The organism is Rhodococcus sp. TAF43, assembly GCF_052113525.1.
In the GTDB taxonomy this organism is placed as follows: Bacteria; Actinomycetota; Actinomycetes; order Mycobacteriales; family Mycobacteriaceae; genus Prescottella.
Genome location: NZ_JBFRDL010000020.1, coordinates 1 through 57,426, shown reverse-complemented (window position 1 = coordinate 57,426; position 57,426 = coordinate 1). Strand labels below are relative to the sequence as shown.

Genomic DNA, 57,426 nt, shown 5'->3' with positions numbered 1-57,426 from the left:
ACACCTGCCCGGTGGGTGTGGCGACGCAAAACCCGGTGCTGCGCAAGCGTTTCGCGGGCCAGCCGGAGTTCGTGGAGAACTTCTTCCTGTACATCGCCGAGGAGGTGCGCGAGCTGCTCGCCGAGCTGGGCTTCCGCACCCTCCAGGAGGCGGTCGGCCAGGTCGACGTCCTCGACACCACCAAGGCGCTCGAGCACTGGAAGGCGTCCAAGCTGGACCTGTCGCCGATCCTGCACAAGGTCGAGTCCGCGTTCATGGATCAGGACCTGTACTGCTCCGGCACGCAGGAGCACGGTCTGGAGAAGGCGCTCGACCAGCAGCTGATCGAGCAGGCACGCGATGCGCTCGACAAGGGCGAGGCCGTCGCGTTCGAGTCGGCGATCACCAACGTCAACCGCACGGTCGGCACCATGCTCGGCCACGAGCTGACGAAGGTCTACGGCGCGCAGGGCCTGCCGGACAACACGATCGACATCACCTTCACGGGTTCGGCCGGCAACAGCTTCGGCGCGTTCGTACCCAAGGGCATGACGCTCCGCCTGCACGGCGATGCCAACGACTTCGTCGGCAAGGGCCTGTCCGGTGGACGCATCGTCGTCCGCCCGCCGCTGCAGATGGCCGCGGGCTTCGTGCCCGAGGACAACATCATCGGCGGCAACGTGATCCTGTTCGGTGCCACCACGGGTGAGGTTCTCATCCGCGGCATCGTGGGTGAGCGTTTCGCAGTCCGCAACTCCGGCGCCACCGCTGTCGTCGAGGGCGTGGGCGATCACGGTTGCGAGTACATGACCGGCGGCAAGGTGGTCATCCTCGGCAAGACGGGACGCAACTTCGGCGCCGGCATGTCCGGTGGTGTCGCGTTCATCTTCAATCCGGACCGTGATTTCGGGACCAACCTCAACACCGAGTTGGTTGATCTCGAGGACCTCAGCGTCGAGGACTTCGAGTGGCTGCACGGCGCCATCGAGCGCCACCGCGACGAGACCGGATCCGAGGTTGCGGCCCGGATCCTCGCCGACTGGTCGCACCAGAAGGCACATTTCGCGAAGGTCATGCCGCGCGACTACAAGAAGGTCCTCGTCGCTATCGAGACCGCGAAGAAGAACGGAATCAACGTGGACGACGCAATCATGGAGGCAGCTCGTGGGTGATCCGAACGGCTTTCTGAAGCACACGTCGCGCGAACTGCCCATCCGCCGTCCGGTGCCGCTGCGCCTGATGGACTGGAAGGAGGTGTACGAGGATTTCTCCTCGGACACCCTCGAGACCCAGGCCGGCCGGTGCATGGACTGCGGTATCCCGTTCTGCCACAACGGTTGCCCGCTCGGAAACCTCATTCCCGAGTGGAACGACCTGGTCCACAAGGATCGGTGGCGCGAGAGCATCGACCGGCTGCACGCGACCAACAACTTCCCGGAGTTCACCGGCCGGCTGTGCCCGGCGCCGTGTGAGGCGGCGTGCGTGCTCGGCATCAACCAGGACGCCGTGACCATCAAGCAGGTCGAGGTCGAGATCATCGACCGTGCCTTCGACGAGGGCTGGGTCCAGCCGGTGCGCGCGTCGCACATCACCGGCAAGAAGGTGGCCGTCGTCGGCTCGGGCCCCGCGGGTCTGGCTGCCGCACAGCAGCTCACGCGTGCCGGGCACTCGGTGACGGTGTTCGAGCGTGAGGACCGCATCGGCGGTCTGCTGCGCTACGGCATCCCCGAGTTCAAGATGGAGAAGCGCCACATCGACCGCCGCCTGGCGCAGATGGAGGCCGAGGGCACGGTGTTCCGCACCGGCGTCAATGTCGGTGTCGACATCACCGCCGAGCAGCTGCGCGAGCAGTTCGACGCGGTCGTCCTCGCCGGCGGTGCCACCGAGGCGCGCGACCTGCCGATCCCGGGCCGCGAGCTCGACGGCATCCACCAGGCGATGGAGTTCCTGCCGATCGCCAACCGGGTGCAGCTGGGCGATCTGGCCGAGCCGACCATCACGGCGAAGGGCAAGAAGGTCGTCATCATCGGCGGCGGCGACACCGGTGCCGACTGCCTCGGCACCAGCCACCGTCAGGGCGCCGAGAGCGTGCACCAGTTCGAGATCATGCCGCGCCCGCCGGAGCAGCGTGCCGACCAGACCCCGTGGCCGACGTACCCGCTCATGTACCGCGTCTCCTCCGCGCACGAGGAGGGCGGCGAGCGCGTGTTCTCGGTCAACACCGAGGCGTTCGTCGGACGCGAGGAGAACGGCCGGCAGGTCGTCGCTGCTCTGAAGGCCCACGAGGTCAAGATGGTGAACGGGCGCTTCGAGAAGGTCGAGGGCTCGGACTTCGAGCTCGAGGCCGACATCGTGTTCCTCGCGATGGGCTTCGTCGGCCCGGAGAAGCCGGGTCTGCTCACCGACCTGGGCGTCGACCTGGGCGAGCGCGGCAACGTCGCCCGCTCGTCGGAGTGGGCAACCAACGTCGACGGTGTCTTTGTCGCCGGCGACATGGGCCGCGGTCAGTCGCTGATCGTGTGGGCCATCGCCGAGGGTCGCTCGTGCGCGGCCGCGGTCGACCAGTTCCTCGAGGGATCGACGGCCCTGCCGTCACCGATCAAGACCACCAGCGCGCCCCAGCGCTGATTGCAGATTTCGGCGGGGACCAGCGTCGTTCCCCGCCGATGTGAAGGCCCGAAGGCCCCGTTCCACGCAATTCGCCTCGCGTGGAACGGGGCCTTCGTCCGTTTCGACACCCTCTTTCTGGACGATCGACCAGAAAACGCTTATGCAACGATCCTGCAACGGCTAGGGTCCGCCTCGTGTGATGTACGCCACATAACCGCCAAGTCGGGGGGCGGGCTACCCGAGGAGGATCTGTGTTCTCGTCAACGCTTCGTAGACTCGCGACACCGGCGCTCGCCGCCGGTGCCGCGCTGGCGGTGATGATCGGCGCCGGTGCCGGCGTCGCCGCGGCCGCTGACCCGCCGTCGAGCAATACCGGCATCGTCGACAACCTCAATTACTCGAAGACCGTCGTCGGCCCTGCGGTCCTGCACCCCGGCGATACCGTCACCTACAAGAGCGAGATCAGCTTCCGAGGCGGCCTCGAGCGGTCGATCGCCAAGATCAGGGACATTCCGCCCGCCGGCTTCGTTCTGCAGAGCGCCAAGGCGACCTACCTCGGCGTCACCACCAGGGCCTCGATCACCAACGAGAGCGACGGTGGCGTCTCGGCCAAGTGCACGAGTGGCTGCACCTTTCTGGTCGGCGGCTTCGTGGTCAAGGGCGGTCAGCCCGTCACGTTGGAGGCTACCTACAAGGTGCCGGACACATTCGCGTTCGGAACCTACGACAGCGGTCTCCTCTTCGACGTGAACGCGTTCACCACCCAGTCGGGGCAGAACCCGTTCAACGTGAACGTGCAGGTGGTCGATCCCAACGTGACCACGGCGACCACGCTGCAGGCGCCGGCGTCGGCCAAGACCGGTGAGTCCGTCACTCTCACCGCCACGGTCGATCCGACGAATGCCGCCGGTCAGGTGCAGTTCAAGGACGGCGACAACAACATCGGTTCGCCGGTCACCCCGGTGAACGGGGTTGCGACACTTCCGCACACGTTCGACACAGTCGGCCCGCACTCGATCAGCGCGGTGTTCACCGCCGGTGCCGGGTTCCACAACTCGACGTCCACGGCGCACACCGTCGACGTCACCGCCGACACCACCACGACACTGCAGGCGTCGCCGAACCCGGCTCTCGTCGGCCAAGATGTGACCGTCACGGCGACCGTGACCCCGGCCTCGGCCGCGGGGCACGTCCAGTTCAAGGTGGACGGCGCGAACTACGGTGAGCCCGTTGCGGTCTCGAACGGTACCGCGAGCATCACCCGCACCTTCCCGGAGGCTTCGGCGCACAGCTTCACCGCCGATTTCGTCGGCACGGGCGGCTACAACAACTCCGCCGCGTCGTCGGCCGACTTCACCGTGAACAATCCCGACTGGAGCACCACGACCATCGTGGTCGAACCGGTGAGCGCCGAGGCCGGCAGCCCGACCAACCTCATGGCCACCGTCCGTCCGATCCCGACCGGCGGCGAGGTCGTCTTCCGCGTCGACGGCACCGAGGTCGGACGTGCCGATGTGGGCACCGCAGACGGTGTCGCAGTTCTCGAGCACACCTTCGACACCGCCGGTTCCTACCAGGTGGTCGCCGAGTTCACCGGCACCGAGGGCTTCGGCGCCTCCACCTCCGCCGAGTTCACTGCCACGGTCGCTCCGGCCGCGCCCGTGCTCACCGCGGTGAACGCGGACCTGAAGGTCCAGGGCCTGTCCGTGGTCGGCCAGACCGTCACGCTCACCGTGGACGTCGATCCCGCCGACGCGCAGGGCACCGTCCAGTTCTACAAGGGTACCGAGGCCATCGGCGGCCCGGTGGCCGTCGTGGACGGCAAGGCCACCATCACCACCTCGCTCGACTCCGAGGGCACGCAGGTGCTCAGCGCGAAGTTCCTCGGCGGCGAAGGCTTCCGGGACACCGTCTCGAATCCCGTGGTGCTGAACGTGTCCGCTGCGCCGGAGAACCCGGGCACGGGTGCAGGGAGCTTGGGCTCGCTGAGCGGGCTGTTCACCGGATCGCTGGGGAGCTGACGAGATGAGTGCAGGAGGATCGATGAATTCCAGGCTTTTCCGCTACATCGCACCGGTTGCGGTGGGTGCGACGGTCGCCTCGGGTGCGGCACTGCTCGGCGCCGCCCCGGCGGCGGCGGAGGTGGTCACGACAGCGTTCAAGAACGCGTGCCAGGCGACTCCGGACTCCAGTCTGGCCGGCGGCCCGCAGCACCAGGTGCAGGAGGCATCGGTGACGGTCGACGCGCCTACGTCGGTCGCGCCGGGCGAAGAGTTCGTGGTGACCATCATCCCGCCACCGATCTCGGTACCGAACGATCTGGGCTCGGGTGCGAGTCTCAACAACGTGTCGCGACTGAAGATCGACGTGGCGATGCCGGAGAACGCGCAGTTCCTCGGCGCCGAGGTGGTGGCGGGCACGAGCTCCGGACTGTCCGGTGTCACGCCCAACGTGCTCGTCGTCAACGAGCAGGGCACCGTGGATGCCAACGGCAAGATCATTCGCCTGTCTGGCAACAACCAGACCATCGGTAACGGTCCGAGCGCTTCGAAGAATTCGGAGGGGGGTATCAAGGCCGCCGCGACGGGCGGCGCGAACACGAGCTTCCAATTGCCGCAGGTCAAGGCGCGACTGAAGGCCGGCGCCACTGGCGAGGTCCAGTTGAAGCTGCGCATGGCAGGCAATGCCGGGAATTACGCCGACGACGCCAACTTCCTGACGTTCCTTCCGCGGGCAAATGCGCCGTGGCCGGTGAGCAACGTATGGGCGCCGACCCAGTGCAGCCCGAGAGACAGTTCCAGTGGTCCGCTCAACACGGGTGCCGGCCCTCTCTCGACTGTGCGGATCCAGCGCGCGGTCGTCGATACCGTCACACGTCTGGACGGCCCCAGTGCTGTGACCAACGGCAGCGAGTTCACTCTCAGCGCGACGGTGGTGCCCACCCCGGACAGCGGGCAGGTTCAGTTCACTCTCGGCGGCGAGAATGTCGGTGCTCCGGTCGATCTGGTGAACGGCAAGGCGTCGCTCACCCAGACGCTCGACGTCGACGGCGACTACACCTACGAGGCCAAGTTCCTGGGCGCGGAGTTCTCCAACCCGTCGTCCGGCTCGAAGTCGGTTTCGGTGACCTCGCTGGACATCCAGACCGCCACGTCAGTCACCGGACCGGATCACGACGCCTACCGTGACCAGCCGGTGAACCTCACTGCGAAGGTCGAGCCGGGCGTCTCCGGCGGCACGGTGACCTTCGAGGTCGACGGCACCGCGGTCGGCACCGCGAACGTGATGGACGACGGTTCCGCGGTGCTCCCGCACACCTTCACTACCAACGGCACTCATCGAGTGATCGCTCGCTACTCGGGTGTGGAGGGGATCTCCCCGTCGGTTTCGCTGCAGTACCCGGTGAGCGTGACCGAGGCCCCGGCCGCGGACGTCGCCACCACGATCACCGTCGATCCGGTCGCCTCGACCGCGAAGGGCTCGCCGGTGACGCTCACCGCCCGTCTCGACCCGGCGGACGCGCGTGGCATGGTGCAGTTCAAGCTCGGTGACACGCTCCTCGGCGGCCCGGTGCGGGTGGACGGGAACGGTGTCGCGACCTTGACGACGTTCTTCCAGAACCCGGGCGAGTTCGTCGTCACCGCCCAGTTCACGGCCGACGCCGGCTTCATCGACTCGGCTGCGGCACCCGTGAACGTCAGCGTGACCGGTGACCCGGACACGTTGCCGGGGAACGAAGGCCCGGGAAGTCTCGGTAGCTTGTCGGGGTTGTTCGGCAGCTTGGGAGGCTGATCTGAGTCAGGCGGCGGGCCCCCTCGACAAGTCGAGGGGGYCCGCCGTTTTCGATCCCCGCGCACCCGTTTCGTCGGCTCTGCGAAGGACCCCACACGGAACCGTCCGTCCGGTAACGTGCGTTTACCGATCGTGCACCGTCTCGCAACGTAGACCTGCCAGTATCTACGTGTCGCGTCACCCGGAGGCGTTGTCACGGGAGGGGACGTCACGGCTCGTGGCCATGGGGAAGTGGCCACTCGGATCAGTGAGTGGGGTGCGGTGTTGATGCGTGTGAAGAATTCTCTGACAGTGATCGGCGCCTGCGTTGCAACAGTTTTCGCTTCGGCGGTGTCGGTCGGGGTGGGGTCCGCGCAGGCTGCGCCGGCGTGCCCGAACCTCCATGTAGTCGCCATTCCGGGCACTTGGGAGACGTCGACCGAGGCCGACACTCGGCCCGGACCGGGCATGCTGGCCGCCGTCACCGATCCGCTCCCGTCGACGGCGAGGGTCGATTACGTGACGTACGCCGCGACGGCGTTCCCGTGGGAGGCAGAGGTCTACGGGGCCTCCAAGCGTGAGGCCGTCGACAATGCCCGGGCGATCATCGCCGACGCGGCCCAGCGGTGTGGCAACACCAACTTCGCGATCATCGGCTACAGCCAGGGCGCCGACGCGGCCGGTGACCTGGCCGCCGAGATCGGTACCGGACTCGGGGTGGTGCCCCCGTCCCGGATCGTGGCGGTCGGCCTGTTGTCCGATCCTCGCAGGTCCGAGGGCGACACCCTCATCGGTCCGCCTGTGATCGGCAACGGTGCGGGCGGGCCGCGGATCGGCGGCTTCGGAATGGTCACCCCGCAGACCCGGACGTTCTGCGCGGTCGGTGACCTCTACTGCTCCACGCCCAAGGACGACTTCGTCACCCGCCTGGCCGGATTCCTGGCCCAGAACTCGTCGCCGCTCGCGCCGCTCACCGGGCGGTACACGCAGGAGGCGCTGACGATCGTGCAGGATCTGATCGCGGCGGGCGGCGTGCCGACCCTGCAGGCGCAGTCGTCCGACGGCGCCAACCAGGACCGCGCCGAGAAGCTCACGCAGTTCTACGAGTCCCAGGTGCACCAGGACTACCGGGGCTACGTCGTGGACCGCAACGGCGCGACCGCGACGTCGTGGATGGCGAACTGGTTGCGGTCGTCGGCCTGACGAGCACGGGGTAGAGCCCGCGAGCCGACGGCTCGCGGGCCCTCTCGATTGTCAGCAGTACGTCCGCTCCGCGGTCGAGACATAGATCTCCGCGATCCGATCCGCCGGCATCGGGAGGAACTGTGCGTACGCCGTTCCGACCGAATCGAATTCGGCCAGCACGCTCGACCGGGCGTCGCCGCGCGCGAGAGCCTCGCACGTGCCCTGTGCGTACAACACCTCGGCGGCGTCCATGCCCGTCGGTGGGATCCCCGCCACCCGTAACGCGGCGAGATAGCGCTGCCCGCGCTCCCCGGAGTCGGCGACGATCCGGTCGGGGGAGCGGCTGTCGATGCCGCCCGCTGCAGGGGGCGCCGGCGGCAGCGGGGCCGGTGGCGGCACCGTCGTCACCGGTGGCGCAGGGGCCGCGGTCGTGGTGGGCGGGGCTGGAGCAGTGGGCGATTCGGCCGCAGGCGTCGGGGCGGCCGTGGCCTCGGCCGGTATCGACGTTGCCGACGATGCCGACGATGCCGACGACGTGGAGGACGACGCCGCGGCCGTTGTGGTGTCGTGCTCCGCGCGGACCGTGCCGGAGTCCGCGCCCCTGCACCCGGCGAGGAGCAGTGCGCCGGCGGCCGCGACCACGACGGTAACTGCACGTGTGCTGGTCATGGTCGATCAGTCTTGCACGCAAAACTACCGACTGGTAGACCCTAATCTCCGTAGCGGCGGAAAGCGGCGAATTCCCCATTCGTCGGCATTGCGCTGTGGTATAAACCAGCTCAGCTGTTACCGCCTGTAACAGTGGAACTCGCGCAGAGTTCGTTCCCGAAAATGCAGACTGCTGCGGGTTTTCGGGGCCGTCTCCGGTGCTGTGGAACGCTGACCGCGCTGCGCAGCAGATTGATTCACCGTAGTTCGCGGCGGGCTTGCGTCCGTCGCAGTTCGTTACCTCTGCGCGTCCGCAAACGCGGTCGCGTGTGTCGAGTGTTCGGTAACTGAGGAGAACGCGTGAAGAACGATTCGTCTAATTCGTGGTGGCGCGCCGGTAAGCGCGTGGCCGTTGTGGGGGGCGCGATCGGTGCGTCCATGGCATTGCTGGCGCCCTTGGCATCGGCTGATCCGGTGACCACGCCGGTCCCGGGCGGCGCGGTGTGCGACCCGGACCTCACCGAGGCATGCCTGTCCGTCGTCGTCAGAAACGGCACGTTCTCGAACAACGGCTTCACCCTGCCGATCGGTGACGGTGACATGATCATCGCCGGCAACCTGGGCGAGGTGGACTTCGTTCCGCGGGACGACGGCAGCAACGGCGTCTACAGCAAGCCGCTGACCGTGCCCGGTGGCGTGCTCGGGATCGATCTTCCGTTCGACAACCTGTTCGGGCTGGCCGCGGTGACGTCGACCGTGGAGGCGGTGGATGCTCCGGTCTTCAACGGGATCATCACCGATTTCGACATGACGCTGCCGGTGAGGCTGAAGATCGACAACCCGTTCCTCGGCGACAACTGCTACATCGGGACCGAGGATGCCCCCGTGGTGTTCGAGTTGAACAAGTCGAACCCGATGGACGATCTGCCCGTCACCGACATAACCACTCCGTATCCCGCGGGAACCGCTGCGATCGACAACATCCAGAACACGGCGACGGATTTCCAGCTCCCGGGCGCCACGGGTTGCGGTCCGTTCGGGATGCTCAACCCGATCGTCAACTGGCGAGCCAAGGTGCCCGCCGAGTCCGGTACGACGCTGACGACGAAGTCCACCGGATTCCTGTTCCCGGCGAACGCCGGGGGCACCGATCCGCTCGACGACTCGGGGACCGGCGCCGGTTCGAGCGGTTCCGGTGGCTCCAGTGGTTCGAGCGGCTCCGGTTCGAGCGGCTCCAGCGGTAGCTGATCTCGCATGACGCGCGGGCGTCCCGTCGATCCGTCGGGGGATCGGCGGGACGTCCGTCGGCGTCAGCGCAGGCCGTGGAAGCGGGCCATCATCTTCTCGGTGACGGCGCGCGGCGCGAGGCGGCGCACGGTGAACACCAGCGGTGCCATGTTGCCGACGGCGTAGAGCGGCTTCGGCTTGTCCGCCTCGATCGCCTTGACCACCAGCTCGGCCACCTTCTCGGCCCGGATGCCGCGATCCTCGTTGCGCTGCATCGCATTCGCGACGGTCGTGTAGTCGCCCGTGTAGGGGGATCCGTCGCCGATGTAGCGGGTGCGGCGGTCGCCGATGCCGGTCGCGATGGTGCCCGGCTCGACGGTGGTGAGCCACACCCCGAACGGGCTCAGCTCGCGGCGCGCCGCCGACGCGAACCCCTTGAGCGCGCACTTCGCGGCGACGTACGACGATCGGAACGCGAGCGGAAAGCTCGCGAGCATCGAGCCCACCATCACCACTCGGCCGTAGCCTCGCTCGCGCATCCTCGGCAGCAGCAACTGGGTCAGCTGTACCGCGCCGAGGACGTTCACCTGGAACAGCCGGTCGATCGCGTCGGTGGGCAGCTCCTCGAACGGGCCCATCTGGCTCTCGCCGGCGTTGTTGACGAGGACGTCCACATCGCCCGCGGCCCGCGCGCACGCCTCGATGCTCGTCCGGTCGGACAGGTCCAGGGCGAGGTACTCGACCCCCCTGATCCTCGAGTTGTCCTGCAGGGCAGCGGGATTGCGGGTGGTACCCAGCACCCGGTAGCCGCGCGCCACCAGCAGGCGTGCCACCTCCCGGCCGATGCCGGACGACGCACCCGTCACCAGCGCGGTGCGGCCCGCGCTCATCCGAGGCTCCGTCCCAGTGCGCGCCCGGCGGCCCGTCCGGAGAAGATGCAACCACCCAGGAACGTGCCCTCGAGCGCGTTGTAGCCGTGCACGCCGCCGCCGCCGAACCCGGCCACCTCACCGGCCGCGTAGAGGCCGTCGAAGACACTGCCGTCGGGCCGGATCACCTGCGAGTCCAGGTTGGTCTCGAGGCCGCCGAGGGTCTTGCGGGTGAGCAGGTTCAGGCGCACCGCGATCATCGGCCCGTGCGCCGGATCCTGCAGACGGTGCGGCTTGGCGACGCGAATCACCTTGTCCGGCAGGTAGGAACGCGCGTTGTTGATCGCCATCATCTGCATGTCCTTGGAGTAGGAGTTGTCCACCTCGCGGTCGCGGGCGGTCACCTCCCGCTCCACCTGCGCGTAATCGAGCGGGGGACCGGGGTTGATCGCGTTCATGCCGTCGACGAGGTCGCGCAGGTTGTCGCGGACCACGAAGTCCTCGCCGTGCTGCTTGAAGGCCTCGACGGGGCCCGGCGCCCCCTTCTTGACGCGCCCCAGCAGCAGCTTGAGGTCCTTGCCGGTCATGTCGGGGTTCTGTTCGGACCCCGACAACGCGAACTCCTTCTCGATGATCGACTGCGTGAGGATGTACCAGGAGTGGTCCTGCCCGGTGCTCAGGATGTGCTTCAGCGTGGCGAGGGTGTCGAAGCCGGGGAACAGCGGCACCGGCAGGCGCTTGCCGGTCGCGTCCAACCACAGCGAGGACGGGCCGGGAATGATGCGGATCGCGTGGTTGGGCCAGATCGGATCCCAGTTGACGATGCCTTCGGTGTAGTGCCACATGCGGTCCCGGTTGACGATGTTGCCGCCGGCGTCCTCGGTGATCCCGAGCATGCGGCCGTCGACGTGCGCGGGGACCCCGGTGATCATCCGCTCGGGCGCACGGCCCAGGCGGTCGACGGGCCAATTCTTCTTCACCAGTTCGAAGTTGCCGCCGATGCCGCCGGACGTGACGACGACCGCCTGGGCGCGCAACTCGAATTCGCCTGCGGGAGTGCGCGACGACTTCACGCCCCGCGGCTCGGTGGACGGTTCCAGAACGGTGCCGCGCACGCCGACCACGGCGCCGGACTCGACGATCAGCTCGTCCACCTGGTGCCGGTAGCGGAAGGTGACCTGGCCGCGGCTCGCGGCGTCGAGGACGGGCTCGCGGAAGACCCGCACCACCTCGGGGCCGGTGCCCCACGTGATGTGGAACCGCGGCACCGAGTTGCCGTGACCGTACGCGAGTCCGGCGCCGCGCTCGGCCCAGCCGACGTTCGGCATCAGCCGCAGCCCCAGATCGTTCAGGTACGAACGCTTCTCGCCGGCCGCGAAGTCGACGTACGCCTCGGCCCACTGCCGGGGCCAGTGATCCTCACGGTCACGGTCGAAGCCGGCGCTGCCCATCCAGTCCTGCAGGGCCAGTTCACGTGAGTCCTTGATGCCCATCCGGCGCTGCTCGGGGCTGTCGACGAAGAAGAGCCCGCCGAGCGACCAGAAAGCCTGCCCGCCCAGGTTTTCCACGTTCTCCTGGTCGACGACCAGCACCCTGCGCCCGGCCTTGACGAGTTCGTGTGTCGCGACCAGACCTGCCAGTCCCGCTCCGACCACGATGACGTCGGCTTCTGTTGCCACGGCCTATCTCCTGTCCGTATCGGTACTGCTGCTGTAACTGCTCACGACGGTGACGAACAGGCGTTCGCGCGCCTGCCGCACCGCCTCGTTGTGGGGTTCCATGAGGACCTGGATGCTGGTGCCGTCGTGGAGGGCGACGAGCGCGTGGCCGAGCGCCTCCCGATCGGTGACCCGGCGGCCCGCGGCGGCGAGGGCGTCCTCGATGATCGGCATGATCGTCTGCAGGATCGCGTCCTCCCGTGCCACCATCACGCGGGTGAGTGCCGGGTTGCGCAGTGCGTGTGCGGTGAACTCGGCGGTGATGCGGTACCACGCGTCGTCGACGGGGATGGCCGCGAGGACGAGCGCGACGGCCGGCTCGAGTGTCATGGTCGACGGCCGTGAGGCCGCGTCGGCGAGGGCGGTGCGGATGCCGTCGAGCATCTGTGCGGAGCGCTGCTCCCACATGGCGAGGAACAACTCGTCGAGCGAGGTGAAGTTCGAGTAGAACGCGCCCCGGGTGTAGCCGGCCCGATCGCAGACCTGCTCGACGGTGGAGCGTCCGAACCCCTCCGCCGCGAACACCTCGCCGGCGGCGTCGAGCAGGCGCTGGCGGGTCTCCGCGCGTCGCTTCGTGACCCGCCGGGGCTTGGTGTCGGCGCCCGCGGCGCCGGTCGTGGATTCGGACGTCTGCACTGGTCACCCCCGGTTTCGGGATCGGAGAACCCTTTCGATACAAAACTGTATCCGATGAACGGGGCGCGTACCGTCGGAATTGTGCAGGTCTGGTACGTGAGCTACGGGTCCAACATGTCGCGGGCCCGCCTGGACTGCTACCTGCGCGGCGGATGTCCGGCCGGGGGAGGGCGCACGTACACCGGGGCCCGAGATCCGGGCGCGCCCGCCGACCGCGTCGCCGTCCGACTGCCCGGCACGGTGCACTTCGCGGGCGAATCCCTCGTGTGGGGTGGCGGGCGCGCGTTCTACGACCCGGAGGTGCCCGGTGATACCGCCGCCTGCGCGTATCTGGTGACCGCCGAGCAGTTCGACGACATCCATGCGCAGGAACCGCCCTGCTACGACCGCATCGTCGATCTCGGGGACCGCGACGGCGCGCCACTGCGCACGTTCACGTCCGTCGTGGGCCGCGGTGACGTCGCCCCGACCGAGCCGTCGGCCCCGTATCTCGCCACGATGACGACGGGACTTCGCGAGGTGTTCGGTTGGAATTCCGAACGGGCACAGGCCTATCTGCGCCGTTTGGTGGGCTGACCAGGGTACCGTCGGGAAGCCGCACGCTGTGGCGGCGCTCACAGAAAGAGGATCTGATGTCGAATCTGCATGTCGTAGCGACCATTCCGGCCAAGTCCGGATCCGAGAACGTGGTGCGTGCCGCGCTCACCACGCTCGCGGAGGCCACCCGCAAGGAGGATGGCTGCGTGTCGTACGACCTGTACGAGTCGGCGTCGGCGCCGGGCACGTTCGTCGTGGTCGAGGTGTGGGCGGGTCAGGACGCGCTCGACGCGCACATGAAGTCCCCGCACATGCGTGAGGCGGCCGGTGCCTTCGGTTCGCACCTCTCGGCCGCCCCCGGCATCCACCCGCTGCGCCCCGTTTCCTGATCTTGCCCGCGTTTTGCGCACTTACCGGCCCTGTTCGGGCCCGCGGATCAGCGATAAGTGCGCAAAACGCGGTATCGGGGGGTTCCGATCGCCGTGACAGGTGTCCGACACCACGCCGACCGATCTCACGTTTTCGCGTCCTCTGTCGTCAGTAGTGCAGGAGCCCGCACCCGGCGGGCGCGAGGCAGGAGACCGTCATGACGAAGCTGTATTCCGACCGTCCGTCGGCGCCGGTTCACCGCGTGGTGGTCCTGGGCGCAGGGTATGCCGGGGTGCTCGCCGCCAACCGGATCCTGTCGAGCCGGGGCGGTATGCCGGGCGAGGACCCGGCCCGGAACTGTTCTGTGGTCGTGGTCAATCCCCGCGCCGACTTCGTCGAGCGCATCCGCCTGCACGAGGTCGCGGCGGGCACCCGTTCGACGGCGGCGGTGCCGCTACGGGACCTGCTGCACGGCGATGCGGAGATCGTCGTGGGGTCGGCGACGGCGATCGACGCGGCCCGGCGCCGCGTGGACGTGGCCGTCGGTGACGGCGTCGAATCCGTCGGATACGACACCCTCGTGTACGCGGTCGGCAGCAACACCGACCGGTCCGTCCCGGGCGTGGGTGAGCACGCCCACCACGCCGGTGACGCCGATTCGACGGAGGCCCTGCGCGCAGCGGTGGCCGCGCTCGCGCCGGGTTCGATGGTGCGGGTCGTCGGCGGTGGTTCGACGGCGATCGAGATCGCCGGTGAGATCGGTGCCGCCCGACCGGATCTCGCCGTCGAGATGGTGTCGGCGGGTGGCGTGGCCGGCTTCATGCGCGATGCCGCCCGCAGCCGGGTGCTCGCCACCCTCCGCCGGCTCGGTGTCGCGTGGCGGGACGACACCCGCGTGACCGAGGTACGCGACCGCGAACTGCTCACCGCCGACGGGACCGTCCTCGGGTTCGACGTGTGCGTGTGGGCCGCCTCGTTCACCGTGCCGGACCTCGCCGCGCGCAGCGGACTGGCGACGGACGCCGCCGGACGCCTCCGCGTCGACTCGACGCTGACCAGCATCGACAGCCCCGCGATCGTCGGCGCCGGTGATGCCGTCGTCGCGCCGCCCGAGGTGGGTGCGCACCTGCGCATGGCGTGCGCGGTGGCGATGCCGCTCGGTGGGCACGCCGCCCACACCGTGCTGGCACGGGTACGGGGCGCGCGGCCCCCGACGCTGTCCCTCGGCCTGGTGGCCCAGTGCATGAGCCTGGGGCGCAAGGCCGGGTACCTCCAACTGGTCCACCCCGACGACCGTCCGCGCCCGGTCGCGGCGTCCGGGCGGCTCGGTGCCATGATCAAGGAGTCGATCCTGCCGGATGACCGTCGACAAGATGCGCGCCGAGCGGACCCGGCCCGGCGCCTACAAGACCCCCAAGGGGCCGCGCCCGCGCGCGGCGTCCCGGGTGGTGGAGGAGATCCGATGAATCTCGTTCCCGAATCCTCCGATTACAAACAGCTTTTCGGTGTGGCGTATCGGATGCTCGGCTCGGCCCACGACGCCGAGGACGCCGTGCAGGACGCTGTCGTCCGGTGGCAGGCACTCGGGGACGGCGAGCGGGCGTCGATTCGCGAGCCGCTCGCGTGGATGACGACGGTGGTCAGCCGGATCTGCCTGGATCAGTTGGGGTCTGCCCGTGCCCGGCGGGAGTCGTACGCGGGCATCTGGCTGCCGGAACCGGTGCCCGGCACCATCGGCCCGGCGACCGTGAGCGGACGGCCACCGGATCCCGCCGATGCGGTGACGCTCGACGAGTCGGTGTCGGTGGCGTTGATGCGGGCGATGGAGTCGCTGACGCCGGGCGAGCGGGTCGCGCTGATCCTGCACGACGTGTTCGGTATGCCGTTCGCGGAGATCGGGGACGTCGTCGGCCGGACACCGGACGCGTGCCGTCAGCTCGCGTCCACGGCGCGGCGTCACCTGCGGTCCGCGCCGAGGTTCCAGCCGGAGGACGAGCAGCGGAGGCAGGTGGTGGCCGCGTTCACGGCGGCCTGCGCCACCGGCGACATCGACGCTCTGACGACCGTTCTCGCGCCGGAGGTGGTGTCCCGCGCCGACGGCGGCGGAATGCCGGGCATCGCGCGGGTGCCGGTGGTGGGTGTCGAGCGGGTCGCGCGATATCTGCTGGGCATCGTCGGACTCAGTGAGGCGCGTGGACTCACGCTGGGTGCGCGGTTCGCGTCGGTGAACAACCGCACCGGGAGTGGTCATCTCGTTCGACGATCAGGTGGCCGCGGTCCTGGATCTCGCCGTCGCGGACGGACGTGTCCACGAGATCGCGATCATCATGAACCCCGACAAACTGGGGGCCTGGGCCGAGCACGTGCGCAAAACGCGGGGGAGCGGGGTTTCACGTGGAACCGGCAGAACCGGACACCCCGTGCACGTCCCGCCATGTCCGGTCGTTCAGGACCGTCGCCGCGACCAGGACCATCCACCCGCTCATCGACAGCAGTTCGACGCGCTGGGCGAAGCCGAGCCAGCTGTGGCTGCCCGACGGGTCGTCGACGCCGACGAGCATCCACAGCGTGCCGACGAGGAACAGCACCACGACGGTGAGCCCGGCCCACCACATCGCCTGCGGTGCGCGGTAGACGTAGATCGCGATGATGAACGCGAGCGCCGAGACCACCGCCGCCGTCACCGACAGCGTGCTCGTGAGTGCGTGCCACTGGTGGGTGAGTGGCACCTGCGCCGCCTCGCACGCGGGCTTCGAACACCGCAGCGGCAGCCGGGAATCGGCGATCGTGCCGACGGCGAACACACCGAGCGCGATCCAGCCGACGACGGTGAGGAATCGCCACGGACGGATGGTCAGCCCCACCAGCGCGGCGATCGTCAGCACGATCCCGGTCAGCAGGTCACCGCTGCGGTAGAGGATCCCGTGTTCCTGATCGGTCGCCGCCAGTTGGCTGGCGAACCCCTCGAACGGGCCCTCCCCGGTGTTCAGGACGAACGCGAGTACCCACGACGAGTACAGGATCGCGCCCGCGATCAGCAGCGCGGCGAGCAGGTACCGCCGGACGGTCATCGTCACCGCGTCCTCAGTTCCGCGGCTTGGCGAACGGGAAGGCGAGCGACTCGCGGATGCTGCCGCCGGTGATGAGCATGACGATCCGGTCGACGCCCATGCCGAGGCCACCGGTGGGCGGCATCGCGTGCTCGAGGGCCTGCAGGAAGTCCTCGTCCAGTTCCATCGCCTCGGCGTCGCCGCCGGCCGCGAGCAGTGACTGCTCGGTGAGCCGCTGCCGCTGGTCGATCGGGTCGGTCAGCTCGCTGTATGCGGTGCCCAGTTCCATGCCCCACGCCACCAGGTCCCACTTCGCGGCCACGCCCGCAATGGTGGGGTGCGGCCGGGTCAGCGGCGACATCGACGTCGGGAAGTTGGTGTAGAACGTCGGGAACTCGGTCTGCCCCTCCACCAGGTGTTCGTACATCTCCTGCGCGACGGCACCCGCGTCCCAGCTCTTCTGGTACTCGATCTCGTTCTCGTCGCACAGCTTCTGCAGGATCTCCAGCGGCGTCTCGGGGGTCACCTCGACGCCGACCTTCTCGGCGACCGCACCGTGCATCGTCTTGACCGGCCATTCGCCCGAGATGTCGACGGCGACCAGTTCGCCGTCCGGTCCGGGCCGCATGATCGTCTGGCTGCCGTGCGCGGCGACGGCCGCTGCCTGGATCAGCTCGCGGCACAACACCATCATGCGTTCGTAGTCGCTGTGCGCCTCGTACGCCTCGAGGATCGTGAACTCCGGGTTGTGCTTGAAGTCCACGCCCTCGTTGCGGAACACGCGCCCGATCTCGAACACCTTCTCCATTCCGGCCACGCACAGTCGCTTGAGGAACAGCTCCGGCGCGATCCGCAGGTACAGGTCCAGGTCGTACGCGTTGATGTGGGTGACGAACGGGGCCGCGTTGGCGCCGCCGTGGATGCGCTGCAGGATCGGCGTCTCCACCTCGAGGTAGTCGCGACCGGACAGCGTGTCGCGCAGCGACTTCACGATCGCGGTGCGTGCGGCCAGCAGCCGCCGCGACTCGGGGTTGATCGCGAGGTCCACGTACCGCTGCCGCACCCGGGTCTCGGCGTCGGTCAGGCCCTTCCACTTGTCGGGCAGCGGGTGCAGGCACTTGCCGTTCATCCGCCAGTCCGTCGCCAGCAGCGACAGCTCGCCCTTGCGGCTGCGGCCGATGGTCCCGCTGACCTCCATGAGGTCCCCGAGGTCGAAGTCGGCGGAGAACTCGTCGAGGCGGTCACCGACGGCGGTTCGTTCGATCAGCACCTGGATGTCGCCGGACCAGTCCCGCAGCACCGCGAACGCGACACCGCCGTACGTGCGAATTCGCAGCAGTCGGCCCGCGATCCGCACCCGCGTGCCCTCGGGCGAGGCGGCGGCCGCGGCGACCGTGTGGGTCGGGGGATAGGCGACGGGGTAGGGGTCGATGCCCTCGTCGGCCAGGCGCTCGAGCTTGTCCATCCGTACCCGGACCTGCTCGGGGCGGCGGGGCCCGGTCGGATCGACCTTGGCGGGGACGATCTCCGCGGCAATCGGGGCGGCGTCCGGTGCGCTGCCGTCCGCGTGCAGGATCCCGGAGTGCGCCAACGCTTCCGGTACCGCGGTGTGACGGCCGGTGTGGGCGAGGGCGTCGGTGCGGTGACCGAAACTCGGCAGCGTCAGGAAGCCCTCGGCGATGGCCGACGCGATCGCGACGCGGGGCAGCTGCCGGTTGTCGTCGAAGCACAGGTAGCGCGGCGCCCACTCCGGCAGGTACTTCACGTTGGAGCGGTACAGCGCCTCGAGCTGCCACCACCGGGAGAAGAACAGCAGCATCGAGCGCCACACGCGCAGGATCGGGCCGGCGCCGATGCGGGCACCCTCCTCGAACGCCGACCGGAACACCGCGAAGTTCAGCGATGTCCGGATCACCCCGAACTCGTCCGCGCGGGTCGCGAGCTCGGTGATCATCAGTTCGTTGACGCCGTTCGGGGCGAGCGGGTTGCGGCGCATCAGGTCGAGCGAGGCCCCGTTGGAACCCCACGGCACGAGCGAGAGCATGCCCAGCACGCCACCGTCGGGTCCGATCGCCTCGACCAGCAGGCAGTCACCGTCGAGGGGGTCGCCGAGCCGTCCGAGGGCCATCGAGAAGCCGCGCTCGGACTCGGTGTCGCGCCAGCTGTCGGCGCGGGAGATCACGTCGGCCATCTCGGCGGGCGGGATGTCGCGGTGGCGTCGGATCCGGACGGTGACGCCCTGCCTGCGGACGCGGTGCACGGCCTGGCGCACCTGCCGCATCTCGCGGCCGTTCAGGCTGAAATCGCGGGTCTCGAGGATCGCCTCGTCGCCGAGTTGGAGGACGGACAGTCCGCCCCGCTTGTAGGCGGTGGCGCCGGCCTCGCTCGCGCCCATCACCGCCGGAGCCCAGCCGTACTTCGACGCGAGCTCGAGCCACGCGTCGATCGCGTGCGACCACGCCTCCGGGTTGCCGATCGGGTCGCCGCTGGCGAGGCACACCCCGGCCTCGACTCGGTAGGTCACCGCGGCCTTGCCGCTCGGAGCGAAGACGACGGCCTTGTCGCGTCGGGTGGCGAAGTAGCCGAGGGAATCGCCTCCGCCGTACGCGTCGAGCAGCCCGCGCAGCGCCGATTCGTCGTTGCCGGTCAACGCGTTCGATGCCCGCTGCGATCGGAACAGCGTGATCACCGCGGCGAGCAGCGCGAGTGCGCCGAACAGTCCGAGCAGGGTGTTGACGAACGCGTGCGGGTGGCCGTCGAACTGCTCGTTCTCGATCACCACGAGCGCGGTGACGCGGTTGAGGGCCCAGAAGAACCGTTGGCCCGACGGCAGGGTGCCGGGGAACATCTCCACCAGCGCCCAGCCGAGGAGCGTGCCGACCGCGAGACCGGCCACCAGCACCCCGAGGGCTTTCCAGCCGGCGCCGCGTCGGACCCGGGTGTAGAACTCCTTGTGCGCGGCGATCAGGATCCCGATGACCGCCAGCTGCACGACGAACGCGACGGCGGAGTTGATGTTCTTGTCGACCACGGCCGTCACGGCGTTCAACACCGCGAACACCGTCAGGTAGATCGTGAGCAGCCACCACGCGATCCGCTTGCGGCTCGCGAGCGCGGCGGCGACGAGCCCGAGGACCAGTGCCCACGCGAAGCTCGTGTCCGGGGCGTCGAAATAGTAGTTCTCGACGTACACGCGCGGGGTGTGGACGAGGTACCGCAGCGCCGGCGACAGGCTCCACAGGAAGACCAGGACGGAGAACACCCCGAGGACGAGTCCCGCGATGTGTGGAACTTCGCTCAGGTGTCCGCGTTTCGGCGCGAGGGAGGACCGGTGTTGTTCCGGGTTCTCCGCCGCATCGGCAGGGGTGCCGGTGCTCGTGGCCATCGAGGTCCTTCCCGTCACGGTGTGGTGTCTGTCTCCAGTGTGAGGCGTCGAAGGGCTGTTTGGGGCGAAGGAGGATGATGGTGGCATGTCTGACGCTGTGGACGCTGTGCCGATCCGTGACGAGTCGATCCGCCTGGGTCAGTTCCTCAAGCTCGCCAATCTCATCGATTCGGGCGCCGAGGCGAAGGGCGTCATCGCCGACGGGCTCGTGAGCGTCAACGGCGAGGTCGAGATCCGTCGCGGTCGACAGTTGCGCGACGGCGACGTCGTGGAGATCGGTGGGATGTCGGCACGGGTGAGCGGTCCCGAGGCGCAGTAACGCTCGGTCCGATCCACCCGCACGGCGCGTCGGCGCCCACTCCCCGACGGACGCCGGGAGGGAGCGGGACGGCATGACGGCGAGTGAGGGTTCGGGGACCACGACGGTACCGCGTCGGCACCTGCTGTCGCGAGCGTTGTCCGGCGTGCTGGCCGCCGCGATGGTGCTGGGTGTGGGGGAGTTGCTGTCGGTGCCGATCGGCGCGGAGTCCTCACCGTTCTTCGCGGTCGGCTCCACCACCGTCGATCGGAGTCCCGCGTRGGCGCGGGAGTTCGCGATCACCACGTTCGGCACCGGCGACAAGCCGGCCCTGTTCGTCGGCATGAGCATCCTGATCGTGCTGCTCACCGCGGTGGCCGGGATGATCGAACAGCCGCGGCGCCCGTACGGCAGCGCGATCCTGCTCGCGCTCGGCATCGTCGGGGTGTACGCCGCGACCCACCGTCCCGGCGCCACCGCTGTCCACGCGCTGCCGACGATCGCCGGTGTGGCCGCCGGCATCCTCACGCTGCGGGTGCTCACCGCGCGGGCACGGGTTCCGGAGGGAGCTGCCGTCGAGGTCTCGGGCATGCCACGGCGCACCTTCCTGATCCTGGCTGCATCGGTGGCCGCCGCGGCTGCCGCCGCCGCGGCCACCGGCCGCTACCTGGCGGGCACCGTCTCCGGGGCGATCCGGAACCRCAGCAACCTCACCCTGCCCGGCGTCGCCGCAGCCGACCGCGCGGCTCCGATCGCGCCCGGCACCGACATCGCGGTGCCCGACGTCACCCCCTTCATCACCGCCGACGACGACTTCTACCGCATCGACACCGCGCTGCAGGTCCCCATGCTCACCACCGAGAACTGGCGCCTGCGCATCCACGGCATGGTCGATCGCGAGGTCACGCTCACGTGGGACGACCTGACCGCGCGGAAACCGATCGAACGGGCCGTCACGCTCACCTGCGTCTCCAACGAGGTCGGTGGCCACCTCGCGGGCAACGCCACCTGGATCGGCTACCGGATCGCGGATTTGCTCGACGAGGTCGGCGTCTCGCCCACCGCGGACATGCTGCTGTCCACCAGCTCCGACGGGTTCACCGTCGGGACACCGGTCGCGGTGCTGCGCGACGGCCGCGACGCGATCCTCGCGGTCGCGATGAACGGTCGACCGCTGCCGTTCGAGCACGGCTACCCGGTCCGTCAGGTGGTGCCCGGTCTGTACGGGTTCGTCTCGGCGACGAAGTGGGTGGTGGACTGGGAACTGACACGCTTCGACCGCGCGGAGGCGTACTGGACGCGGCGCGGGTGGGCGGAGCAGGCGCCGATCAAGACGGCGTCGCGCATCGACGTGCCCGCGGCGTTCGGGAGGATCACCGCCGGTCCGAGGGTCGTCGCGGGGACCGCGTGGGCGCAGCACCGCGGCATCGCGAGGGTCGAGGTCCGCGTCGACGGCGGCGAGTGGCAGACCGCGACGCTCGCGCCGCTGTACTCGATCGACACGTGGCGGCAGTGGACGTGGCAGTGGGACGCCCCGCCCGGGGTGCACAACCTGCAGGTGCGGGCCACCGACCTCGACGGCAACACCCAGACCGAGAAGCGGACGGCGCCGATCCCCGACGGTGCCAGCGGATGGCACTCGTGCACGGTCACGGTGTCCTGACCGCGGTCCCGGGGTGTCAGTGGGCCCGACGGTGCTGGCGCGAGACGGCGATCCGCCCGGCCGCCCGCAGCAGGTGCGGTGCGTGGCGCGCGGTACCCAGAATCAGACGATCGATCATGTTCAGACTCAACGGGTTTCGGGACATCGCCCGGGAACTGTCGCAGGTTTCGGTGAGTGCGTACAACCGCCAGTGCCCGGGGACGCCCTTGAGGTCGTGGTCACCACGGTCGGTGAAGACCAGTCCGGAGCCGACGACGAGGTCGCGCACCGTCCGTGAGACCAGCACCTCGTCGGGGCCGGCGGCCGCCGCGATGCGCGCGCCGACGTGCACGGTCATCCCGGTCAGTTCGGTTCCGATTCCCTCGAGTTCGCCGGTGTGCACGCCCGCTCGTACGCCGAGCCCCAGTTGGTGGGCCTGGCGGCACACGGTGCGTGCACACCGGACCGCGGCGACCGGACCGTCGAACACGCTCAGCGTGCCGTCGCCGGCGACGTTCACCAGGCGTCCGCCCGTCTCCTCGACCTCGTTGCGCACCTGGCGCTCGTGCGCGGCGCGAAGATCGCGGTAGCGGCTGTCACCGATCCGGGCGAGCGTCTCGGTGGACGCGACCACATCGGTGAACAGCACCGACGCGAGATAGCGTTCGGCGTCGACGAGCCGACGGACCCCGGTCGCGACCTCCTCGATGTGGTCGAGGACCGGTATCCAGGCCTCACCCATCGAGGTGCCGGGCGGCAGCGGGGGCAGCACGTGCAGCGTGCCGTGCGGAATCGCTGCGGCGATCTGCCGGGAGGCTTCCAACGGGACCGCGCTCCGCGCGGAGTGCAGGACACGGGTGGGGCACTGGACGGAGGCCAGTGTGTCGAAGTAGTCGACCCGGAACAACCATTCGAGGTGTGCGCGGGCGGTGGCGGGGGTCGCCGAACAGCGCTCGAGCAGCGCCATCAGCCGCCGATTGAACGGCGAGTCCTGGGTCGGATCCCACATGGCGATGACCTGGCCGGAACCCCAGTCGTCGTAGACGGCCCGCCATCCGTCGACGAAGCGGTCCCGCGACTGGCCGGTCCACCCCCGCGGCAGGTCCACGCCCTCGCGGAGGGCGCCCTCGACGAAGGGCTGCTGGAAGACCATTCCGGTGACCCGGTCCGGGGCGCGGGCCGCGATCAACGCGAGGGCCCCGCAGGTGCTGCCGATGCCGACCAGGGTGGCGCGGTGCATCCCGACCGCGTCCATGACCGCGAGCACGTCGTCGGCCTGCTGTTCGAGGGTGGGGACGTGGTCGACCGGATCGGACAGGCCGAAGCCGCGGCGCTGGAAGTACACCATCCGGCAGAAGGTCGCGGCCCGCTCGAAGACGTAGTGGATGTGGGGATCGGTCCACATGAGATCGGGATGCAGGCCGATCTCGAGAAACAGGACCACGTCCGTGCTGTTCTCGCCGCCCTCGCCCACGACCTGATATGCCAGCGCGTGCCCGTCACGCTCGACGTACCTCGTTCCAGGCGGGTACATAACCCCAGCGTAGGCCGCGGCCCTGATCCGACCTAGTCGGGTTCGGGCAGTGCGGCCTCGGGTCCGGACACCCCGCCCAGCACGGCGGCGAGGCGTTCGCGGGCGCGGCCGAGGTGGTCGGTGAGGAAGTCCACCGCGCGGTCGGCGTCGCCGTCGCCGATCGCGTCGAGGATCTGCTGGTGCTCGGCCGCGATGCTCGACGTGGTGAGCAGGTGTTTGCCCTGCACCTGGACCATGCACAGCCGTACCTCGGAGACGAGGGTCCGGAAGATCCGGCTGGTGCGCGCGCTCCCGACGGCGTCCACGAGCGCGGTGTGGAACCGCATGTCGGGGTCCACCACCGACAGCGGCGCACCATCGGTGAGCACGGCGATCTCGGCGTTCGCGGTCACCGCCTGCTCGGGCACGATCCGGGAGGCCGCGAGTTCGCGCAGCACCTGGGACTCGACCCGGGCGCCGGTGCGGTAGACGCCGCGCACGTCGTCCGGGCCCAGGTGCAGCACCCGGGCGGTCTTGTGCGCGCCCCGCTGGAGCAGCCCCTCGCCGAGGCAACGATGCGGCTGCGGACCCAGCCGTCGGCGGCGTCCACCGTCGTCGCGAGCTTCCCCGAGACCGCGCAGGCCATCGACGCGGTTCTCGCGATCGAGGAGATCGCCGCCCGCCACGACGTGCTCATCGGCACCTTCGGGCACGCCGCCGACGGAAACCTGCACCCCACCATCGTGTTCGACGCCGCCGACCCCGACGTGACCGCGCGGGCGCGGGCCGCGTTCGACGACCTCGTCGCCGCCTGCCTCGCGCTCGGCGGTTCGATCACCGGCGGGTGTCGGCGTCCTCGAGGAGCCCTACATGGAGTCCATGGTGGGTGCCGCCGAGCGCGAACTGATGGCGGGCATCAAGTCCGTCTTCGACCCCACCGGCATCCTCAACCCGGGTCGCGGGTTCTGACGGAACCGAACTTTCCGGCCGCGGATCGCGCGACTGTGACTCGGCAACTGCGCTGTTCGATACATCCTTCAGGGCACCGGACCGCTGAACCTCGGAACTGTGCCGGAGAGGAACGCGTCGAGGCCGACTTCCAGATCCGGGTTGGGCGTCTCGATCCAGCGGTCCTCGAGTCTACTGCCGATTCCCTGCCCCGCTGCCGCGTCGATCATCTGTTTGGCGGCCTGTTGTGTGATCGAGGACCGAGTGGCGATCGTTGCCGCCAAGTCGGCGGCCCGGGACCACAGACTTTCTGCGGGAACGACTTCCGCGACGAGCCCCACGCGTAGTGCCGTCTCGGCATCCATCCGGTCGCCGGTAATCACCAGGCGTTTTGCGGTCGCGGGCCCGAGCGTGCGGACCAACCGAGTGATCGTCCGGGCCGGGTAGATCACGCCGAGCTTCGCGGGCGTCACCGCGAACTCGGCGTTCTCGGCGGCCACACGGAGGTCACATGCCAGCGCGAGCTGTGCGCCACCGCCGATGCAGTATCCCGCGATCGCCGCGATCGCCGGTTTGGGGAACGCCGCCAGCGCCTCCTCCGCATCGGTCACCCGGTCTTCCATGCGGATGCCGGACGCCCGCGCCGACCGTAGCTCGCGGATATCCATCCCGGCGCAGAAGTGCGACCCGGCGCCGGTCACCAGAACCACGGAGACGGCGGGATCGTCCGCCAGCCGGGTGAGCGTGGCCGTCAATTCGTCGAGCATCGCTCCGGTCAGGGCGTTGTGGCGGCGCCGATGGTCGATCGTGATGACCGCTACACGCTGTTCGACCGTGGTCAGGACCCGGCCCGGTCCTTCCGGTGTATTCATCCACCCGCCTGGAAGGCATCCACGAGCAGTTTCTTCTGCACCTTGCCCATCGCATTTCGGGGCAGGACGTCCACGACGCGAATCTCGCGCGGACGCTTGTGGATCGACAGTGTCTGCGCAACGAAGTTCGACAGTTCGCGATGGTCGTGGCAGTCGCCGACGATGTACGCGACGATCCGTTGTCCGAGATCGTCGTCCGGCACGCCCACGACCGCCGCCTCCTGGACACCGGGGTGGTTCAGCAGCGCCTGTTCCACCTCGCCGGCGCCGATCCGGTAGCCACCCGATTTGATCATGTCGATCGATTCTCGCCCGACGATACGGTGGAAGCCCTGTTCGTCGACGACGGCGATGTCGCCGGTCTTGAACCACCCGTCGTCGGTCATCGATTCGGCGGTCTTGTCGAAGTTGCCCAGGTATCCGTCGAAGAGGGTCGCGCCCGCGATCTCCAACTGACCGAGGGATTCTCCGTCRTGTGCCACCGGGTCACCGGACTGGTCCCGCAGCCGGGCCGCGACTCCCCGGATCGGCAACCCCACCCAACCGGGGCGTCGTTCACCGTCGAACCGCGTGCTCAGCGTGATGAGGGTCTCGCTCATTCCGTAGCGCTCGATCGGCGCGGATCCGGTGAGTGCCGTCATGCGTTCGAAGACGGGAACCGGCAGTGGGGCGCTGCCCGAGACGAGGAGCCGTGCGGAGCCGAGCGCTCGGGCAGCGGACTCGTCGGCGCACATGCGGGACCACACGGTGGGGACGCCGAAGTAGAGCGAACCACGGGCCGCTGCATACGATTCCGGAGTGGGGCGCACCGTGTGCACCAGCGGTGAGCCGTGCCGAAGTGCCCCCACGACTCCGAGAATGAGCCCGTGCACGTGGAACAACGGAAGTCCGTGAACGAGGGTGTCGTCCGGACTCCAGTCCCACGCGTCGGCCAACCCGTCCAGCCCTGCCGCGACGGCGGAACGGGATAGCACGACGCCCTTCGGGGCGCCGGTCGTACCCGAGGTGTACATGATCATCGCGGGGGTGGCGGGATCGGGCTCGCGGTGCGTCGATCCCGATCGCGCTCGTGCGTCGATCGGGACGTGGGGGAGTGTGACGTCCCCTCGCTGACCGCCTAGCCAGAGTTGCGCGTCCGAGTCCTTCAGGATGTGGTGCCGTTCGGCCGGACCCGAATCGGGTGGTACCGGTACCGCTGCCACGCCGGCCATGAGGCATCCCGTCACCGCGATCACCGTCTCGATCGTTGCCGTCGCATCGATGGCAACGCTTGTGGCGCCGCCGATCTCATCGGCCACGGCAGCCGCCGCAGCGATCAGCTCGGATCGGGTGAGGGTGTCGTCTCCGACGCGGACCGCGGGTCGGCCGTCGATGCCGGTGCCCGGATCGACGAGCGACTTCAGCAGCGGCCGAGGCGTGAGGGTGGTCATCGGTGAAGGGTCCTTTCTCGAAGTCCCTACCGGACGGCATCGGTCCACATGGTGGACCACCGTGCTACGATGTGGTCCGGCTAATCTATAGCCCGCGATGCTCGACGTCAACCGACGTGTGTGAAAGGTCTTGAATGAACAGCGTTCTCACCGCGCTCCGGGTGTTCGAGGAGGTAGCGGCGGCGCAGCCGGTCGGCCTGTCGGAACTCAGTAAGCGGCTCGACGTTCCGAAGAGCACGGTTCAGCGATGCCTCAAGACCCTGGCCGACGCAGGATGGTTGCGGCCCGCGACCAACGATGCGGGTCGGTGGGTGATCACCGGCAAGGCCTTCAGCCTGGGCAGTGCCCTCTCGGCGGGAGACGACCTGCGGGACGTGGCGCTTCCGGAGCTGAGTCGGCTGCAGGTTGAGACGGGAGAGACCGTTCACCTGGCGGTTCCGGACGGCGACGAACTGGTGCTGGTCGAGCGCCTCGACAGCGCTCACCAGCTACGAGCCTTCCTGCCGTTGGGGACGCGGCTGCCCCTGCATGCGGCGTCGAACGGCAAGGCCTACCTCGCGTCGCTTCCCGACGCCCAGGTCGAGCAGTTCCTGTCGGCCGAGCTCGCCCCGGTGACCGGCCGCACGGTGACCGATCCGGAAGCGTTGCGCAGCGAGATTGCGGAGATCCGCCGTCGTGGGTATGCAGTGACCGATCAGGGACTGCACGACGGGATCGCGGCAGTCGCGGTCGCCTTGCGGGGGCGGGGAGGCGCCGTGCGGGGTTGTTTCAGCGTCTCCGGTCCGGCATCTCGCCTGACCCCGGACCTCTATCAGGAGTACGGCGAGAAGGCGCTGGCCGCACGGGCTGCGATCGAGCGGTTCCTGTCCTGACGGGGAGTCAGGACTGAGTGCGCTTGCTCCGCGCGCGTGTCTTGCCGGCCACCTTCTTCGGCGGTTCGGTCTCGGCCGCAGGCGCTTCGTCAGGCAGCGGCTCGAAGAACATCGCGGTGTTGATGGTGGCCAGCTCGCGACTGGCCGCCTCGTAGAGGCCGGTGAGCACCTGCATCGACCGCACTGCATGGTGCATCTTGGTGGTGATGTCGCTCAGTTCTTCGAGGTTGGACACAAGGGTCTGGCGACGCAGCTGCGCGTACCGATCGGTGATCTCGCGGCCCTTCGCGGTGACGGTGAAGACCGACGAGGTTCCGGACTTGGTGCGTTCGAGAAGCCCCATGCTCACGAGTTTGCGCAGGTTGTACTGCAGGTTCGGTAGGTCGTCGCGATTGGTCAGCTGGGCGATCGTGGCGGTGTCCTTCGACCGTTCCTGCATGCGCACGACGTGCAGCGCGACCACCTCGTTGAATCCCAGATCGAGGTCGGCCGCGACACGAATCGACTGGACCGCGAACCGCTGGAAGCTGCCCTCCACCTGGAGAATTGCGAACTCGAACGCTGTCAGCGCTTCCTCGTAGGCATTCTCGGCGAGGTGCCAGCGCCGTCCTGGTGCCAGTGATTCGGGCTCTCCGGGCGACTGGGGGTCGGTGATGCTCATCTTCTCTTTCGCTGTTCGCTCGACGGTCGACCTGTGGGGTGCAGCGGATGAGTGATTCGCGCTGCGTTGCAACGGTAACAGGGGCAAGCATTGCACTAATTCGTAGATGATCCATAAAAAATCTATTGACGATCCACGGATAACTGATACTGTGACTCGCAACACCAGAGGTGTTTCGACTTCTACAGCACTTGCGGCTCCCAGCCCGGGCCATCGCACAGCTGGCACATCCAGGCAGCTGATCAGCCAATCCATCCAGAGCACACGGAGGTCTCTTCGATGACTGCTTCGTCCCACAGCGGCTCGTCCGCCGGCGTCACCCGGCAGTACGCGCCCTACGTCAAAGCCGATTGGGGCTACTCCAACCACTGGTATCCCGCGCTGTTGTCCGACGAGCTCGAGGACGGCACCGTCAAGGGCATCACGATCGGCGGCAACGACATCGCCGTGCGCCGGTCCGCCGGCAAGGCCTACGCGGTCTCGGATCGTTGCATCCATCGTGGTGTGAAGCTGTCCGCCAAGCCGATGTGCTTGTCGGAGGGCACCATCACGTGCTGGTACCACGGCTTCACCTACGGTCTCGAGGACGGCAGCCTCACCACGATCGTCGGCAATCCCGACGACTCGCTGATCGGCAACGCCGGCATCCGCACGTATCCCGTCGAAGAGGTCAACGGGATCATCTACGTGTTCGTCGGGGACGAGGACTACGGAACCCCGCCGCCGCTCAGCAGCGATCTACCGGCCCGAGTCACCAACGACCCCAACGACACTCCGGTTCCGCACCTGCTGGACGAGGGAATCGTCATCCGGGGTATCCACCGCAAGCTCGTCGGCAACTGGCGTCTCGCCGCGGAGAACGGTCTCGACCCGGGCCACCTCCTCGTGCACTGGGACAACCAGATCCTGGTCGCGCTCGACCGTGCGCTGCCGTTGGGTGTCAACGCGCTGACCGACTCCGCGACCGAGGAGATCGACATTCCGGACGGGCCGAAGGGTGTGATGAACCGGTACGACCGCCCGGACCTCTACCAGCCTGTGCTGGACAACCCCAAGGTCAACATGAAGGCGCGCGGTACGGTGCCGCACTACTTCCGTACCTCGCTCTGGGTTCCGGGCGTCCTCATGGTGGAGCACTGGCCCATCACCGACGTCGTCCAGTACGAGTTCTACGTGCCGATCGACGATCATCACCACGAGTACTGGGAGATCATCGCCACTCGCGCCACCACCGACGAGGACATCGCCGAGTTCAATTTCAAGTACGACAACTTCATGCTGCCGCTGGCACTCGAGGGCTTCAACAACAGCGACGTCTTCGCCCGTGAGGCCACCGAGGAGCACTACACACGTTTCGACGGTTGGAACAACGAAATGCTCTGCGACATGGACTATTCCATCATCGCTTGGCGAAAGATGGCGGCGCGTCATCCGCGCGGCTTCTTCGAATCGCCCTTCCAGGACGAGGACTGACCATGTCGATCGCCCCGACCGACGCAATTCCGGAGTGCGCAGTGACCACTGAGAACAACGTCCACCTGAAGTTCACGGACGGAACCAAGACCATTTCGGTGCCGGCCGGTACCACCATTCTCGAAGCGGCGAACGCGGCCGGTGTCCGACTGGTCAGTCAGTGCACGATCGGCACGTGCGGAACCTGCGTCGGTCGGGTCGCGTGTGGTGACCTCGTGATGCCCGAGGGGCGGGTGTACTCGCTGCGGCAGGACGAGATGGCCGCCGGCCACCGCCTGCTGTGTCAGTCTCACGCCTTCGCGGAGTCCGAGGTGGAACTCGACTATCCGGCAGCGATGCTGGACGAGTACCCGGTGATCGTCACCGCCGCGAAGGTCGGTGCGGTCACCTGGCTCGGTGAGTCGGTGGTGGAGCTGCAGCTCAAACTTCCCAAGTCGGTGCGCTTCTCGTTCCGGGCCGGTCAGTACGTGCGGATGCGCGTTCCCGGCACCGACGAGTGGCGCTCCTACTCGATGGCGTCCGGCGAGCGTGAGCGCAAGAAGTTGGCCTTCACGATTCGAGTGCTCCCGTCCGGTGCGATGTCGGACTACCTGCGCACCGCCGCAGCGGTCGGCGACCAGATCGACCTGGAAGGGCCGATCGGGGGATTCGGGCTGGCGGACGATCCGGGACCGAGCCTGATGATCGCCGGCGGCACCGGCCTGGCCCCGATGCTCTCGATGCTCGAGACGCTGCAGACTGCACGCACGGACTTCCCGATTCGGCTCGTCTTCGGGTGCACCCGCGCGGCCGATCTGTTCCACCTCGACGAACTCGATGCGCGCCGGAGCTTCATGCGCAATCTGGGGGTCCGAGTCGTCGTCGACGAACCCGGCAACGAACTCGCACCCGTCCCCGATGTACTGACGGGCAATCCCGTCAGCGTCCTGACCCCCGAGGACGTCGCGCATCCGCAGACCTCCGCATACCTGTGCGGCCCCCCGGCGATGCTCCAGGGAGCCGAGGTACGCCTGCTCGAACTAGGAATGCCGGCAGAGCGAATCCACGCCGAGCAGTTCCTCCCCAGCTAGATCGCGATCGGACTGCGCCGCGCCGCGGTTCGACTTCCGAACAGAGGCAAGAGATGAGTATTTCCCGTCTGGGCGCTCTGAGCGTCGACGTCACGGACCTCGAGGCTTGGCGCCACGTACTGGTCGACCTCCTGGGGCTCCACGCCCGACCTCGCGCATCCGATCAGGACCCGCTGTTGATCCGAATCGACGACCACCATCATCGAATAGCGCTGTACCCCGCGACCGAGGACCGGATCCGGACCATCACGTGGGACGTGGACAGCCTCGAAGAACTCCAAGCCATCGCGGACCGTGTTACGGCCGAGGGTATTGCCGTCGAATGGGTCCCCGCTGGCCCGCCGGAGGAGCGAATGACGCTGGCGTCCTTCCGGTTCGTCGATGGCGACGGATTTCCGAACGAGGTCCGCTTCGGCCCGACCGTCGATCACCTCCCGCTCGCTCAGGGCGGTGTCATCAGTGGCTTCGTGACCGGCGAGCTCGGTCTCGGCCATGTCGTCCTCATGTGCAAGGACTACCCGGCGGCCGTCGACTTCTACACCCGCGTCCTCGGATTCCGGTTGACGGACTACATCGTGTGGGACGGCGCGGATGCGACCTTCCTGCACTGCAATCCGCGTCACCACAGCCTGGCGCTGATGAACGAGTGCTTCAGCTTCAAGGGTGGGGACTTCAACCACCTGATGCTGGAGGTGGAATCGATCGACGACGTCGGCCGTGCGTACGACCTCATCAACGAGGCCTGCATCGACCTGCAGATGACATTCGGCCGTCACACCAATGACGGTGTGACGTCCTTCTACCTGCGCACGCCCTCCGGATTCGCGATCGAGATCGGGTACGGCGGCGACCTCGTCGACTCGGACGAGTGGGAGGTCAAGACCTTCCGCTCGCCTTCCCGGTGGGGTCACGAACCGCAGAAGGCGGGGTGACCACGTTGTCCGGCGTCGCTTCCCCCTTCTCGGACATCCTGACCGACGAGAACCTCAGTGTCTCCGCGGTCGAGGGCTGTCTGGAACGAATCGAACAGCGCGACAGCGCGATCAAGGCGTGGGCCCACCTCGATCCCGATCTCGCACTGGAGCAGGCCGCGCTGCGCGATGCCGAGCCGCGTCGCTCGGCGTTGCACGGTATCCCGTTCGGTCTCAAGGACATCATCGAGACCGGCGATCAGCCCACCGGTTACGGCTCCGAGTTGTGGGCGGGGTGGCGGCCGGAGCAGGACGCGGAGGTGGTCCGTCGACTCCGCCGTGACGGCGGGGTGGTCCTCGGCAAGACGACCACTACCGAGTTCGCCACCTACCGGCCGACGGACACCCGCAATCCCCACGGGCAGGGACATACGCCCGGCGGATCGTCGAGCGGTTCGGCCGCTGCAGTCGCGGACGGTCAGGTGCCGTTGGCGCTGGGCACCCAGACCGCCGGGTCGGTACTCCGGCCGGGGTCGTTCTGTGGCGTGTTCACCCTCAAACCCACATACGGGCGCTGGCCGTTCGACGGCGTTCTTCCCGTCGCGCTCACCTTCGACACGGTCGGGGCGTTCGCGCGTCATCCTGCGTGGTTGGGGGCGGTCGATGAATCCCTCGCCACCGACGGATCAGAGACGCCGGCGGTCACGGTGCTGGCGCCGATGCGGGAGTTGCGGGTCGGTGTGCTGCGTCCGCCGTGGGCGGACCGTGCGACGCCGGCGGCCGCCGCGCTGCTCGAGGAGTTTGTCTCCCGTCTGCGCGACGTGGTCGCGGACGTCGTCGATGTGGAGGTCCCGAGTGACCTGATCGCACTCGACGAGGCACACACGCTGCTCATGGCTGCCGAGGCCTCCGCCGCCCTCGCCGGGCGCATCCACCGGTCGCACCCTGACCGGATAAGCGACCAGTTACACAGGTTCCTGCAGGCCGGACGGCAGGCCCCTGCGAGTGAGATCCAGTATGCGCGAACAGTTCTGAGGCGAACGCGTTCCTTCGTGGATCGCGCGTTCGATGAGGTGGACCTGCTGGTGACGTTGGCCGCACCCGGCGAGGCGCCGGCGATCGCCGACGGAACGGGTGACCCCGTTTTCAACAAGCTGGCGAGCGTCAGCGGATGTCCCGCCGTCGGGCTTCCCGCCGGACGCGGCGTGCACGGCCTGCCGCTCGGTATCCAGCTCGTGGCACCAGCGCATGCCGACCAGGCGCTGGTGCGGGTGGCGACCTGTCTTACGGATCGTGTGGGCCTGGCATGGCGGCCCGGTGTATCGGAGGAGGAGACGAACGGTGACTGACGTATCGACCACCACGCCACTACCGCTCGACGACACTCGTCGCGAGATGTACGAGGCCGTGTGCGCGAAGCTGGACGCGGACCGCTTCCGCGACCTGCTCGTCGACCTGATCGGCATCCACAGTCCGACGGGCCGCGAGCGGGCCGCGTCCGAGTTCATGGCTACCCACCTGCGGGATCGGGTCGGCATCGACGCTCGGTACCAGCCGATCTCCGAGCACACCGGGAACGCGGTCGGGGGATTGCACGGCACCGGTGGCGGCAGCCGGCTCCTGTTGTACGCGCCCATCGACACCCACATCGATCCCGATTCGGATGTGCCGTGGGTAGGAAAGTCGTTGCGCCCCGACATGATTCCCGAAGCCAAGGTGGACGGTGATCTGGTCGTCGGGCTCGGCGCCTCCAATCCGAAGTGCATGGTCGCCGGTCTTACCGAAGTGATGCACGCCGTCGTCGACGCGGATCTTCCTCTGGTCGGCGACCTCGCGATCGGATTCGCGGGCGGTGGCATGCCCGTGACGATGAGTGGTCGTGACCACGTCGGGATGAGCAGCGGCGTGTTTCACATGCTCACGCACGGTATGGTGCCCGACCACGCCGTCGTGCTCAAGCCGTGGTGGGCGGTCTACCCCGAGGAACCGGGAATGTGCTGGTTCAAGGTGTCCGTGCGGGGCACGTACGGGTACGCGGGAATATCCAGGGGCACCGAGGGTTTCCGTTCGTCGATCGTTCCAGCGGCGACGGTGATCCAGGAGATCGAGGCGTGGCTGCCCGAGTACACCGCACGCAACACCTCGGGCTCCACCATCCCGGAGGGCTGGATCTCCGCGGTGCGGTCGGGGAGCCCGGACAAGCCGGCGTTCCCGTCGGCCACGACGGAGATCTACCTCGACCTCCGGGTCAACCCGCGGGTGACCCCCGGCGACGTCCGCCACCAGTTCGCGCAGATGATCGCCGACATCTGCCGCCGGCACCCCGGGGTCGACATGGACTGGGAGATGTACGGTTCGCTGCCCGGCGGCATGACAGACCCGGACAACTGGATCGTCCAGTCGTGCCGCCGCGGTTGGGAGGAAGTCGAGGGCACACCGTACGAGACGACGCCCCTGCTCGGCGGCCAGACCGACGGCACGCTCATTCGTAGACTCGGAATTCCCTGTGCCCGAATTGGTTACCCATGGCCGCCGGCCGCCGCGCCGGCAGAACTCAATGAGGGGCTCGGTGGCATGGGCGTCGCCTCGGTCACCGACGTCATGATGGCGACGCGTGCTGTCGCGTACGCCGTCGTCGACACCCTCACCCGTACCAGAGAGGAACTCGACCTGTGAAGCGTGTACTCAACATCGTTCCGGTTCCGGTCCCACCGGAATCCTTGGACGCCTTCGCCTCCCAGCTCTCCGCCGACTTGGTCCACCCCGACTTCGAGAACGTGTTCGTGTCGGCACGCGCGGGCGGTGGCACGCTCGACAGCGCGTACGAGACGACATTGGCCGATGCCTTCGTGCTCGACGCGGGGTGCCGCGCCGAGGAACAGGGCTACGCCGCGGTGTGCGTGAACTCGATGAGCGACTCGGCGCTCGCCGCACTTCGCTCGCGGTTGACGATCCCGGTCGTCGCCCCGAGCCAGGCCACCATGCTGCTCGCATGTCTACTGGGCAAGCGTTTCTCGGTCGTGACGATGTGGCCGCAGTGGCACGAGCTCTACCACAAAGCCGCCCGCGAGAACGGGCTGACCGGACGCCTGGCGTCAGTGCGTGACATCGGTGTCCGGCCCGACGCGGCGGAGCTGCTGGCCGGCAAGGAGGAGTTCGTGTTCGCCGCCGTCGAGCGGGAGGCGCGTGCCGCCGTCGAAGAGGACGGTGCTGACGTCATCATCCTGGGTTCGACCACGATGCACCAGAGTCATGCGTATCTCTCGTCTGTGCTCGATGTGCCCGTCCTCAACCCCGGAGTCGTCGCGTACAAGCTGTGCGAGCTGCTGGTGCAGACCGGCCTCGCGCACAGCAAGCGCGCCTACCCGTCCCCGGAGCGACTGCAGGACGATCTCCTGTCGGCAGTGGCCTCCGTCTTCCCGAGTAAGGACTGACAATGACGACTGAATCCAATCCGGAGATCGGACAGCGCCTGCGCACCGGATCCTTCGACACGAACTACCACGATGTCGGTACCGGCGCCCCGGTACTCCTGCTGCACGGGTCCGGCGCCGGAGTCTCGGCCTGGGCGAACTGGCGTGGGCTGATTCCCGTTCTGGCACAGAACTTTCGAGTGATCGCCCCCGACCTCGTCGGCTTCGGCTACACGTCGCTGCCCGAACCGGCACAGTTCGAGATCTTCGACACCTGGATCGATCAGATCCTGGCGCTGCTCGACGCGCTGGACATCCCGAAGGTGCACGTGGTGGGGAACTCGTTCGGTGGCGGCCTGGCGCTGCACCTTGCGACGCGATATCCGGACCGTCTCGATCGCATCGTGCTTATGGGCGCCGGCGGTGTGCAGTTCGACTTCACGCCGGAACTCGACGCGCTGTGGGGCTATACCCCGTCGGTCGCGAACATGAAGAAGATCATGGACATCATGGCGTACGACCGGTCGCTCGTGACCGACGAACTCGCCGAGCTGCGGTACCGGGCGACGTTGCGTCCGGGGGCGCAGGAGGCCTTCGAGAAGGTGTTCCCGCCGCCGCGGCAGCGGTGGCTCGATGCGCAGATCGTGCCCGACGCCGACCTGGCGAAGATCGAGCACGAGGTGCTGATCCTCCACGGCCGCGAGGACCGAGTGGTTCCGGTGGAGGCGTCGCGGCACATGTTCGAAACGATCCCCAACGCGCAGCTGCACGTGTTCGGAAAGTGTGGTCACTGGACCCAGATCGAGCATGCGTCCCGGTTCCAGCAGCTGGTGGGCCAGTTCCTCGGTGAGTCGCTCGGGCGTGAGGAGGCGTCGGCGTGAGTCCGCGTCGAGCCGATTGCCCGCGGCCGGTAGTCGTCGCGGGTGGTGTGGTCCGGTGAGGGTCGCGATCATCGGAGCCGGCGTCGCCGGCCTGTCCTCGGCGAAGGTGCTGAAACAGTTCGGGTTCGACGTCACCGTGTTCGACCGGACCCCGGACGTCGGCGGCGTGTGGAGTGTGACGCGTCGATATCCGGGGGTGACGACCCAGAACAACAAGGGCACCTATGCCTTCTCCGACTACCCGATGCCGCGGGACTACCCCGAGTGGCCGACGGGGGAGCAGGTGCAAAGGTATCTGGCCGGATACGCCGAGAGCTTCGGGTTGCGCCCGCACCTGCGCCTGGGCACAGAGGTGACGTCGGCGACTCAGGACGAGGGCTCCGGGAACTGGTCGGTGACGACCCGTGAGGTCGAGAGCGGCCGAACAGTGGAGCAGCAGTACGACCGACTCGTGATCGCGAACGGCATCTTCTGTGATCCGTTCGTTCCCCCGTATTCCGGTGCGGCGGAGTACGAGCGGGCAGGCGGCCGGCTGTGTGCCGCCTCCGACTTCCACCGTCTCGAGGACGCGGCCGGCAAGGATGTCCTGGTCGTGGGGTACGGAAAGTCCGCGTGTGACGTCGCCGAGGCCCTCAGCGAGGTCACGTCCTCCATGACGGTGGTGGCCCGCGAGGTCACGTGGAAGATGCCCCGAAAGCTGGGAAATGTGCTGAACTACAAGTACATCCTCCTCACTCGACTCAGTGAGGGGATGTTCGAGCACATCGAGCAGCGCGGATTCGGCCGGTTTCTCACCGGCCCGGGCAGGTTTCTCCGCAACGGTCTGCTCGGCGCCGTCCAGGCGATCACCCAGCGGCAACTCCTTCTCGATCGCGTCGGATTGGTTCCCGAGGGGTCGTTCGAGCGGATCGTGCGGCACGCGGTGAGCCTCGCGACGGAACAGTTCTACGAGAAGGTGGCCGACGGCACGATCGGAGTACGGCGAGGAGCGGTCATCTCCTCGCTGCACGAGAAGGACGGCAAGCCGGTCGCCGAACTTGGCGACGGCGCAGTGGTGCCCGCGGACGTCATCGTATGCGCCACCGGATTCGAGCAGCGGGTGCCCTTCCTGGCCGATGAGCTTCAGTCACGGCTCACCGACGACGCGGGTAACTTCCAGCTCTACCGGCAGATCCTGCCGCTCGACGTCCCCAATCTCTACTTCGTCGGCTACGGCTCGTCGCTGTTCAGTCCACTCAGTGCCGAGGCCGCCGCTCTCTGGACGGCCGATCACATGCTCGGTGGTGCCCGGTTGCCGTCACTCGAGGACCGGCGCGCCTTCGTCCGCACTCGGCTGGACTGGATGGTCGAGCGCAGCGAGGGTAAACCGGCTCGCGGAACGAACATCATCCCGTTCTCGTTGCGGCAGGTCGACGAGGTGCTCGACGAGATCGACGCGAATGTGGGACCCCTGACGCGGCTGGCGCAGTGGTTCCTGCCGGCGCGCCCGGCGTCCTACCGGCGGTCGACCCGCGTGCTGCTGCGGCGCCACGGCATCACCGCGGCGTCGTCTCGTAGCTAGAGGGCGGATGCAGGGGGCCTCGACTGTCGTCGGGCCCCCTGCGCCCGCTACATCTCGTGGCCCGGTCGACCGTTCTGCCCGATCAGTGGCGATGATCCAGCCCGCGAAGCCTGCGCCGCGCGGGATACTCGTGCGAGGAGGTGCTGCCGTGGCCGAGTTCAGTGTGCAGGATGACCGGATTGTCCTGAGGCTGTCGCGTTTCGAACGGATCGCCGGAGTGCACGGTGATGTCACCGTTCCCGTCGAGCAGATCCGCGAAGCCGACGTGGTCGCCGATGCGTTCGCCAACATCCGCGGCCTGCGAGCGCCGGGCCTCGGTGTTCCACGACGCCTGCGCATCGGGACCTGGCGGGGTGGGGGAGTGCGCACCTACGTTGCCGCGCGTGCCGGCGTGCCGGCCGTGCGCGTGCGCACCGTCGGCCGTGCGGCGGGCGCGGAGTTCGACGAACTGATCGTGACTGCGGCCGACGCGGCGGATGTCGTGGCGCGGATCCGCGACGCCCTCGACGCCGACCGGCCGGGGACGGCCGAGCGGGACGTGGCGTTCGCGTCGTCGGACGGCACTCGCCTCGCCGGCACCCTCACCGTCCCCGCGGGCGCCGAGGCCGGACCGGTGGCGTTGATCCTCACCGGCTCGGGTGAGATGAACCGCGACGGCGACCATGCGAAGCTTCCGATCGGTGTCAGCCGGGCGCTTGCGGAAGCATTGGCCCGCAACGGGATCGCGTCGCTGCGCTACGACAAGCGCGGTGTCGCGAAGTCGGGTGGCGACTACTATGCGACGGGGTTGACCGACAACCGTGCCGACGCGGCGGCGGCGATCGAATGGCTGCGCAGCTCAGCGGGTTTCGCGCGCGACGCGGTCGGGGTGATCGGCCACAGCGAGGGTGCGTGCCTGGCGATGGCGCTCGGTGCGGACCGGACGGTGGATCCGTCGGCGGTGGTGTTGCTCGCCGGACCGGCGGTGACCGGCCGGGAAGTGCTGCTCTGGCAGTCGGGGAAGGCCGTCGACGGGTTGCCTGTCCCTACCCGTGCGATCCTGCGCGTGCTGCGGGTGGACGTGAAGGCCAGACAGCGCAAGGCACTCGACAAGCTGTATCGATCGACCGGCGACGTCGCGCGGATGGGCGGCCGCAAGGTCAATGCCCGCTGGTTCCGGGAGTTCCTCGACTTCGATCCGAAACCGCTACTGCAGAAGAATCATTCGCCGGTGCTCGCGATCACCGGCGCGAAGGACTTACAGGTGGATCCCGACGATCTGGCGTCGATAGCGGCGCTCGTACCGGACGGGGTCGACACCGTCCGGATGCCGGACCTGACCCACCTGCTGCGCCGCGATCCGGCGCCGCCGTCGCTGCGGGTCTACCGGAAACTGGTGCGGCAACCGGTGGATCCCGAGGTGCTGTCGCTGGTGGCCGACTGGACGGCCGGCCACCTGCGACGCGTCTGACGGACTTACCGGACGACGACGCCGTCGTCGTCGCTGTAGACCGTCTCGCCCGGGTTGAAGGTGACGCCGCCGAAGGAGACGGGAACGTTCTTCTCGCCGGAGCCGGTCTGGGTGCTCTTGCGCGGATTGGTGCCGAGGGCCTTGATGCCGATGTCGAGGGTGCGCAGGATCGCGGAGTCGCGGACTGCGCCGTTGACGATGACGCCGGCCCAGCCGTTGGAGACGCCGCGCCCGGCGATGATGTCGCCGACGAGGGCGGTGTGCACGCTCGCGTCGCCGTCGACCACCAGGACGCCGCCGTTGCCGGGCTCGCTCAGGGTCTGCTTCACCAGCAGGTTGTCCTGGAAGCACTTGATGGTGGTGATCGGGCCGGAGAACGCGGCCCGGGCACCGAACTGGATGAACTGGGTGTCGCAGCTGCGAATGTCCGGTCCGATCTCGTCGGCCAGATCGGCGGTCGCTACCTGCTCACTCATGGTTTCTTCCCTTCGTCGGTTCGCGCGTCCACCATAATTGACCGGTCGGTAACTTGTGGAGGTCAGCCGCGCCCGTGGCGGCGCTCGTAGTCGTCACGGACCCGGTCGGCGCGGCGCTGCGCCTTCTCGGCGACCAGCTCGGGGTCCAGGCCGTGGCTGTGCAGGCGATGCCGGCGGTACACCTGCATCAATGCGATCGCGAAGTAGACCAGCGGCAGGAACAGCAGCGCCATCATCGCCAGCGGCACCCACACGGGGCCGGGGATCAGCAGGAACAGCGCGAGGATCGGCAGGATCGGCAGCGTGAACCGGATGAGGTAGCGCACCGACGCGCCCGGACCGACCAGGTCCTGGCGCACCCAGTCCTGCAACTCGTCGGGCAGCGTCCGGCCGAAGAGGTACCCGACGTACTGCCCGAACGTGGGGCGCTGTGGTGCGGACATGGGTCCAGACTAGAGCGGCCCGCGACGGGAACGAACCTAGGTCTCGTACCGAACATTTGCTACCGTCGCGAACGGGCAGACGATGAACTCGACATCTGCACGGCAACAGGAGAATACGTGGACCACACGACGACTGCCGGTGGGCCCGCACTGAGCGTCTGCCTCGCCGCGACGGCCGGGTGGCCACTCGGCGATTCGCTCGCGATGCTCGATCGGATCGGCGCCCGGCGTTTCGGCGTCCTGGCCGCCACCCTGGGCGCCCAGGGCTGGGACACGGCTCCACTCGGCCTGGCAGGAACGGGGTCTGATGCGGACCCTCGCCGACAACCTCGATGCGATTCACCTCGTCCAGCTCGGCGACCACCGGGTCGAGGTCACGTCGGTGCCGAACCGCTGGGTGCCCGGCGACGGGCACATCCCGCTGGATCGGCTGGTGCGGGAGGTGCGCGAGTTGGGTTACGCGGGGCTGGTGGATCTCGAGCTGCTGGGTCCGGCGATCGACGACGAGGGCCCGGAGTCGGCGCTGGGGCGCGGGTTGGACTGGATGCGAACGCACGTCCCCGTTCCGGCCGGGATCTGATCGACGGGCTCAGGCGTACAGGTCGGTGATCCGGTCGGCGAAGTTGTCGACGACCTTCTTGCGCTTGAGCTTCATGCTGGGCGTGATCTCGCCGTTCTCGATGGTCAGTTCGCGTTCGAGGATGGTGAACCGCTTGATCTGCTCCCACCGGTTGAGCCCGGTGTTGAGTTGGTCGATGTAGGCACTCATCATCGCGATGGTCGGTGCCGCCGCGGCGACCTCGCGCATCGGCCGATCGCCCATGCCGTTCTCCTGGGCCCATTCGGCGATCGCCTCGCCGTCGAGACTGATGAGGGCGACGCAGTACGACTTGCCCTCCCCGTGGACGATGATCTCCCCGACATACGGGCAGATGCCCTTGAACGTGGCCGCGATCGCGGACGGTGCGACGTACTTGCCGTTGGACGTCTTGAACATGTCCTTCTTGCGGTCGGTGATCCGCAGGAACCCGTCGGCGTCGATCGTGCCGATATCACCGGTGTGGAACCATCCGTCGCTGCTGAGGGACTCGGCGGTGGCGTCCGGATTGTCGTGGTAGCCGCTCATCACTCCCGGACCCTTGATCAGGATCTCGCCGTCCTCCGCGATCTTCACGTCGGTGCCCGGGATGGGCCAACCCACCGTGCCGAACCGGTACGCCGTCGGCCGGGCCACGAGCGACGCGGCACTGGTCTCGGACAGCCCGTAGCCCTCGAGGACGACGATGCCGACGGCGTCGAACCATTGCGCCACATCGTGATCCAGCGCCGCCGAGCCGGAGATGAAGAACTTCAAGCGTCCGCCGAACCGGTCCCGGATCTTCTGGAACACCAGCCGGTCGGCGAGGGCGTACTGCGCCTTCTGCATCGTCGACGGTGTCTTGCCGGCCTGCCGTGTCTTCGACATCGCCAGCCCCACGCCGATCGCCCAGTCGAAGATCTTCTCCTTCACGCCGCCTTCGGCTTTCACCGTGCCGACGATGCGCGCGTATGCCTTCTCGAAGATGCGTGGCGCGGCGCCCATGAACGTCGGCCGGACCACGGCGAGGTTGTCGACGATCTTGTCGACGTGTCCGTCCACGGCGGTCGCGAATCCGATCTGCAGCGGCAGCGTCAGCAGGATCTTGCCGAACACGTGCGACAGCGGCAGCCACAGGTACTGCAGGTCGTCGGCGTCGAGGATCCCGACCGCGTCGATCGCGGCGGCCTCGTACGTCCACGCCGAGTGCGGCAACCGCACGCCCTTCGGTCGACCGGTGGTGCCGGAGGTGTAGATCAGTGTCGCGAGGCTGTCCGGCGAGATCCCGGCGATCCGCTCGTCGACGGCGTCGGGCCGCTCGGCCAGCAGGCGCTCGCCGAGGGCGGCGAGGTCGTCGAACCCGACCACCCACTCGTCGTCCGCGGGTGCGGTGCCGTCGACGAGCACCACGCGCTGCACGTCGGGGATCTCGGCGCGGTGCTCGCGCAGCTTCGCGAGCTGGGCCTCGTCCTCGGCGACCACGACCCGGCTGCCCGAGTTCGCGATGATGAAGGCGACGTCGGACGCCGTGGTCGTCGGGTACACGGTGGTGGTCGCGGCGCCCGCGCACATCACCGCCAGGTCGGCGAGCACCCACTCGTACCGGGTCATCGACGCCAACGCGACGCGCTGCTCCGACTCGACGCCCAGCGCGATCAGCCCGGCCGCCAGCGCGCGCACCCGCTTGCCGACGTCGGCCCACGTCACGCTCGTCCAGCCCGCACCGCCCGGACCGGGGAATCGGAAGGCCTCCGCCTGCGGGGATGCGGCCACCCGATCGATGAACATCCGGGCGACCGACGGCGCCCGCTCCTCGATCTTGGACCAGTCCACGACCTCGTCTGACGCGCGCGAAGCTGTCATAACCCGAGTCTAGAAACCCCCTGCGAACCCCTGAACGGGAATTCACGGCACGGTTCGGTCTCGAAAGTGCGCCGTGCATTCCCGTTCAGGGGTTGATCAGCGGAGGTCCCGGCGGCGTAACGCGGCCAGTCCGGCGAACAGGAGTGCCGCGGCAATCAGCAGCAACCAGACGATCGGGGCGGCCTGGAACTCGCCGCCAGGCAGCTTGGGGAGGTGGGTGAACGGGACGACGTCGAGCAGGGGCTGTGGCAGATCGGCGACCATCCCGAACACGTACAGCGCCATCAACGTCCCGAACACCGCCCAGGCCGCGGGTGCGAAGCGCGGCAGCACCCCGAACAGTGCGACGGTGATGCCGGTGACCAGCCAGACGGCGGGCAGCTGCACCAGAGCGGCGCCCAGGATCCGGGGAACCTCGCCACCGATGTCGTCCACCGACGCGCCGTACGCGAAACCGGCCGCCAGTCCGGCGACGGTGAGCGCGACGGCGGGGCCGATCAGCGCGAACAGGATGTGGCTCATCGCCCACCGGTCCCGCCCGATCGACGCGGCGAGGATCGACTCTGCCCGGCCCGACTCCTCCTCGTCGTGCAGTTGCAGTGTCGCGGAGACGGTGTAGGCGCTGGATACCAGCCCCAGGATCGTGAAGGCCATCGCGATGAACGAGTCCTCGAGCGCCGACGGCCCACCGAGCCGCGCCAGGACCTGGGTGATGAGCTCGCTGTCGCCCAGCTGATCGCTGACACCGTGTGCGGCGCCGCCGATCACGAGTGCGAACACGGTCAGGCCCACCGTCCAGGCGATCATCGACCCGCGCTGCGTGCGCCACGCGAGCCCGACGGGGCCGGCCAGCGACGGCGGTGATGCCGCAGGCCCGGGCCGTTCGGCGATCAGACCGGCGCCGAGGTCGCGTCGGGACAGGAGGCGGTACGCGACGGCGACGAGTACGACGGTCGTGACCGCCGGTAGCAGCAGCACCCACCAGCGTTCGTCGGCGTACGGCCGCACCTGCTGGGCCCAGCCGATGGGGGACAGCCACGACAGCGTCCCGGAGGTGGCGTCGCCCACCGCGCGGAGCAGGAAGGCGAGCGCGAGGACGGCGAAGGCGATGCCGCGCGCGAGCCGTGCCCCGGTGCTCACCTGGGCGGCCACACCGGCGACCCCGGCGAACACCGCACCGGCGCCGAGCACCGCGGCGCCGAATGCGATGGAACCCGTTGCGCCGGTACCGATACCGATCAGACCGAGGGTGCCGACGAGCGCGCTGATCGTGGCGCCGATACCCGCGACGAGCAGCGCGGCGGTGAGGCCCGCGTACCGGCCGATGGACGTGGAGTCGAGTAGTTCGGTACGGCCGGTCTCTTCCTCCGTGCGGGTGTGCCGGACGACGGTGAGGATCACGGCGACGGCCAGGAACGTGAACAGGTAACCGGCGCGCCACGTGGTCAGGGCCCCCACGCTCGAGCCGAAGATCGGTCCTACCAAGGCGATTTCGGACTTCAGGGCCGCGGTCGACTCCGCGAACGCGGTGCGGGCGGCGTCGGTGGTGTACAGCCCGGCGATGGCCTTGCCGTACACGATCGGCAGCAGACCGATCGTGATCGACCACGCCGGCAGGATCAGCCGGTCACGTCGCAGGCACAGGCGTAGCAGTGCGCCGGTCCCGGCAAAATGGGCGGGCGACCGTCGATCCGTCCGGACCGACGCGACCGGCGCGGCGGTGGTGGTCATACCCGCACCTCCTCCGTCAGCTCGTAGTGCCGCAGGAACAGTTCCTCGAGCGTCGGGGGCGTGCTGACCAGACTCCGCACCCCGATGTCGCCGAGCGTGCGAATCAGCGTCCCCAGGGCGTCCGCATCCACCTGACAGTGCAGGGTGCGGCCGTCGAATCGAATGTCCGCGACCCCGGGAATGGCGGCCAGGTCGCCCGGATCGGCGGTGAGTTCGGCGGTGATCGACGTGCGGCTGAGATGACGCATCGAGTCGATCGTGCCGCTCTCGACCGTCCTGCCGGACCGGATGATGGTGACCTTCTGGCACAGCGCCTCCACCTCCGACAGGATGTGGCTCGACAACAGTACGGTCACGCCGCGCGCGCCTGCCTCGGCGATGCAGTCACGGAAGATCTTCTCCATCAACGGATCCAGGCCCGACGTGGGCTCGTCCAGCAGCAGCAGCCGGGCGTGTGACGAGAATGCCGAGATCACGGCGACCTTCTGCCGGTTGCCCTTGGAGTAGGTGCGCGCCTTCTTCCGCGGGTCCAGGTCGAACCGTTCGATCAGGTCGGCCCGGCGTGCGGTGTCGAGGCCACCGCGCATCCGCGCGAGCAGGTCGATGATCTCGCCGCCCGTCAACGACGGCCAGAGCGTGACATCGCCGGGTACGTAGGCGATCTCGCGGTGCAGTTCCACCGCGTCCCGCCACGGGTCGCGGCCCAGCAGTCTCGTCGTCCCGCCGTCGGCGCGGAGGAGTCCGAGGAGAACCCGGATGGTGGTGGACTTCCCGGCGCCGTTGGGGCCGAGGAAACCGTGCACCTCGCCCTCGCTGACCGTGAGATCGAACCCGTCGAGGGCGCGGGTGGCGCCGAACGTCTTCACGAGCTTGTCGATTTCGATGATGTTGGTCATGCCTTCTCCTCGGGAGACGGAATGTGGGGCAACGGATCGGCTGAAGGGTCCCTTTACGCGCTGCGGGCGCACGAGGGGTCCCTTCAGCCCGGGTCGGGGTCGGGGTGGACGCCGGTGTAGGCGTCGAGCATCGACGAATCGACGAACAGTCCCTCGGTGTAGACCTCGAGGCCCGGCAGCATGATCTCGTCCGTCATGTCGCGGATCGCGCGGGCGTAGTCCGTGGACCGGTCATCGTCGGACCGCATCTGCAGGTAGAGCAGGGTCGACCCGAGACTGTTCATGGTGAGGTAGCGTGCGCGTGCGGTCGGGTCGCGACTTGCGCGCACCCGCCCCTCGGCGACCGCCGCCTCGAGATACGCCTCGACGCCCGCAACCATGTGCTCGAACAGTGACGTCGCGAGCCGCCCCCCGGCCTGGAAGCTGCGTACGAGGTACGCCACCAGGGGCGCGTACCGCTCGAGCTCCGACAACGAGGAGAGCATGCGCGCCGGACTGGACGCCGTCAGCACATCCGTCTTCTCGGCGATGATGATGCCGAGGACCTCCTCGTCGCACACCGCCCGTAGGCCCTGTTTGGAGCCGAAATGGTGGTTCACCAGGCCGGGCGAGACCCCCGCCGCGGTCGCGACGGTGCGGATCCCGGCGTCGAACCCCTGTTCACCGAACACGCGGATCGCGGCATCGCGGATCCGGGCGCGGGTGTTGAGGTCCCGGTCGGACGGAACAGCCATGGCTGAACACATGTTCAAAGTCTTACTCGCCTGTTCAACCCCCGCAAGGGGACGGCCGCGTTCCTGACAGGATCTTGACGCGAAACCGGCACAACGATTTTGGTCCCAACAAACACCCGATTGTGTTAGCTTCGCGAACAATTGACCCGCGATCCGGGCCTGCCGAAGTGAGGATGGACTTACGTGACGCTGAACATCGCCGACCTGTACGAAGCGGTCGCGGATGCGATTCCGGACCGGGTGCCGGTGGTGTGTGGGGACGAACGCCGGACCTACGCCGAGCTCGACCGCCGGGCCAACCGGCTCGCGCACCACCTCGAGTCGGTGGGAGTGCAGCCCGGGCAGCACGTGGCGGTCCATATGCGGAACCGGATGGAATACGTGGAGGCCCTGCTGGCCTGCATGAAGATCCGCGCGGTGCCGATCAACGTCAACTTCCGGTACACCGACGCCGAACTGGTGTACCTGTACAGCAACTCCGACAGTGTCGCGCTCATCGTCGAGAACGAGTACCTCGCGACCGCGGGCGTGGCTCTGCCGCAGTGCCCGGGCATCGGGCACGTCGTCGTGGTCGGCGAGCACGACGGGCTGCCGGCCGGTTTCGAGTCCGTGACGGTGGTCGACTACGAGGACGCCCTCGCCGCGCAGCCCGACACCCGCGGCTTCGGACCGCGCAGTTCGGACGACCACTTCGTGATCTACACGGGCGGCACCACGGGGATGCCGAAGGGCGTGGTGTGGCGGCACGAGGACTTCTACTTCGCGGCGCTGTGTGGTGGAAACGTCGGCGGCGCCCCCCGACGTTCGCTCGAGGAGGTGGTGGCCGGCGCCACCGCCAACACCGAACCCTCTGCGTACCTGTTGATTCCGCCGCTGATGCACGGGGCGGCCATCTATTCGCTCCTCATCGCCTTCCTCATGGGCGAGCGGCGCGTCCTCACCCGTACGTTCGACCCGGCCGACGTGCCGCGTCTGGTCGAGGCCGAGCAGCTCGCGGGCATCACGGTCGTCGGCGACGCCATCGCGCGCCCGATCGCCGACGCCATCCGCGAACACGGGGCGGGCCACGACCTGAGTTCGTTGAAGATGATGGGCTCGGGTGGTGCGCTGTTCTCCCCGAAGCTCAAGGACGAACTGCGCGAGATGATCCCGGGCCTGACGATCAAGGACGCATTCGGCGCGTCCGAGACCGGTCACGACGGCATCGTCGAGTTCGGCGAGGACGGCACGAAGCGAATCCGCTCCAACCCCAACATGATCCTCGTCGACGAGAAGTTCCGGCCGATGTCGCCGGGCTCCGACGACGTGGGCTTCATCGCGCGCAGGGGACACGTGCCGCTCGAGTACTACAAGGACGAGGCGAAGACGGCCGCCACGTTCCCGGTGGTCGACGGCGTGCGGATGGCGATCCTGGGCGACATGGGTCGGATGGAGGAGGACGGCACCATCCTGCTGCTCGGTCGGGGATCCACGTGCATCAACACCGGTGGCGAGAAGGTGTACCCCGAAGAGGTGGAGCAGGCACTCAAGACCCACCCCGCCGTGATGGATGCGCTGGTGGCCGGTGCCCCCGACGTCCGGTACGGGGAGCGAGTCGCAGCGGTGGTGCAGTTGCGGCCCGGCTTCGACGACGCCGACCCCGGCCAGATCGCCGAACACTGCCGCGTTCACGTTGCGGGCTACAAGATTCCGCGTGCCGTGGTGGTGGTTCCGTCGATCCGGCGGTCCCCCAGTGGCAAGGCCGACTACCGCTGGGCGCGCGAGGTCGTCACGGCGGGCTAGGTCTGCCGGGATTATCCGCCGCACATGCGTGGGGCCGGTAGTCGTACGACTACCGGCCCCACGCATGTGCCGATCCGCTCACGGCGGCAGAGTCGAGATGTCGACCGCGAACTCCGTCGGCGAGAGGTTCCCGGATCAACAGACGGGTGACGATCAGCCCAGGATGGCGCGGCGGTCGCGGTCCGGATTCGCGAGCAGCAGTGCCGCGACGGCAGCGATGGCGGCGAGGATGCCGATCACCTGGAACACCAGGGTGTAGCCGGCCGTCGGGGTGGCGGCGTTGTCGATGATCACGCCCGTCGCATACGGCGCAATGAGCCCACCGATGGCCATGGTCGCGAGGAAGGCGCCCATGGTGCCGGCCGTCTGCTGAGGTGGGCACAGCTCCGAGATGGCCGCGTTGATGAGAGGAAACGCCATGCTGGCGGCACCGTAGCCGATCGACAACGCAATAACCGCCAGCATCGGTACGTCGACGAGGGGCAGCGCCGCCAGAACAATCCCGCAGACCAGCACGCCGATGCACGGAACGATGATCCGTACCGTGCGGGAGCTCGCGCCACGTCCCATCAGTCGGTCTGTCACGAATCCCGAGGTGATCAACAGGATGAGTGTGACGATGGCGGGTATCGCGAGCATCGATCCGGCCTGCAGCGCGCTGTACCCGAGGCCACGTTCGAAGTATGAAGGGAGCCAGGTCAATACCACAGTAGACAGGCCGTAGACGACGATCGTGAGCGCGCCGCAACTGACGAATGTACGGGAGAGGAGGATCTTCCGCCACGGAACGCTCGCCACGGCGTCGTCAGCATCGCCGGCCTCGGCCTTCGGTGCCTTCCCCGTGTAGGGGCCCTCGGTCCAACCGATGAGCCAGCACACCATCCATGTGACGCCGAGGACGGTCAAGACTGCGACGGTGGTTTTCCAGCCGTAGTTGATGGTGATGAACGTGAGGACCGGGGCGAGCAGGATCTTCGCGATGGATCCCGATGCCATGAGGAAGGCGCCCGGCAGGCCACGCTTGTTCGGTGGATGCCAGGAGTAGGTCGCAGTGTGCATGAGCGCAGAACTCGGACCTTCGGCGAGTCCCAAGAGCATCCGACCCACGATGAGGGTCACCAGGGATGCCGAGATCAGCAGCGGCAGCATCACCACCGACCATGCTGCGGCGAGGATGAGCAGCGCCCAGCGCAGCGTCAGGTACTTGTTCAGGGGACCAGCGAAGAAGCCGCCGATCGTGAAGGTGAGGAAGAACAGCGAGCCGACCATGCCGATCTGGGCGGAGGTGAGGCCCAGTTCACGGGCCATCGGCTGGGCGATGATGCCCAGGACGGCTTTGTCGGCATAGTTGATGATGTAGAGAAACACGACGAGGCCCGTCATGCTCCAGGCGCGGCGCCGGTTGTCGGGTCGGCTTTGGGCGACTATCGGAACAGCAGTCTGCTCTGCGGTCATTCAGTCATTCCTTCGGGCTGATGCTCTCGACCCTCGTGGGCTGAAGCTCTGGATGGGGATGATTTGTTATTACGTTGCGCAAGAGAGTGATCCACTCGGGTATGGGCGGCAGTCGACCACTCCGAAGGTGCGTGGTTGTGCCCGGGTGCGAGTGGAAGAGGCGATGCGGGGAGTCCCGCATCACAGACAATAGCGATGAGTGTCCTATCGAACAAACAATTGATTCGGGTGGATGCGATGGCGTCCTATCGGGACTGGGCTGAAGGTGCACAGACGCCCGGCTGTTGATGGAGTGCAAGACCACCGATTCCCCGCCATGAGCTTCGCTCTACGGAATCGGTTGATGCGCAACGTCATCGATTTGCAGGGCTGAAGTCTTAGAGCAAGCCGGACTCGCGGTGTTCGCGGCGGTGGTCGGCGATACCGGGGTGCCTAGCTCAGGGGGAATCGTTGCTTGACGTAGTCGGTGATGACGTCGGCGACGCAGACTGCCCGCTATGCCGCACACTCTGAGCGCGGCGGTCACAGCCCTCCTCTGGTCTGGACTGCGTGCCGCATGTGCGTGCCGCATGCGCGCGCCGGCTGCGAGTCAGTTCGGTGGGCGCCGGGTGGGCCGAAGGCATGCTCGGTCGCCATGTGGATTGCCTGAGTCGGTTCGGGCTTCCTCAGCATCGGCTGAACATCCCTTCGAGTGTGTGACCGGACTCACCGGGTATGAGCCAGGACTGATTGAACCGCTGCGACGCCGCTGATGTCAAGACCGATCTATCGATCGGTAAGTCAATATAGTGCCTGTACAGCGCCTTCTTTGTCCATTCGTTTCTGTTTGACAGAGATGGATTCTTGCAACGCGCTGGTGTGGTGACCCGGCGTGTGCGCCGACGATGGCCGGTCGTCCCGGTGCGGTCGCGCCGTCCGGCAGTTGCGGAGGCCACGATGATCCCCAAGGCGTCAGTGGGCAAGATCGACAAGAAGGCGCTGCGCGTGCAGTTCGTGCCGTAGCGTCGGTGATCTCGACGGGGCCTCCCGAATGTGAGGCGGAACCTGCCGCGTCGGATATCGAAGGTCCTGGTCGGGTCGAGCATTGAGCGAAACAAATTGCGTAAGAGTTTCTTTCGTGCGCAAACAACGATCGGTCAGGGGCTTGTACCGGCCGCGGTTGTATACCGGCGGGCGACCCGACGGCTGCCAGGCGGCTTCCATGACCAGGCCCGGGACGATGTTGCGGTCCCTGCCCGGGACAACCGAATCGATAATGCACTCGATATGCGCGAGGGAGCCCTCGATCAGTGGTGACCCTGTTCTTCCTGTGCGCTAGAAGACATCGCCGAATTAGTCATCGCGCCGTTGCGCGATGAGGTTACTCAGCTCGAGCTGGCTCCCGCGAGCGCATTGATGCAGCAGGCACCCGATGTCCTGATCTGCTGCCGGCTCGTCGATGCCTTCGAGGGGCAGAACATTACGATCGGGGGATTGATCGAAAGGGATGAGAACGACTGACAGGTGAGGCTCACCGGTTGCCCGCCGACGGCACCTGTCACGATCAGCACACCCGACGTGAAGTGCCCGAGATCATCCCGCAAGGCGCGACCTCCGTCCCGAACAACAGGGTCGGTGCTTACCTCAGGGGTGATCGACGAATCTCGAGTCTACGTCATGAAAATACCTCTGGCAGAAACTGATTGAAATGTGATTGATTACGAAGTGCGACGCCCTCCGGGAACGCCGCGCGCCCGGAAGGCCCCCGAGGTCCCCAGGGGGCGTCGCTGTTCGCATAGTTGGAGGGCCGGTACCGGGTCGGTATCAGAGCACTTCGTCACCGATCCCGAGGGACCGCGACCACAGATAACTGATGGTGTCGATCGCTTGGTCGTCGGAAGCCGGCCGTCCGGATCCCTGTGCGCTCATCCCGAGCCACAAGTAGCAGCTGTGCTCGAGCATCGACGAGAGCGCGGAAGCGGCGACGTAGGGGTCCAGATCCTGGTCCACAGAGCCTTTGGCCTGCATCGCCGAGACGAGTCGAGCGATCTTCCGCACACCCACTTCGCGCATACTCATCCATACCTGCACGAACTCGGAATCCACTGCCGCCGCGTGATGGACGCCGACCAACTCGGGCAGGAATTCTGTGTATGCACGCCAGAAGCCGGCGACATCCGATCTAAGGGTAGCCCTGGTGTACCTGCTGACGGGTGTGGCGTCGTCGCTCGGGTCGACGACAAGATCCATGAAGTCCTGCAACAACACTTCGAGGATCTCGCGCTTGTTGTCGAAGTAGTTGTACAGCGCGGCCGGAGACTTCCCGGCCTCGTCAGCGATGTCGGTGATCCTGGCATTGAGGTAGCCATCGCGCGCGAAGACCTTGCGTGCAGCATCCTTGATCGTCTGCTCGGTCTGCCGCCCCTTGGCCCCGATGCGTTGGCGGTCGGTTCGGTTCGTCTGCGCCACGCGGATCTCCTCCAGTTCGAGTCTTGCTGGCACAAATCGTATCGACCGCGCCGGAGCGGTGCGCTGAGAGCTAAGCCTGAATCCACCGATCCTGTGGGATACGTAAACGTTCTTCGTTCGGAATATGTTTCCGCTCAGATGATTCGGGTGCGCCCGAGTCATTCTTCGACTTCACCTGGCAGGTGAAGACCGCTCGTGGCTGGCCGGGTCGCTACGGGATCATCGAATGGCACGGTGGCAGGGCCGCAGGCCGGGGGATGTGTGACTCCCGAGCGACTAGTGCCAGGTCAGGGCTAGGCGACAGTTCCGGCGAGGACCGCTTCGATGCCTGCGCGAAACCGTTGATCGCGGTTGTCGCCGAGGATGGTGATGGCGTCGGAGGCTCCGTCAGGTTCGGCTGGTTCGCGGCCGGGAGGCATCTGAATGAGATTGTCCCATTCGCCGCTGGCGACCAGACCGAGGTAGGCCTGTTCCTCGATGACGAATCCGACGGTGAAGTTGCGCAACACATATGCGAGATTCCCCGCGTCGAAGGACGGAAGGGCGATCGCGTGCAGGAGCGTGCGCAGTGTTGCACCGAGAGCCGCCGCCGCGGCGAACGGCGAGTAGGAGCCGGCGACGATGCGGCCGCCGTCTCGAAATTTCAGCATCGCGGACCGCATGCGCATGCAGCAGGTGATTACTTGTTCGGCAGTCGGCTGGTCGGTGTCGATGTCGGACAGGTCGATGGTGGCGTAGACAGCGTCGGCCATCGCGCGGCGCAGGTCCCGTTGGTCGCGGAAGTGCTTGTAGATGGCGCCTGGGGAGACGCCGGCGGCGCCGGCCAGGCGCCGCATCGTCAGGGCGTCGAGGCCGTGCTCAGTCACGTAGTGGTGGGCGATCGCCACGAGTCGGTCCCGGGTCAGTCCACGTGCAGCCATGGCTGTCGAGCCTACGGCGGAGGGTTGACCACCGCCTCGGGCGCACTCTACCGTCACCAAGGTGAACATTGTTTACCAACCGTCCTCGGTGATGAAGCCCCGTGTCCCATTGGCCGTGGTGCTGGTCCTGGCGTGCGGAGCGCAGCTGATGGTGGTCCTGGACGGGCTGGTGGTGAACGTGGCTCTGCCCCAGATACGCCTTGATCTGGGCATGTCGCCATCGGCGCTACAGTGGGTCGTCAATGGGTATCTGGTCACCTTCGGCGGCTTGTTGCTGCTGGCCGCCCGTGCCGCCGACTTCATCGGCCATCGGCGAGTCTTCCTCGCAGGGGTCGCGGTGTTCACCCTCGCCAGCCTCGCGGGCGGCCTCGCTCACGACCCGATTGTGCTGATCGCGGCGCGCCTGGTGCAGGGTGTCGGTGCGGCGGCGTTGGCGCCGAGCAGCCTGAGCCTGCTCACCGCGACCCACACCGGCGAACACCGCGCTCGCGCGTTGGCGATCTGGAGCGCCACCTCCAGCGCGGCCGGTGCACTCGGCCTGGTGCTGGGCGGTGTGATCACCGGGGCCCTGGGTTGGCGCTGGGTACTGCTCATCAACGTGCCGATCGGCGTGCTGCTGTGGATCTTGGCGACGGCGACCCTCGCGCCGGCGCAGGTGCGCGCGAGGTGGGCGCTCGACGTGCCCGGTGCGGTGACGGTCACTCTCGGCGTCGGGGTGCTGACCTATGGCATCTCCCAAGCCGGAGCACACGGCTGGGCATCACCGTACGTCGTAGTGGCCCTTGTTGCCGCGGTCGCCCTTCTCGGGCTGTTCGTTCTCGTCGAGCGGCGCAGCTCGAAACCGCTTGTGCCCTTGTCGATTCTGCGCCGACGCAATATCGTGGTCGGGAACACCGTTATTGCGGGACTCGGCGCGATCATGACCGCCACGATGTACTTCTTGTCGCTCTACCTGCAGCAAGTCCTCGGAAATAGTCCACTGCGGACCGGTCTCGCGCTGGTACCGATGAGCATCGTGCTCACGCTCGGTGCGCTCGCCTCGAGGTCGCTGCTTGCCGCATTCGGGGTACGCCGTCTCATCACCGCGGGAGGTCTTCTGATGGCGGCCGGGCTCTTCTGGCTCGCGACCATCACCACGCACAGCGGCTACGTGCTGCACATTCTCGGACCGACGCTCGTGTGGGCTGCTGGGGCGAGCATCGTCATCATGCCGTGCGTCGCCCTGGCTACCACCGGCATCGACGCCGAGCACGCGGGCCTCGCCTCGGGACTGGTCAACACTGCGCGAGGAACTGGCGGTGCGGTCGGACTCGCGGTTTTGGTGTCCACCGCCGCCACGGTGACCGCGCACTCGAACGCCTCGGACTCGTTGGAGCGCCTCGTCCAGGGATACAGGGTCGCGATCATGGTCGCAGCGATCATCGCCGCGCTTGTGGCAGTCCTCGCGGTTGCCGCTCGAACGGCGGGCGCCAACAGTGCCGAAGCAGAGCAGGCCACCCAAGGAGACCTATAGTGCCGCGCATCGACTGTGACGACTCCCTCTCGCCGTCGTGCCCGGTCGCCGCGATCCGGTTCGACGCGGGTGTTGGAAAGGCTCTCGGAGCCGCGGTGGGCGGCGGGCGCGAAGGTGAGCCCGCCTGGACATCCGCCGCTGCGGTCACGCTACTTGCCGGCGCGGACGGAGTCGGGGAGGGCTGGCGGGTCGGCTTCGAGGCGATGTCGGAATACACGTGTGGGCACGGATGGCTCCGAGCTGACGGAGCCATCCGTGCCCACATCGGGTACTGCTGAGGCGACAGCGGCGCTGCGCTACCGCCCGACGGAGAGAGGCCGGTTCAGGTCTGTTCGCTCACATGAGCGGGTCGACAGTTCCCGTCATGAGTGACGGCGAAGCGGCGAGGAGCGGACCGAGATCGGTGATGGCCCCCTCGCCGGCCCGAAACTTGCGATACGCGGCATCGTGCTCGGCTGATTCCCAGGTCTCGACGAAACGCCAGGTATTGGGATCTCTACCGTCGATAACCGACTTCACACTCACGCAGCCGGGGAATCCACGAGTCTCGCCGAGTACCCGTGCCATCACCTCGCGCGCCTTGTCCAGGGATTCCGGCTTGAAGGTCAACTCCAGTACTGCGATCAATTCCATGTCAACTCCTCGGTAGTGGGGCGAATGATGTGTCTGCGATTCGCAGACAGGTCGGTCCGACTGCTCTAGGACCTCGTCGATCGGTTCGGGGCGTCCGTGTCACCGGAACTCGGAGGCAATGTCCCGTCCGACGATCTCCTTCATGATCTCGGTGGTACCGCCGTAGATGGTCTGGATTCTCGAGTCGACATAGGCGCGTCCGATCGGATACTCCATCATGTAGCCGTAACCGCCGTGAAGCTGTACGCAGCGGTCGACTACGCGGGTCTGGAGTTCGGTCGCCCACCACTTGCTCATCGACGCGTCGACGGCAGTGAGCTCGCCGTCGCCGAGTGCGAGAACGCAACGGTCGATGTGCGACTCGGTGACCTCGATTTCGGTGCGCATCTCGGCCAGGGCGAAGCGGGTGTTCTGCAGATCGCCGATCGGCCGTCCGAAGGCCTTGCGTTCGAAGACATACGACTTCGTCCACTCGTATGCTGCCCGCGCCGCTGCGATCGCGTTCACCGCGATGGAGATCCGCTCGAGCGGTAGGTTCTCCATCAGGTGGATGAAACCCCGCCCCTCGGTGCCCAGCAGGTTGTCGGCGGGCACGCGCACGTCCTCGAACACCAACTCGGCGGTGTCCTGGGCGGCCAGCCCGACCTTGTGGAGCTTTCGTCCGCGGCTGAAACCGGGAGCATCACGTTCGACGACGATCAGTGAGAAGCCCCGGGATCCTGCCTCGGGGTCGGTGCGGCACACCACGATCACGATATCGGCGTGGATTCCGTTGGTGATGAACGTCTTCTGTCCGTTGATCACCCATTCGTCGCCATCCCGCACCGCGCTGGTCTTGACACCCTGCAGGTCGCTGCCTGCCCCCGGCTCGGTCATCGCGATCGCGCCGATCAGGTCACCGGCGGCCATGCCCGGCAGCCATCGCCGCTTCTGCTCCTCGGTACCGAGATGCACGATGTAGGGGATCACGATGTCGTCGTGAACACTCAGGCCGGAGCCGAACGAGGTGACCGCCGTCCGGGCGATCTCCTCCGCAACGACGTGTCGGAATCGGTAGTCGGTGACACCCGACCCACCGAACTCTTCGGGAACGCCGAGGCCGACCATTCCGGACCTGCCCGCCGCGGTCCACGCAGAACGATCGATCAGCTTGTCGGTCTCCCAGCGTTCGTAGTGTGGCTCGATCTCGCGAGCGAGAAACTCGCGGACCGATTCGCGGTAAGCCTGGTGGTCGGCCTCGAAGTGTCTACGCTGCATTCCGTCTCCTTGGCGGGTTCATGGGCGGACAGACACCTGCACACCCGGGTGTGCCCGAGTGCGCAGGTGAGTTGTTCTGTGTGTCAGAGGCGTTCGATGATGGTGGCGTTGGCCATGCCGGCGCCTTCGCACATGGTYTGCAGGCCGTAGCGTCCGCCGGTGGCTTCGAGGTGGTTGACGAGGGTGGTGAGCAGGCGGGTGCCGGAGGAGCCGAGGGCGTGGCCGAGGGCGATGGCGCCGCCGCGGGGGTTGAGCTTGGCGGGGTCGGCGCCGAATTCGTGTGCCCACATCAGYGGGACGGGGGCGAAGGCCTCGTTGACCTCGTAGGCGTCGATGTCGTCGATGCTCAGGCCCGACTTGGCGAGGACCTTGTGGGTGGCCGGGATCGGGGCGGTGAGCATGAACATCGGGTCGTCGCCGGCGACGGAGAACGAGTGGAACCGGGCGCGCGGGGTSAGKCCCAGCTTGGATGCCATCTCCTCGCTCATGATCAGSACSGCGGAGGCGCCGTCGGTGAACGGCGAGGAGTTGCCGGGAGTGATGTGCCACTGCGCTTCCGGGAACCGCTGCGAGAACTCGTCGCTGCGGAACGCGGACTTCAGGGCGCCCAGTCCGTCGGCGGTGGTGGAGGCGCGCACGGTCTCGTCGACGGTGTGGGAGACGGTCTCACCGGCGGCGTTCTGCACGTCGATGGGGACGATCTCCTTGTCGAACAGGCCGTTCGCGGCCGCTGCGGCGGCGCGTCGGTGGGATTCGGCGGAGTACGCGTCGAGGGTCTCGCGGTCGAGCTTCCACTTCGCGGCGATCAGTTCGGCCGAAATGCCCTGGTGGATCAGCCCTTCCGGGTACCGGGCGGCGATGCCGGGGCCGGCGGTGTCCTGGCCGATGGGRGAGGTTCCCATGGGGATGCGGCTCATCGATTCGACACCGCAGGCGATGACGATGTCGTAGGCGCCGGCGATGACGCCCTGTGCGGCGAAGTGCGCGGCCTGCTGGCTCGATCCGCACTGGCGGTCGATGGTGGTGGCGGGCACCGAYTCGGGGAACCCGGCGGAGAGCAGCGCGGTGCGGGTGATGTTGAGKGCCTGYTCGCCGACCTGCTGGACGCAGCCGCCGATGACGTCGTCGACGAGGACGGGGTCGAGGTCGTTACGGTCGATGATCGAGCGTAGGACTTCGGCGAGGAGTTCGACGGGGTGGGTGCYGGCGAGGGCGCCGCCCTTCTTTCCCTTGCCGGATGCGAGGCGGACSGCGTCGACGATGACTGCGTTCGTCATGGGTGTTCCTTTCGAAATCAGTGGTGACCGGCGAGGTGGGGAGAAGGTCGCCGATACGGGTTGCGTGAGGTCAGCGGCCCTGCCAGACCGGTGGGCGCTTCTCGGCGAAGGCCTTCGGTCCTTCCTGCGCGTCGGCGCTGGTGAACACGATTTCCATGGCCTTGGCGTTCTGGTCCCACACGTCCTGTTCCCAGTCGGAGTAGGCGGCGGTGTGGTGGATCATGGCCTTCGATTCCCGCACCGCGAGCGGTGCGTTCGCGGCGATCTTCGCGGCGAGTTCGAGGGCGACCTCGAGCGCGGTGCCGGCCGGTGCGACGCGGTTGACCAGACCCAGGTTCAGGCCGTCGACCGCGGTGATGGGTGCGCCGGTGAGCGCGAGTTCGAGGGCGATCTTGCGGGGGATCTGCTGCTGCATGCGGATCACACCACCGGATCACACCAC

49 protein-coding genes and 4 pseudogenes (1 of these 53 only partly in view) are annotated in these 57,426 nt (G+C 67.7%); 27 read left to right on the top strand and 26 right to left on the bottom strand.

The features are described 5' to 3' along the window. From gltB to AB4Z09_RS14430, 5 genes are all read left to right on the top strand, one after another. Positions 1–1,151, top strand: the final stretch of a protein-coding gene (gltB, locus tag AB4Z09_RS14450; RefSeq protein WP_442240055.1) for a glutamate synthase large subunit. Its footprint begins 3,445 nt before the window's first position; the window shows 1,151 of its 4,596 coding nt (coding positions 3,446–4,596); its start codon lies beyond the left edge, outside the window; the stop codon is at positions 1,149–1,151. Further along, the gene (locus tag AB4Z09_RS14445; RefSeq protein ID WP_174907225.1) at positions 1,144–2,607 is read left to right on the top strand and encodes a glutamate synthase subunit beta; all 1,464 of its coding nucleotides are present in this window, start codon (positions 1,144–1,146) and stop codon (positions 2,605–2,607) included. Before gltB ends, AB4Z09_RS14445 begins: the two co-directional genes overlap by 8 nt. 233 nt (positions 2,608–2,840) lie before the next feature. Beyond that, positions 2,841–4,610, top strand: a complete 1,770-nt coding sequence (locus tag AB4Z09_RS14440; protein ID WP_442240054.1) for an Ig-like domain-containing protein — start codon at positions 2,841–2,843, stop codon at positions 4,608–4,610. A gap of 22 nt (positions 4,611–4,632) precedes the next feature. Further along, positions 4,633–6,381, top strand: coding sequence for an Ig-like domain-containing protein (locus AB4Z09_RS14435; protein ID WP_442240053.1), 1,749 nt, complete (start codon positions 4,633–4,635; stop codon positions 6,379–6,381). 267 nt (positions 6,382–6,648) lie between these two features. Then, a complete protein-coding gene (locus tag AB4Z09_RS14430) occupies positions 6,649–7,563 on the top strand; it encodes a cutinase family protein (protein ID WP_174907227.1) in 915 nt (304 codons plus the stop codon). A gap of 51 nt (positions 7,564–7,614) precedes the next feature. On the opposite strand, the gene AB4Z09_RS14425 is transcribed toward AB4Z09_RS14430, so the two are convergent. After that, a complete protein-coding gene (locus tag AB4Z09_RS14425; RefSeq protein ID WP_442240052.1) occupies positions 7,615–8,214 on the bottom strand; it encodes a DUF732 domain-containing protein in 600 nt (199 codons plus the stop codon). 339 nt (positions 8,215–8,553) lie between these two features. Between AB4Z09_RS14425 and AB4Z09_RS14420 the strand changes: the two genes are divergently transcribed. Beyond that, on the top strand, positions 8,554–9,441 hold the full coding sequence (locus AB4Z09_RS14420; RefSeq protein WP_442240051.1) for a hypothetical protein: 888 nt from the start codon (positions 8,554–8,556) through the stop codon (positions 9,439–9,441). Positions 9,442–9,503: 62 nt separating this feature from the next. On the opposite strand, the gene AB4Z09_RS14415 is transcribed toward AB4Z09_RS14420, so the two are convergent. Genes AB4Z09_RS14415 through AB4Z09_RS14405 form a run of 3 tightly spaced genes read right to left on the bottom strand, consistent with a single transcriptional unit; the run spans position 9,504 to position 12,643 of the window. Then, on the bottom strand, positions 9,504–10,310 hold the full coding sequence (locus AB4Z09_RS14415) for an SDR family oxidoreductase (RefSeq protein ID WP_174907232.1): 807 nt from the start codon (positions 10,308–10,310) through the stop codon (positions 9,504–9,506). Continuing rightward, complete coding sequence (locus tag AB4Z09_RS14410) at positions 10,307–11,968, bottom strand: FAD-binding dehydrogenase (protein WP_114720364.1); 1,662 nt, start codon at positions 11,966–11,968, stop codon at positions 10,307–10,309. The genes AB4Z09_RS14415 and AB4Z09_RS14410 overlap by 4 nt, the downstream gene beginning before the upstream one ends. Positions 11,969–11,971: 3 nt before the next feature. Beyond that, on the bottom strand, positions 11,972–12,643 hold the full coding sequence (locus AB4Z09_RS14405) for a TetR/AcrR family transcriptional regulator (protein ID WP_442240050.1): 672 nt from the start codon (positions 12,641–12,643) through the stop codon (positions 11,972–11,974). A gap of 54 nt (positions 12,644–12,697) precedes the next feature. Between AB4Z09_RS14405 and AB4Z09_RS14400 the strand changes: the two genes are divergently transcribed. The 3 genes and pseudogenes from AB4Z09_RS14400 to AB4Z09_RS14390 form a co-directional block, all read left to right on the top strand. Next, positions 12,698–13,219 (top strand): hypothetical protein, encoded by a 522-nt coding sequence (locus tag AB4Z09_RS14400; protein WP_442240049.1) that lies wholly within the window; start codon positions 12,698–12,700, stop codon positions 13,217–13,219. A 56-nt stretch (positions 13,220–13,275) separates the two neighbouring features. Then, positions 13,276–13,569: a putative quinol monooxygenase gene (locus tag AB4Z09_RS14395; protein WP_114720368.1), complete on the top strand. Its 294-nt coding sequence runs from the start codon at positions 13,276–13,278 to the stop codon at positions 13,567–13,569. A 197-nt stretch (positions 13,570–13,766) separates the two neighbouring features. Next, a pseudogene (locus AB4Z09_RS14390) lies at positions 13,767–15,458 on the top strand (FAD-dependent oxidoreductase); the annotation flags it as partial. Positions 15,459–15,939: 481 nt separating this feature from the next. Here the strand turns inward: AB4Z09_RS14390 and AB4Z09_RS14385 are convergent. Next, positions 15,940–16,620, bottom strand: coding sequence for a DUF998 domain-containing protein (locus AB4Z09_RS14385; protein ID WP_442240048.1), 681 nt, complete (start codon positions 16,618–16,620; stop codon positions 15,940–15,942). 13 nt (positions 16,621–16,633) lie between these two features. Then, entirely contained in the window at positions 16,634–19,984 is a 3,351-nt protein-coding gene (lysX, locus tag AB4Z09_RS14380) for a bifunctional lysylphosphatidylglycerol synthetase/lysine--tRNA ligase LysX (protein WP_114720486.1), read from the bottom strand. Between the two features lie 85 nt (positions 19,985–20,069). Here lysX and AB4Z09_RS14375 point away from each other — a divergent pair, with 85 nt between their 5' ends. Both AB4Z09_RS14375 and AB4Z09_RS14370 read left to right on the top strand, forming a co-directional pair. Further along, positions 20,070–20,303: an RNA-binding S4 domain-containing protein gene (locus AB4Z09_RS14375; RefSeq protein WP_114720376.1), complete on the top strand. Its 234-nt coding sequence runs from the start codon at positions 20,070–20,072 to the stop codon at positions 20,301–20,303. A 73-nt stretch (positions 20,304–20,376) separates the two neighbouring features. Next, on the top strand, positions 20,377–21,945 hold the full coding sequence (locus AB4Z09_RS14370; RefSeq protein ID WP_442240047.1) for a molybdopterin-dependent oxidoreductase: 1,569 nt from the start codon (positions 20,377–20,379) through the stop codon (positions 21,943–21,945). 16 nt (positions 21,946–21,961) lie between these two features. Here the strand turns inward: AB4Z09_RS14370 and AB4Z09_RS14365 are convergent, their stop codons facing one another. Both AB4Z09_RS14365 and AB4Z09_RS14360 read right to left on the bottom strand, forming a co-directional pair. After that, the gene (locus tag AB4Z09_RS14365; RefSeq protein WP_114720378.1) at positions 21,962–23,458 is read right to left on the bottom strand and encodes an adenylate/guanylate cyclase domain-containing protein; all 1,497 of its coding nucleotides are present in this window, start codon (positions 23,456–23,458) and stop codon (positions 21,962–21,964) included. 32 nt (positions 23,459–23,490) lie between these two features. Then, positions 23,491–24,171 carry a GntR family transcriptional regulator gene (locus AB4Z09_RS14360; protein WP_174907244.1) on the bottom strand — a complete coding sequence of 227 codons (681 nt, stop codon included), beginning with the start codon at positions 24,169–24,171 and terminating at the stop codon, positions 23,491–23,493. Between AB4Z09_RS14360 and AB4Z09_RS14355 the strand changes: the two are divergent. After that, a pseudogene (locus AB4Z09_RS14355) lies at positions 24,097–24,406 on the top strand (FAD-linked oxidase C-terminal domain-containing protein); the annotation flags it as partial. The gene AB4Z09_RS14360 and the pseudogene AB4Z09_RS14355 sit on opposite strands and share 75 nt — an antisense overlap. Positions 24,407–24,474: 68 nt before the next feature. Here the strand turns inward: AB4Z09_RS14355 and AB4Z09_RS14350 are convergent. Continuing rightward, on the bottom strand, positions 24,475–25,257 hold the full coding sequence (locus AB4Z09_RS14350; protein WP_442240046.1) for an enoyl-CoA hydratase/isomerase family protein: 783 nt from the start codon (positions 25,255–25,257) through the stop codon (positions 24,475–24,477). Beyond that, positions 25,254–26,687: an acyl-CoA synthetase gene (locus AB4Z09_RS14345; protein WP_442240045.1), complete on the bottom strand. Its 1,434-nt coding sequence runs from the start codon at positions 26,685–26,687 to the stop codon at positions 25,254–25,256. Before AB4Z09_RS14345 ends, AB4Z09_RS14350 begins: the two co-directional genes overlap by 4 nt. 134 nt (positions 26,688–26,821) lie before the next feature. Here AB4Z09_RS14345 and AB4Z09_RS14340 point away from each other — a divergent pair, with 134 nt between their 5' ends. Next, complete coding sequence (locus tag AB4Z09_RS14340; protein ID WP_114720384.1) at positions 26,822–27,559, top strand: IclR family transcriptional regulator; 738 nt, start codon at positions 26,822–26,824, stop codon at positions 27,557–27,559. A 7-nt stretch (positions 27,560–27,566) separates the two neighbouring features. On the opposite strand, the gene AB4Z09_RS14335 is transcribed toward AB4Z09_RS14340, so the two are convergent. After that, positions 27,567–28,220: a helix-turn-helix domain-containing protein gene (locus tag AB4Z09_RS14335; RefSeq protein ID WP_114720386.1), complete on the bottom strand. Its 654-nt coding sequence runs from the start codon at positions 28,218–28,220 to the stop codon at positions 27,567–27,569. Between the two features lie 279 nt (positions 28,221–28,499). Here AB4Z09_RS14335 and AB4Z09_RS14330 point away from each other — a divergent pair, with 279 nt between their 5' ends. From AB4Z09_RS14330 to AB4Z09_RS14290, 9 genes are all read left to right on the top strand, one after another. Beyond that, a complete protein-coding gene (locus AB4Z09_RS14330; RefSeq protein ID WP_174907249.1) occupies positions 28,500–29,693 on the top strand; it encodes a Rieske 2Fe-2S domain-containing protein in 1,194 nt (397 codons plus the stop codon). A gap of 41 nt (positions 29,694–29,734) precedes the next feature. Next, positions 29,735–30,763 (top strand): FAD-binding oxidoreductase, encoded by a 1,029-nt coding sequence (locus tag AB4Z09_RS14325; protein ID WP_442240044.1) that lies wholly within the window; start codon positions 29,735–29,737, stop codon positions 30,761–30,763. Positions 30,764–30,816: 53 nt separating this feature from the next. After that, positions 30,817–31,695: a VOC family protein gene (locus tag AB4Z09_RS14320; protein ID WP_429517531.1), complete on the top strand. Its 879-nt coding sequence runs from the start codon at positions 30,817–30,819 to the stop codon at positions 31,693–31,695. Continuing rightward, positions 31,692–33,023 (top strand): amidase, encoded by a 1,332-nt coding sequence (locus tag AB4Z09_RS14315; protein WP_442240043.1) that lies wholly within the window; start codon positions 31,692–31,694, stop codon positions 33,021–33,023. Before AB4Z09_RS14320 ends, AB4Z09_RS14315 begins: the two co-directional genes overlap by 4 nt. Next, complete coding sequence (locus AB4Z09_RS14310; RefSeq protein WP_114720396.1) at positions 33,016–34,350, top strand: acetylornithine deacetylase; 1,335 nt, start codon at positions 33,016–33,018, stop codon at positions 34,348–34,350. The genes AB4Z09_RS14315 and AB4Z09_RS14310 overlap by 8 nt, the downstream gene beginning before the upstream one ends. Further along, positions 34,347–35,108: an aspartate/glutamate racemase family protein gene (locus tag AB4Z09_RS14305; protein WP_174907257.1), complete on the top strand. Its 762-nt coding sequence runs from the start codon at positions 34,347–34,349 to the stop codon at positions 35,106–35,108. The genes AB4Z09_RS14310 and AB4Z09_RS14305 overlap by 4 nt, the downstream gene beginning before the upstream one ends. Before the next feature lie 2 nt (positions 35,109–35,110). Then, a complete protein-coding gene (locus tag AB4Z09_RS14300; RefSeq protein ID WP_174907259.1) occupies positions 35,111–35,968 on the top strand; it encodes an alpha/beta fold hydrolase in 858 nt (285 codons plus the stop codon). Between the two features lie 55 nt (positions 35,969–36,023). Further along, positions 36,024–37,529 carry a flavin-containing monooxygenase gene (locus tag AB4Z09_RS14295; RefSeq protein WP_442240042.1) on the top strand — a complete coding sequence of 502 codons (1,506 nt, stop codon included), beginning with the start codon at positions 36,024–36,026 and terminating at the stop codon, positions 37,527–37,529. 148 nt (positions 37,530–37,677) lie between these two features. Further along, on the top strand, positions 37,678–38,979 hold the full coding sequence (locus AB4Z09_RS14290) for an alpha/beta hydrolase (protein WP_442240041.1): 1,302 nt from the start codon (positions 37,678–37,680) through the stop codon (positions 38,977–38,979). Between the two features lie 5 nt (positions 38,980–38,984). On the opposite strand, the gene rraA is transcribed toward AB4Z09_RS14290, so the two are convergent. Both rraA and AB4Z09_RS14280 read right to left on the bottom strand, forming a co-directional pair. Next, positions 38,985–39,455 carry a ribonuclease E activity regulator RraA gene (gene rraA / locus AB4Z09_RS14285; RefSeq protein ID WP_114720402.1) on the bottom strand — a complete coding sequence of 157 codons (471 nt, stop codon included), beginning with the start codon at positions 39,453–39,455 and terminating at the stop codon, positions 38,985–38,987. A 62-nt stretch (positions 39,456–39,517) separates the two neighbouring features. Then, complete coding sequence (locus AB4Z09_RS14280) at positions 39,518–39,898, bottom strand: DUF5313 family protein (protein ID WP_442240040.1); 381 nt, start codon at positions 39,896–39,898, stop codon at positions 39,518–39,520. Between the two features lie 307 nt (positions 39,899–40,205). Between AB4Z09_RS14280 and AB4Z09_RS14275 the strand changes: the two genes are divergently transcribed. Continuing rightward, positions 40,206–40,478, top strand: coding sequence for a TIM barrel protein (locus tag AB4Z09_RS14275; protein WP_174907263.1), 273 nt, complete (start codon positions 40,206–40,208; stop codon positions 40,476–40,478). A gap of 9 nt (positions 40,479–40,487) precedes the next feature. Here AB4Z09_RS14275 and AB4Z09_RS14270 read toward each other — a convergent pair whose 3' ends face one another. From AB4Z09_RS14270 to AB4Z09_RS14255, 4 genes are all read right to left on the bottom strand, one after another. Next, complete coding sequence (locus AB4Z09_RS14270) at positions 40,488–42,338, bottom strand: AMP-dependent synthetase/ligase (protein ID WP_442240039.1); 1,851 nt, start codon at positions 42,336–42,338, stop codon at positions 40,488–40,490. Positions 42,339–42,434: 96 nt separating this feature from the next. Then, positions 42,435–44,069 (bottom strand): ABC transporter permease, encoded by a 1,635-nt coding sequence (locus tag AB4Z09_RS14265; protein WP_114720406.1) that lies wholly within the window; start codon positions 44,067–44,069, stop codon positions 42,435–42,437. After that, positions 44,066–44,965, bottom strand: coding sequence for an ABC transporter ATP-binding protein (locus AB4Z09_RS14260; protein ID WP_174907269.1), 900 nt, complete (start codon positions 44,963–44,965; stop codon positions 44,066–44,068). The genes AB4Z09_RS14265 and AB4Z09_RS14260 overlap by 4 nt, the downstream gene beginning before the upstream one ends. Positions 44,966–45,048: 83 nt before the next feature. After that, positions 45,049–45,699, bottom strand: a complete 651-nt coding sequence (locus tag AB4Z09_RS14255) for a TetR/AcrR family transcriptional regulator (protein WP_174907271.1) — start codon at positions 45,697–45,699, stop codon at positions 45,049–45,051. A gap of 183 nt (positions 45,700–45,882) precedes the next feature. Here AB4Z09_RS14255 and AB4Z09_RS14250 point away from each other — a divergent pair, with 183 nt between their 5' ends. Continuing rightward, positions 45,883–47,481: an acyl-CoA synthetase gene (locus AB4Z09_RS14250; protein WP_174907272.1), complete on the top strand. Its 1,599-nt coding sequence runs from the start codon at positions 45,883–45,885 to the stop codon at positions 47,479–47,481. A gap of 153 nt (positions 47,482–47,634) precedes the next feature. On the opposite strand, the gene AB4Z09_RS14245 is transcribed toward AB4Z09_RS14250, so the two are convergent. Next, positions 47,635–48,936 (bottom strand): MFS transporter, encoded by a 1,302-nt coding sequence (locus tag AB4Z09_RS14245; protein WP_442240038.1) that lies wholly within the window; start codon positions 48,934–48,936, stop codon positions 47,635–47,637. A gap of 861 nt (positions 48,937–49,797) precedes the next feature. Here AB4Z09_RS14245 and AB4Z09_RS14240 point away from each other — a divergent pair. Then, positions 49,798–49,938, top strand: coding sequence for a hypothetical protein (locus tag AB4Z09_RS14240; RefSeq protein ID WP_442240037.1), 141 nt, complete (start codon positions 49,798–49,800; stop codon positions 49,936–49,938). Here the strand turns inward: AB4Z09_RS14240 and AB4Z09_RS14235 are convergent. The 4 genes and pseudogenes from AB4Z09_RS14235 to AB4Z09_RS14220 form a co-directional block, all read right to left on the bottom strand. Continuing rightward, positions 49,888–50,232, bottom strand: a pseudogene (locus AB4Z09_RS14235) (flavin reductase family protein); the annotation flags it as partial. The gene AB4Z09_RS14240 and the pseudogene AB4Z09_RS14235 sit on opposite strands and share 51 nt — an antisense overlap. 68 nt (positions 50,233–50,300) lie before the next feature. Beyond that, complete coding sequence (locus AB4Z09_RS14230; protein ID WP_442240036.1) at positions 50,301–50,519, bottom strand: flavin reductase family protein; 219 nt, start codon at positions 50,517–50,519, stop codon at positions 50,301–50,303. A 220-nt stretch (positions 50,520–50,739) separates the two neighbouring features. Further along, positions 50,740–51,546 (bottom strand): TetR/AcrR family transcriptional regulator, encoded by an 807-nt coding sequence (locus tag AB4Z09_RS14225; RefSeq protein WP_442240035.1) that lies wholly within the window; start codon positions 51,544–51,546, stop codon positions 50,740–50,742. Positions 51,547–51,677: 131 nt separating this feature from the next. After that, the gene (locus AB4Z09_RS14220) at positions 51,678–52,304 is read right to left on the bottom strand and encodes a TetR/AcrR family transcriptional regulator (RefSeq protein ID WP_442240034.1); all 627 of its coding nucleotides are present in this window, start codon (positions 52,302–52,304) and stop codon (positions 51,678–51,680) included. Positions 52,305–52,365: 61 nt separating this feature from the next. On the opposite strand from AB4Z09_RS14220, the gene AB4Z09_RS14215 reads away from it, so the two are divergent. Together AB4Z09_RS14215 and AB4Z09_RS14210 are read left to right on the top strand one after the other, a co-directional pair. After that, complete coding sequence (locus AB4Z09_RS14215) at positions 52,366–53,817, top strand: MFS transporter (RefSeq protein WP_442240033.1); 1,452 nt, start codon at positions 52,366–52,368, stop codon at positions 53,815–53,817. Beyond that, a complete protein-coding gene (locus AB4Z09_RS14210) occupies positions 53,817–54,095 on the top strand; it encodes a hypothetical protein (RefSeq protein ID WP_442240032.1) in 279 nt (92 codons plus the stop codon). Before AB4Z09_RS14215 ends, AB4Z09_RS14210 begins: the two co-directional genes overlap by 1 nt. A gap of 58 nt (positions 54,096–54,153) precedes the next feature. Here the strand turns inward: AB4Z09_RS14210 and AB4Z09_RS14205 are convergent, their stop codons facing one another. The 4 genes and pseudogenes from AB4Z09_RS14205 to AB4Z09_RS14190 form a co-directional block, all read right to left on the bottom strand. Beyond that, positions 54,154–54,450: a putative quinol monooxygenase gene (locus tag AB4Z09_RS14205; RefSeq protein ID WP_442240031.1), complete on the bottom strand. Its 297-nt coding sequence runs from the start codon at positions 54,448–54,450 to the stop codon at positions 54,154–54,156. Positions 54,451–54,549: 99 nt separating this feature from the next. Beyond that, a complete protein-coding gene (locus AB4Z09_RS14200) occupies positions 54,550–55,707 on the bottom strand; it encodes an acyl-CoA dehydrogenase family protein (RefSeq protein WP_114720426.1) in 1,158 nt (385 codons plus the stop codon). Between the two features lie 83 nt (positions 55,708–55,790). Continuing rightward, positions 55,791–56,984, bottom strand: coding sequence for a thiolase family protein (locus tag AB4Z09_RS14195; protein ID WP_442240030.1), 1,194 nt, complete (start codon positions 56,982–56,984; stop codon positions 55,791–55,793). Between the two features lie 70 nt (positions 56,985–57,054). After that, a pseudogene (locus AB4Z09_RS14190) lies at positions 57,055–57,417 on the bottom strand (enoyl-CoA hydratase-related protein); the annotation flags it as partial. Positions 57,418–57,426 lie beyond the last annotated feature (9 nt).

Bases quoted from the DNA above. Each gene is read 5' to 3' on its own strand.
- AB4Z09_RS14245 (WP_442240038.1), bottom strand. From the start codon at position 48,936: ATGACCGCAGAGCAGACTGCTGTTCCGATAGTCGCCCAAAGCCGACCC.
- AB4Z09_RS14260 (WP_174907269.1), bottom strand. From the start codon at position 44,965: ATGACCAACATCATCGAAATCGACAAGCTCGTGAAGACGTTCGGCGCC.
- AB4Z09_RS14350 (WP_442240046.1), bottom strand. From the start codon at position 25,257: ATGAATACACCGGAAGGACCGGGCCGGGTCCTGACCACGGTCGAACAG.
- AB4Z09_RS14300 (WP_174907259.1), top strand. From the start codon at position 35,111: ATGACGACTGAATCCAATCCGGAGATCGGACAGCGCCTGCGCACCGGA.
- AB4Z09_RS14275 (WP_174907263.1), top strand. From the start codon at position 40,206: ATGCGGACCCTCGCCGACAACCTCGATGCGATTCACCTCGTCCAGCTC.
- AB4Z09_RS14435 (WP_442240053.1), top strand. From the start codon at position 4,633: ATGAATTCCAGGCTTTTCCGCTACATCGCACCGGTTGCGGTGGGTGCG.
- AB4Z09_RS14365 (WP_114720378.1), bottom strand. From the start codon at position 23,458: ATGTACCCGCCTGGAACGAGGTACGTCGAGCGTGACGGGCACGCGCTG.
- AB4Z09_RS14335 (WP_114720386.1), bottom strand. From the start codon at position 28,220: ATGAGCATCACCGACCCCCAGTCGCCCGGAGAGCCCGAATCACTGGCA.
- AB4Z09_RS14225 (WP_442240035.1), bottom strand. From the start codon at position 51,546: ATGACTCGGGCGCACCCGAATCATCTGAGCGGAAACATATTCCGAACG.
- AB4Z09_RS14270 (WP_442240039.1), bottom strand. From the start codon at position 42,338: ATGACAGCTTCGCGCGCGTCAGACGAGGTCGTGGACTGGTCCAAGATC.
- AB4Z09_RS14220 (WP_442240034.1), bottom strand. From the start codon at position 52,304: ATGGCTGCACGTGGACTGACCCGGGACCGACTCGTGGCGATCGCCCAC.
- rraA (WP_114720402.1), bottom strand. From the start codon at position 39,455: ATGAGTGAGCAGGTAGCGACCGCCGATCTGGCCGACGAGATCGGACCG.
- AB4Z09_RS14205 (WP_442240031.1), bottom strand. From the start codon at position 54,450: ATGGAATTGATCGCAGTACTGGAGTTGACCTTCAAGCCGGAATCCCTG.
- AB4Z09_RS14255 (WP_174907271.1), bottom strand. From the start codon at position 45,699: ATGGCTGTTCCGTCCGACCGGGACCTCAACACCCGCGCCCGGATCCGC.
- AB4Z09_RS14320 (WP_429517531.1), top strand. From the start codon at position 30,817: ATGAGTATTTCCCGTCTGGGCGCTCTGAGCGTCGACGTCACGGACCTC.
- AB4Z09_RS14265 (WP_114720406.1), bottom strand. From the start codon at position 44,069: ATGACCACCACCGCCGCGCCGGTCGCGTCGGTCCGGACGGATCGACGG.
- AB4Z09_RS14395 (WP_114720368.1), top strand. From the start codon at position 13,276: ATGTCGAATCTGCATGTCGTAGCGACCATTCCGGCCAAGTCCGGATCC.
- AB4Z09_RS14200 (WP_114720426.1), bottom strand. From the start codon at position 55,707: ATGCAGCGTAGACACTTCGAGGCCGACCACCAGGCTTACCGCGAATCG.
- AB4Z09_RS14330 (WP_174907249.1), top strand. From the start codon at position 28,500: ATGACTGCTTCGTCCCACAGCGGCTCGTCCGCCGGCGTCACCCGGCAG.
- AB4Z09_RS14340 (WP_114720384.1), top strand. From the start codon at position 26,822: ATGAACAGCGTTCTCACCGCGCTCCGGGTGTTCGAGGAGGTAGCGGCG.
- AB4Z09_RS14400 (WP_442240049.1), top strand. From the start codon at position 12,698: ATGAACGGGGCGCGTACCGTCGGAATTGTGCAGGTCTGGTACGTGAGC.
- AB4Z09_RS14425 (WP_442240052.1), bottom strand. From the start codon at position 8,214: ATGACCAGCACACGTGCAGTTACCGTCGTGGTCGCGGCCGCCGGCGCA.
- AB4Z09_RS14280 (WP_442240040.1), bottom strand. From the start codon at position 39,898: ATGTCCGCACCACAGCGCCCCACGTTCGGGCAGTACGTCGGGTACCTC.
- AB4Z09_RS14430 (WP_174907227.1), top strand. From the start codon at position 6,649: ATGCGTGTGAAGAATTCTCTGACAGTGATCGGCGCCTGCGTTGCAACA.
- lysX (WP_114720486.1), bottom strand. From the start codon at position 19,984: ATGGCCACGAGCACCGGCACCCCTGCCGATGCGGCGGAGAACCCGGAA.
- AB4Z09_RS14415 (WP_174907232.1), bottom strand. From the start codon at position 10,310: ATGAGCGCGGGCCGCACCGCGCTGGTGACGGGTGCGTCGTCCGGCATC.
- AB4Z09_RS14385 (WP_442240048.1), bottom strand. From the start codon at position 16,620: ATGACCGTCCGGCGGTACCTGCTCGCCGCGCTGCTGATCGCGGGCGCG.
- AB4Z09_RS14375 (WP_114720376.1), top strand. From the start codon at position 20,070: ATGTCTGACGCTGTGGACGCTGTGCCGATCCGTGACGAGTCGATCCGC.